We start from the raw sequence: 57,671 nt of genomic DNA, 5'->3' as shown, positions 1-57,671 counted from the left end.
TTGTCGTAACATTCCCAGTTTCGTGCCGCACGGCCAATGCCGCCATATACAACCAGTGAATGTGGATGTTCTGCAACATCAGGATCGAGGTTGTTCATCAGCATACGAAGAGGGGCTTCGGTTAGCCAAGATTTTGCGCGCAGTTTATCTCCGTGAGGTGCACGAATTGTTCTGCTTGTATCAAGTCGTGGATCTTGTCCCTGGCGCTGTGTCATTTCAGACTCCTTTAGTTTCTCGTGATGACCAAGTACTTGCTTGGTCGTAATAATAAGTGGCATCTAGGATGCGTTATGGTTTGTGTTGCTTTTCCGCCATCGCGTTGGCGATATCCCAACACAAACGGGCAGCTAAGCGTGCAGTTTGACTATCAACGTCATAATTAGGGTTGTATTCGGCGATATCAGCCAGCATGAGCTTATTTTTGTAATGAAGAATTCGATCTAAAAATGGTGCAATTGTGTCGTAACTTACTCCTCGAGCCGCAGGGGCGCTGACCCCAGGTGCGGTTGCCGCAGGAAATACATCCAGATCAATGGTCAAATAGAGGTAGTCACAGTCGTCAATAAAGTGTTGAAGCTGGGTTAAGTGATAACTGTGGTTTAGGTAGCAAAGCTGATTGTCTTCTACATACCAAACATTTAACGCATCTGCTTTTTCAAACAGCGCTTTAGTGTTGCTGCTGCGGCTTACGCCAATGCAAGCGTAATGAAAGTCCCAATCGTTACGTTGGCAAAAATGATGAATTTGGTTGAAGGGGGTGCCAGAGCTTGGTTTGATGTCGGCGATGCTGCTCTCGAATGCGCGTAAATCGAAATGCGCATCGAAATTGATAATACCGATTTTAGGCTTCTTTTCTGGATGGTGCGCTTTAAAATACTCCGCTAAGCCGGAAAACGAGGCCCACGCAATCTCATGCCCACCACCTAACACGATGACTGGCGTATGAGGTAGTGCGCTTGAAATGGTTGCCGCACATAGAGATTGACTCTCTTCCAGTAAGTCGTCTTCGCATACCACGGTGCCTAAGTCATATAGTGGGACGTCTTGGTGCCATGCTAAATTAGCGAGCGCTCGTCGGATTAAGTCTGGCGCTTTTTTCGCGCCAATGCGTCCTTTGTTTCTCGCTACGCCAGCATCCGTAGCAAAACCCAGTAATGAGACGCCACTTGCAACGGCCCCCAACTCATCTGCTTTCTGGCGTTGAACCACGTGATGAATTCGCTGACCAAGCTTGCCGTCCTCGGCATCATGACGGCCTTGCCAATGAAATAGGGGAGAATGTAGGTCGAATTGAGACATATTATTGGCCTCCGTGTGAAATGTATTCACCATTTACTATACGACCTACTAGACGTTTTGCTCCGACTTGATAGCTTAAATCTGCAGGACTTTCGATATCCCAGATAGAGAAGTCCGCATCAAACCCTACTTTGATTTCGCCACGTGAATTTTGATAACCCAGAGCTTTGGCTGCATGTTGCGTTACACCACGCAGTGCTTCTTGCGGCGTAAGGCGAAATAGTGTGCACGCCATATTCAGCATGAGTGTGAGATCAGAAAACGGTGATGTACCTGGGTTGACGTCCGTAGCAATTGCCATCGGCACGTTATGCTCTCTCAACAACTCAATCGGTGGTAACTGAGTTTCTCTTAGAAAATAAAAAGCGCCAGGCAGTAGAGTGGCGACAGTGTTTGAGCGAGCAAGTGCTTTAACACCTTGCTCATCTAAAAACTCGATGTGATCCGCTGACAAACCGTTGTATTGCGCAGTGAGGGCTGTACCACCGAGATTCGAAAGTTGCTCTGTATGCCCTTTAACCTTTAAGCCGTGGCGTTTTGCAGCTATAAACACTTTTTCTGTTTGTTCAAGATTGAAGCCAATCGATTCACAAAAAACATCGACACTCGTGGCTAACTCTTCCTTTGCGACGACAGGGATTATGTCCTGACAAATGTGCTCAATATAATCATCTGCACGGCCTTGGAACTCTGGCGGAATGGCGTGAGCGGCGAGAAGTGTAGTGGTGATTTTAACTTTGCGCTCTTGTTCAAGCATTTTGGCTGCACGGAGCATTTTTACTTCGTCATTCAGTGTCAATCCGTAGCCTGATTTCACTTCGACAGAAGTGACACCGCTCGCGAGTAGCCCGTCTAAACGTGGCAACGCTAACTCAACTAATTGCGCTTCGGTTGCTGAACGCGTCGCATGCACCGTTGAAAGTATCCCACCGCCTTGTTTGGAAATTTCTTGATATGGCACGCCGTTTAAGCGCATTTCAAATTCGTTGGCACGATTGCCCGCATAAATAAGATGAGTGTGGCAGTCGATCAAACCTGGCAGAACTAACTTGCCTTGAAGGTCGATACTCTGAGCGTAATGCTGGGCAGACAGCAGAGACTCGGTTTGCGGTTCGTCTTCACCAATTGCACAGGTGCTGATCGCAACGATTTTTCCAGATTGAATGCCAATACGAGCAGGAGACGTTGGCAGATAACCGCGCTCTCCCGACTGCATGGTGACCAGACGTGCGTTTTCAATCAGCAAATCCATTTTTGTGTCCCTGTGTTTATTTGTATTATTAAATGTATATACAAATAAATAGAGCAAAATAAGAACACTGACAAGATTGATGTTGCTAAAATGTGATCAAAACGTAGATCTAGAGGACCGATCTTGTCATTAAATGAGCACTTTTGAGCTCAGCTTATATTTGTTACCAGGGTGATAAAGTAGGGCGGTACTGACTAACTTATCTTGGCTCCACGTTCTGCGATTCAAGAGAAGGCAAGGCTCATTGGCTTGCATTTTTAAGTCTTGCTTAATACGGCCGTCAGGCACAATTGCCTCTACGGTATGTTCAATAGCGCTGAGTGGGCAATTATCTGACAGGTATTGATTCGGAGTGATTTGTGTGAAGTCTTGATTTAAATAACTCGGGGCATATTGGCTGTTCACCCAGCGGAGTTCCAATTGAATAGGCGTTTGGTCTTCATAGTGAATGATTTCACTGTAAAACACCGTTGTGCCAAGCATGACGCCGAGTTTTGTCGCAATGCTGTCATCTGCTTTTATGGCAACTTGTTTGAGCACTTTACTGCTATATTGTCGCCCTCGGTCGCTGACTTCTTCGGCAATGTTTCGAATGTCTAACAGAGGAGATTCTGACTTTTCACCAGGATCACACACAAACGTACCTAAGCGTGGGCGACGTTGTAATCGGCCCTCATTAACTAAGTCCCGAATTGCTTTGTTCACTGTCATTCTACTGACACCAAATTGCTCGGTAAGCTCAATCTCTGTGGCGATACGATGACCAACTATCCACTCTCCAGCATCAATTTTATCGAGGATAAATTGTTTGATTTGAATGTAGAGTGGTGCAGACATAATGATTCCCTTTTATTTGACTATACAAATACTGCTTAATTTAGGTACAAATTGCAAACATTTCTCGACAAATGCACCACTTAGTGACAGAACAATCCTATTGTGGGGCTGAATGATTCTTGCTGTTGAGCATTATTTGGATTGATGATGGAATTCGAACATTTTCTTGTGGTCTATTGCTTGCAGAGTATAAAACAATTGTGTAAACAAACGATTATGAGAAGAAAAGTCGCTAAAAAGGAAAAACATGTTTAAAAAATTGAAAGCATCACTGGGGATCGGTTCTGCAAAAGTAGATACGATTTTAGACGAAATGAGCGTGTTTCAAGGAGCGACGCTGAAAGGGCATGTTCATATCAAAGGCGGAGACGTCGAACAACAAATTGATGCTATTACTATTAAATTGAACACAGAGATGAAAGTCGAAGTGGATGATAGCGTAAGTTACCAAACGTTCACTATTGATCAGCTGAAGGCGGTAGACCCCTTTGTGATTCAACCGAATGAAGAGAAGCAGGTTCCGTTTGAGCTAAAACTGCATGATGAAACGCCAATTACTGCGGTTAGCGCACTTAAGAATCAATGCCATGTTTGGGTTGAAACGACGTTAGATATTGATTTTGCGATTGACCCGCGTGACCGTGACTATATTGAAGTGAAACCACTACCAGTAGCATCTCGCGTTATTCAAGCGATCGAGCAAGCTGGTTTCACTATGGTTAAAGCCGATGTTGAAAAAGGCTTTTTGCGCGGTGGCTCGTTTGCTTCTCGCTCTGGAATTTATCAAGAGCTAGAGTTCCGAAATAACGGCTTTATCTCATCAAAAGAAATTGAGCTTTCTTTTATTCTGGAAGGGCAGGTCATGCATTGTTTGGCGGAGGTTGACCGTTCGCTCAGCTTGGCTGGGGACCAGTATCGCTCGTTTACGTTACCGATCAATGCAACTGATGCTCAAGTCGCTGCCGCGGTTGCACCAACGCTAAATCTATAGTTCTCATCAACTTGATGAGAATATGTACCGATATCCTATTGTGAAAGCGATATCGGTACTGTTATCCATGTTTCGTGCGTTCTCAACGGCTAAAAACTCAAGCGCGGAGTTTTCCATGAGATATCGATAGCCTAATACCAGTTCATTAGAGGCATCAGCAAACTCTGCGGGTCCTTCTGTTGAGCCTTGATACCAATGGTATTCAAACATCAGGTGGTGGTTATCTTCCAATGCATAACGGTACCCAGCTGCAACGGCAATCGTATTATGCCGATAGGGTAGATCCAGCAAGGCGCGATCATCTGAGCGAAAAGTCATGCCAACCATCGAGTAAAATGCATGGGCGTCACTCAAATAACTGTAATTTATTTGGAAGCCTTGCTCGAAATTACTGCCTTGAAAAGTCCCGTGAGCAACATCATTAAAATATAAGCTGCCACCAATAGATAGGCCGTGATGTTCATTCTGAAACACTTGATATTGCAAATAAGTAGATAAGTTGTTGGCAAGCGTTTGTCCTTCGAAGTCGTCTTCTAGCACATCATATTGCGGCATTGAAATGTGAAAACGATCTCTGTCTACTTTGTCTCGGCCATTCTGTCCGATACCGAAAAGGTTATGGAAGCTTTTCGTCAGTCCATCTAAATGGTTATCAGCGGCAAAAACCCACCGATAATTGAGTTCCCATTGCCAACTGCTATTGATTTGCCACTTGCTGCCAATTTCGATTTGGTTGTGGTAATAATCCAGTGCGTATTCATCAGTATGAGCCCAAACACTAGCCACGGTTCCTGAGCCATAGGTTTCGACAAAGTCAGAGGGAAGGCTATGTCCTGAGCGCAGTATATTGGTATGGCTAACCACTTGCATCGGAGATTGTGCGTAAGAACGTAGCGGCCCATACAGGTCATCTGATGCCATGGCTGGTACACAGCATATCGAAATGCTTAGAAGCCCCATAAAGCGCGATTTGAAATAGATCATGATGAACACCTACATGCAAACTACTCAATAAAACAACTATATACCTAAATTGCACTTTGAGGTGGAACTAGGTGTGCAGGGTCCTGTGTTGGTTAATATGTATCAGGAACTATTATACCAGTTGTGTATTCAAGTTCTATTGGGAGGGGGTAACTCCGTTTACAAATGATGTGAGCCCTTAAGAATAATCATCAGATTGTCGTGACGGGGCCTGAGGTTAAGTTCTTATGATAAAACAAAATCGCGCTTTGCAATCTAAATGTGAGCTAGGTACAATCCCATTTTCGATAACGGTCCGGTATTCGTGTTACCGAGAGGCCTTTATTGACTCTCAACTATTTTCAACAAATAGCTTCTAATTTGAATAACATGTGTTGCTTGGTGTGCAACACCACTGTAAAGGACATAGCATGCCTATTATTACTCTTCCTGACGGCAGTCAGCGTCAATTTGACAACCCAGTTTCTACTATGGAAGTTGCGCAATCGATCGGTCCTGGTCTTGCAAAAGCAACGATCGCTGGTCGTGTAAACGGTAACCGCGTTGATGCGTGTGACCTAATTGAAGAAGACGCAAGCCTTGAAATCATCACAGTAAAAGATGAAGTAGACGGTTTAGAAATCGTTCGTCACTCTTGTGCTCACCTTCTTGGTCACGCTCTTAAGCAGCTTTACCCACAAGCTAAAATGGCGATTGGTCCAACCATCGACAACGGCTTCTACTACGATATCGATCTAGATGAGTCTCTAACGCAAGAAGATCTTGAAAAGATTGAAAAGCGTATGAAAGAGCTAGCGAAAACCAAGTACGAAGTTGTTAAGAAAAAAGTAAGCTGGCAGGAAGCGCGTGATACGTTTGAATCACGTGGCGAACCATACAAAGTGGAAATCCTAGACGAAAACGTATCTCGTGATGATCGTCCAGGTCTTTACCACCATGAAGAATACATCGACATGTGTCGTGGTCCTCACGTTCCTAACATGAGCTTCTGTCAACACTTCACTCTATTGAATGTGGCAGGTGCTTACTGGCGTGGTAACAGCGACAATAAAATGCTTCAACGTATCTACGGTACGGCTTTCCACGATAAGAAAGCACTGAAAGCGCATCTAACTCGCCTAGAAGAAGCAGCGAAGCGTGACCACCGTAAGATTGGTAAGCAACTAGACCTATTCCACATGCAGCAAGAAGCACCGGGTATGGTGTTCTGGCATCACAATGGTTGGTCTATTTTCCGTGATCTGGAAGTATTCATCCGCGCTAAGCTAGATGAGTACGGTTACCAAGAAGTAAAAGGTCCGCTAATGATGGACCGTGTTCTTTGGGAACGCTCAGGTCACTGGGATAAATACGCTGATGCAATGTTCACAACTTCTTCTGAGAACCGTGAATACGCAATTAAGCCAATGAACTGTCCAGGTCACGTACAGATCTTCAACCAAGGTCTAAAATCGTACCGCGACCTACCGCTACGTATGGCAGAGTTCGGCTCATGTCACCGTAACGAACCATCTGGTGCACTGCACGGCATTATGCGTGTACGTGGCTTTACTCAGGATGATGCTCACATTTTCTGTACTGAGAGCCAAATCCAAGAAGAAGTAACAAACTGCATCAAGATGGTGTACGATACGTACCAAACATTTGGTTTCGACAACATCGTAGTGAAACTGTCTACTCGTCCAGAGAAACGTGTAGGTTCAGATGAAATCTGGGATCAATCTGAAGAAGCATTGAAGCAGTCTCTTGAATCGATGGATATCCCATACGAAATTCAAGAAGGTGAGGGTGCGTTCTACGGTCCTAAGATTGAATTCACACTATACGATTGTCTAGACCGCGCTTGGCAGTGTGGTACTGTCCAGCTAGACTTCAACCTACCAGGTCGCCTAGGCGCTACTTATGTAGGTGAAAATAACGAACGTCTTGTACCGGTAATGATTCACCGTGCGATTCTAGGTTCACTAGAGCGCTTCATTGGTATCCTTATCGAAGAATATGCTGGTTTCTTCCCAACTTGGTTGGCGCCAGAACAAGCAGTTCTTATGAACATTACTGATAAACAGTCAGGTTATGTTCAAGAAATAGTACAAAAACTACAAAAAAGTGGAATTAGAGCTAAAGCGGACTTGAGAAATGAGAAGATTGGCTTTAAAATCCGCGAACATACTTTGAAGCGTGTACCGTATATGCTTGTTGTTGGTGACCAAGAAATGGAAGCTGGCGAAATTGCAGTACGTACTCGTAAAGGTAAAGATCTTGGTAAATTTAAAGTGGATGATTTTATTGCATACATCCAAGACGAGATCTCTAGCCGTAAGCTCAATCTGGAGGAATAAGCTATTAAAGGCGGAAGACGTGGCCAACAGCCGGTAAAACAAAACCCGCACCGTATCAACGGTGAAATTCGTGGTATTCGTGAAGTTCGACTAACAGGCGCTGACGGTGAATCAGTTGGTGTTGTATCGATTCAAGAAGCCATTGCAGCTGCTGAAGAAGCTGGTATGGATCTCGTTGAGATCAGTCCTAACGCCGAGCCACCTGTTTGTCGTGTGATGGACTATGGTAAGTTCCTCTTCGAGAAGAGCAAAACTGCTAAAGAGCAGAAGAAGAAGCAAAAGCAGGTCCAGATCAAGGAAGTAAAATTCCGTCCTGGAACTGATATTGGAGACTATCAGGTAAAACTACGCAACCTGACGCGTTTCCTTGAAGAAGGCAACAAAGTGAAGGTAACAATTCGCTTCCGTGGCCGAGAGATGGCACACCAAGACATCGGTGTTGACGTTCTAAATCGTCTTAAGGAAGATACTGCAGAACTTGCTGTAGTTGAATCTTTCCCTAAGAAGATTGAAGGTCGCCAGATGATCATGGTGCTAGCCCCTAAAAAGAAGTAATTAACGGCTCATCAAGTAATTAAAACCTAGCCGCTTTCCTTTCGATAAAGGCATAACGGCTGGGTTTTGTTCGCCCTAATTACGTTGTTTATTAAACCTACTCAATGCGGAGTTATTCATCATGCCTAAGATGAAAACCAACAAAGGTGCTGCTAAGCGTTTTAAGAAAACTGCTGGTGGTATTAAGTACAAGCACGCTACAAAACGTCACATCCTGACTAAGCGTACTACTAAGAACAAGCGTCAACTACGTCCGAATGCAATCCTTCCAAAATGTGAAGTGGCTGCAGTAATCCGTATGTTGCCATACGCTTAATTCTTTTTAGTTATCAATCGTTTAGTTTAGGAGAAGCATAATGCCTCGCGTAAAACGTGGTGTACAAGCTCGTGCACGTCATAAGAAAGTTCTAAAACAAGCTAAAGGTTACTACGGTGCGCGTTCACGTGTTTACCGCGTAGCTTTCCAAGCAGTTACTAAAGCTGGTCAATACGCTTACCGTGACCGTCGCGCTAAGAAACGTCAATTCCGTCAACTATGGATTGCACGTATCAATGCGGCATCTCGTCAAAATGGTCTATCTTACAGCCGTTTCATCAACGGTCTTAAGAAAGCATCTATCGAGATCGACCGTAAGATCCTTGCGGACATCGCAGTATTCGACAAAGCTGCATTTGCAGTTCTAGTTGAAAAAGCGAAAGCTGCTCTTTAATTAGCAGTTTAGGATTAAGAGAAGGAGAGCATTAGCTCTCCTTTTTTATTGCTAAAATATATACCCAAATATTTTTCAGTTTTGCCATTCAGAATCTTGTCTATCAGTCTTCCCGATTTGATTAGTGATCAATGCTCTGTTGGTAATAAAATGGCTTGGGTATATATTTTACGTTTATAAGGGACTAAAAATGATCTACACAACAACAGAAAGCATTCCGGGCAAGCAGATCTCTGAAATAAGAGGGGTTGTAACTGGTAATGTTGTTCAATCAAAACACATCGGTCGTGACCTCATGGCGGGTATCAAAAGCATTGTTGGCGGTGAAATTCGCGGTTACACGGAAATGATGACCGACGCGCGTGATATAGCTATACAGCGCATGGTAGCAGACGCTGAATCTAAAGGTGCAGATGCGATTGTAGGGATTCGATTTACCACGAGCTCAATCGTAGATGGTTCTTCGGAAATTTTGGCATTTGGTACTGCAGTGAAACTTGCGGACTAATATACGAGGAAAAGCGTTGCTAGGAATGGTGAATTTTTATTCATTTTTCGTTTTTTCTTTTTAGGTTAATTATTCTAGATTTTCGCAGAGCGAATAGGCTTATATTCTTAACTTTACGTTACCATTAAAATTAATCCCAATAATTTAGAGTAATTGCTTCACTTTTGTTTTGTGTATCATTTTATATTCATAATGAAATTGAATTCATATTGAATTTTCCATTTATCTTGTGAATTTTGATTTCGATATATTAATTCATATTTTTCTTATAAAAATATGAACTTATACCTTGCCAAGCGGTTCTAAATTGTTACAAATACTATACAGCTGTAACATTGCCAAAAGGAATTGTAGATGAGAGATCTGACTCCCGAATACTTGCTAGCCGCATTACGCCAAGCGATTAAAACAAAAGGGCTAACATATCGAGAGCTATCTGAGAAAATGGGCATGCCGCTGTCCACTTTTAAGAGACACTTAACAAGCACAAATCTCGCTTTGGATAAACTGCTTGAATATTGTAGAGCTGTTGATTGCACGTTAGATGAACTACAAAAGCTTGCGAATCAATTACAAGGCGAAGACGAGGATTACTTTAGCCGTACGCAAGATGAAGTTTTTTTTCAATTTCCCCATCTTTACGATTTTTATCGTGAATTGAGAATGCTGCGAGGCAAAGATGGATATTCCATTTTAAAGAAAAAGTATGATTTGTCTGAGCAGAGCATGTCTGATTACCTAAAAGCTTTGGAGTTACTGGATCTTGTTTACGTTGATGAAGATAAAAATATAACGTTGCACGGGCCGTTATATTACAGCTATGCAGAAAACTCCAAGCTCAATGATAAATATACGGAAATCATAAAAGAACAGACAACAACCCACGATAAATGCGTTCGTGTGGCTTTGGCACGCATGAAAATTACCGAAGAGCAGCTTTTGCAATTGGAAGATCAAGTCGCAAAAACGGTTATCGATTTTCATTCCAAAAATGTTGTGGCAGAGAACTTCAACGTCTCTGATTTTACTAATATTGTTCTACTTGCAGGGCCACATCAACCAGTCACATTCTCTGATGGAATTATCGAGACAGAAGGGCGATTTATTGACGATATTCGTTATGCCATCGCATCTGCAGGTGATAAACCAAGCCTCTCGATTTAGAAATTCAGTCTTTTACTTAAAGAGAATCGCTTTTCTCATTATGTTATTGAGTTTTGCAGCTCTAATATTGAAAGGAAGCAGTAAAAGAAAAGCCCAAGACAGAGCACACTTTGTAAATAGAGCATCTATCAGTTACTGTTTTGAATCCAAACTTTAAGTGTTTTGGGCTTTTTTGAATAACATCATTTCAATATCACTCGTTGTCCAATTTTTAAGGTTCTGATTTTTGGGGTTATGTCCCCGCACTCCACTCTAGCCTTTCCTTACAATCAAATCATTCTCGCTGAACCAAGCATCTTGATGTTACTTGGTTATATATAATTAAAGCTTATTTTTCGGTTAGCTATAAATTCATACTTGCAATGTTTGTTTTTTGATCTATTATGACGAAGTGTCATTTGTGACGGTTCGTCAAATTTAGTGGCGTTCCTGTATTCAAGAATCGTGTTACAATTATTGGGAGTGTGTTGGTATACGGATCAAAGGATTATGTTTAACTTTCGCTGTAAAAAAGATAGCAAGCAAGACGGATGTCGTACGTCTTCAGGGCTAACTAAAAAACAACAGGCGATTGCTGATCGTGAAATAGAGCTTATTCAATTGGCTAAGTCTCTGGTTCAAGAGCAAGGCTTTGCCAACTTAACGATGGACAAGCTCACAGCGGCAAGCCCTTACTCGAAGGGAACGATCTACAATCATTTTTGCAGCAAAGAAGATGTGATTCTTGCGCTTTGTATTCACTCGCTGAGAAGCGAGGCAATATTTTTCGAACGTACCGCTAAGTTCAATGGCAATACCAGAGAAAAAATCATTGCTATGCATGTAGGTTATCGTATTTACGCTCGTATGGAGCCTGTACTATCAACCTGTGCGATTGTTGCAAAGACGCCTTGGGTCCTAGAGAAAGCTTCGCCTAAGCGTGTGAATGAATTGAACAACTTAGAAGAACAAGTAATAGATGGTGCTGATGCGTTGGTGAATAATGCGGTGGAATGTGGAGACCTTAAGTTCTCTCCCGCAATTGGTTCTGATGCCATCGTATTTGCTAACTGGTCTATTGCCTTCGGTTCAAACGCTCTAGCGCAAAATGCATCGAACAGTCGATGTATTCAGCGAATTCAAGATCCATTCTCAGTACTGCATAACGCGAATATGTTACTTGATGGTTTAGGGTGGTCACCTTTATCAACAGAGTGGGATTACCGTAAAACGTGGCGTCGAGTGGAACAGGAATTGTTCAGCGAAGAGCTTGCTTATTTAGAGTCTGTGAATCGCTAATCGTTATAGAGGCCATCTAATATTTTAGTTGGCTTTTTTATTACACCATTGTGACGAATCGTCAAAAAATTAGAAATTGGTACTCAAGTTACCGATCTCGAGAAGTATAGGAAGTTACTCAAAAACTAACTTATATAACCAAATAAATTCGATCTGATTTTTATATGTTGAAGTTATCTGGTTATCACAGCATTCGCTGTTTTTTTTAGTTTTTAAATTTGACGAAACGTCACAAAAGGAGAGTGTGATGCCACATCACAACGTTCAACAACAAGCCCGAATGAGCTGGGTCAAGCTACCAACGAATTACAGTGTGTTGGTTGTGCTTGCTACCGTTTTATTGATTGTTATAGCAACTATTGGAGGAAAAAATCTTTACTTTAGAGGGGATTACGACATCTTTTTTGATGGAACAAATGAGCAGTTACTTGCGTTTGATGAAATTCAGACTACCTTTGCAAAATCTGACAGTCTTGCTTTGGTCATAGCGCCAAAAAGTGGCACTGTTTTTACTCCTAACACCTTATCTCTTATTCAGCAGATCACTGACGAGGCGTGGCAAGTCCCATACTCCACCCGTGTTGATTCCCTTGCTAACTACCAGCATACCGAAGCGTTTGAAGATGATCTTCTTGTCGAAGATTTACTGTATAGCGAATATGAATTGACGCCTCAGCGAATCGAGAAAGTCAAAAGTATTGCGTTGAGTGAGCCGGTTTTGAAAAGTTCACTGATTTCCGAAAAAGGGGATGTCACGGTCGTGAATATTACGGTCCAACTCCCTGAGGTCGATAAAACCGCTGAAGTACAAGAAGTGGTTGCCTACATAAACGGAATGATTGAGCGTTATCAGCAAGTGTACCCGGATACTGAGTTCCACAAGGCCGGTATTATTGCAATGAACTACGCGTTTATGACCGCAGCTCAAGATGACAGCGCAACATTAGTGCCGACCATGCTACTAGTGATATTGGTTTTCCTGACTCTCATGTTGCGCTCGTTGCTTAGCGTTATCGCGACACTCATCGTTATTATCGGCTCAGTTATGGTGACAATGGGCTTATCAGGATGGGCTGGTATGTTCTTAAGCACGGCGACAGTTAATGTGCCTACCTTGGTGATGACGCTTGCCGTCGCCGACTGTGTACACATCATAGCGACGATGCGTCAGTCAATGCAAAACGGCTTTAGTAAAGCCCATTCTATTGAACGAAGTATTGCGCTCAATTTCATGCCCATCCTGATTACCTCTATTACCACCGCGATCGGCTTTTTAATGATGAATATGTCGGATTCTCCAATCCTGAGAGATTTCGGCAACCTATCAGCCCTTGGCGTCATGATTGCTTGCTTCCTTTCCATCACATTACTTCCGGCGTTACTTCATATCCTTCCTGTTAGGGTGAAGTCAGACACTGCTGATGAAAGAAAGCACTTTATGGATCACTTAGGGGATTTCGTGGTGTCAAAGCGACATGCGTTATTGCCGTTGTCGGTGCTTGTTATTGTCGCGAGTGCGAGTTTGATTCCGCTGAACAAAGTCAACGATGAATCCGTCGAGTACTTTGGTCATAGCAATGAATTTCGTCGAGCGGCTGATTTTATGGAAGAGCGAATCAGTGGCATGGCGAACATCAGTATCGCGATAAAAACTAACGAATCGCAGGGTATTGCGGATCCTAATTTTCTCAATACCGTGGGTAAATTTACTGACTGGCTAAGGTTGCAGCCAGAAACGGACCATGTTGCGACCTTGAGCGATGTTTATAAGCGTCTAAACAAGAACATGCATGGAGATGATCAGGCTTATTACTCGCTCCCTCAAGACAGAGAATTAGCGGCTCAATATCTGCTGCTTTATGAAATGTCACTACCGTATGGCTTAGATTTGAACAACCAAATCAATGTTGATAAGTCGTCGATCAAGATGGTTCTCACTGTGGAGAACTTGGGCAGCGTCGAGCTTGTTGATTTGGAAAATCGTATTTACCAATGGTTTAACGAAAACGCGCCTCAGTATGATGTTGTTGCTTCTAGTCCATCACTGATGTTTGCGCATATTGGCGAAACGAATATGGCTAGCATGCTGTCAACCTTGCCTATCACTCTGGTCTTAATTTCGGCATTACTGATCTTTGCCTTACGCTCGTTCAAGCTCGGTTTAATCAGCCTGGTCCCGAATATCGCCCCTGCGCTTATTGGTTTTGGTATTTGGGCACTGGTTTCTGGTGAAATTAATTTGGGGTTGTCTGTTGTTGTGACGTTGACGCTTGGCGTTGTGGTCGATGATGCCGTTCATTTTCTCTCTAAATACCAACACGCTCGTAAAGATGGCCATAGCGCGGAACAAGCGGTTCGTTACGCTTTTCGCACCGTGGGGCGCGCGCTTTGGATTACGACTGTCGTGCTTGTTGCTGGTTTCTCCGTTCTGGCGATGTCGAGCTTCCGCTTAAATGCCGATATGGGACAGTTGAGTGCCATTGTTATCTTCATTGCTCTTGTTGTGGATTTCATCTTTCTACCGACTCTACTGATGTTGTTTGACAAAGGCGTCTACGACGAGGTGGACCGCCGAAACAAGCTTAAATCAACTGACTCTCAAACCACGGCTGTTATTCAGTCATAACGAATCAAAGGATTGAACATGAATTTACTAAAAAATGCCTTAAAAGTATCTGCACTTTCTGTCTCGCTTTTTATGAGTCATGCGGTGTTAGCGGATGAAGCGAAAGGATTAGAAATTGCTCAAGAGCGCAAAGCCCGTGATGAAGGGTGGGGGGATTCTGTTGCTACTATGAAAATGATTCTGCGGAACGCGCAAGGAGAAAGCAGCACACGTTTAATGCGCCTTCAATCACTCGAAGTTGAGGACGATGGTGACAAAGGACTCACAATATTTGATGAACCAAGAGATGTGAAAGGCACCGCGTTTCTCAACCACTCTCATACAGTGGGTGCCGATGACCAGTGGCTTTACCTTCCAGCATTGAAGCGTGTGAAACGTATTTCCTCGCGTAACAAATCAGGCCCTTTTATGGGTAGTGAATTTGCGTATGAGGATCTCAGTTCTTTTGAGATCGAAAAATATCGTTTCAATTACTTAAAAGATGACACCATAAATGGGCAAGATGTTTTCGTCATAGAGCAAATCCCGACCGACAAAAATTCAGGTTATACCAAGCAAACGGTGTGGTTAGATAAAGCGCATTATCGCCCCCTGAAAGTTGAGTTTTACGATCGCAAAGGGTCGTTGTTAAAAACGCTTTCTTTCTCAGATTACAAGCAGTACCTCAACCAATATTGGCGAGCGCACACCATGGCGATGACAAATCATCAAACAGGAAAAAGCACTGAGCTAACAACAAGTGAAATGCGCTTTAACACTGGGCTCGAAGACAATGATTTTCATAAGAATGTGTTAAAACGAGTGAGGTAGTGGAGGAGAAATGAACCGATCAAATGTTGGGTTGTTGCTTAGCGCAGCAACCTCTCTTTACTCGATGCCTCTTGCCGCCGTTGAGCTTGCAGGACAAGTCAATATTGAGCATCGTCAGTTTTTTGATTCTGGCTCTCAGGGTCAGAGCAAAGCGCAAACGTCATTGGTTTTGCAGCCAGAATTTTACTGGGAGATGCAAAATGGTGATGCGAGCTTTACCCTCACACCTTTCTATCGTTTGGATAGTCTAGACGATGAGCGAAGTCACGGAGACATAAGAGAGGCGCTTTATCTGACGTACTGGGATGATTATGAGCTTCGAGTTGGGATTAGTAAGGTTTTTTGGGGAGTGACGGAATCCGCCCATTTGGTTGATGTAGTAAACCAGACAGACGCCATTGAAGCCGTCGATGGTGAAGATAAGCTCGGTCAGCCGATGTTGCATTTTACCTCATTCAAAGATTGGGGCACCGTCCATGCAATGTTATTACCTTACTTTAGGGAGCGAACGTTTGCGGGTACTGACGGTAGTTTACGAACCGAACCTGTTGTCTCAGATGATGCTATCTATGAATCAAGCAGAGAAGAAAAGCAGGTAGATGTGGCTTTTCGATATTCGAAAATGCTTGGCGATTGGGACGTAGGCCTGAGCTATTTATATGGAACAAACCGGGATCCTTACTTTCGTTTTGAGTACGGGGAGTTAAAGCCTTACTACGCTCTGATGAGTCATGTCGGTCTCGATGTACAAGGAATCGTTGGCGATTGGTTATGGAAACTGGAAAGTGTTTATCGAGATAGTGCTGATAATCATGTTGGTCTTGTGACGGGATTTGAATACACCTTCGTTGGCGCATTTGACACGGTTTGGGATGTGGGTGTGATTGGTGAATACCTCTATGACAGTCGTGGGAATAACGCACAAACTATCGGTCAAAATGATGTGTTTGCAGGCATTCGCTGGGCGTTCAACGACGAGGACGGAACGGAAGTGTTGACGGGAATCACAAAGGATTTAGATAACGCCGATGTTTACAATGCCAAGTTAGAAGCCTCGAGCCGAATATCGAATAACTTTAAGTGGCAAATTGATGCTTGGTTGTTCAAAAATGAAACGCCAAACGATTTGCTCTATTTCGCCCGAGATGACGATTTTATCGAGCTATCTATTCAATACTATTTCTAAAACAAAAGGGCACAACTTAACGGCAGATTAATGAAAGATGACATTTTTGACGTTTTTGTGCTCTTTTTATTCAATAACCTCTTCTTTTCGTAATTCAATTTGGCATTGGTGCCCGGTTTGGCTACTATGTACAGCTATCAAAAAACCAATCACTCCCTTATGGACACTACCAACAGGTAGATGAGGAAACGATGCAACATCTAGAAGAGATCATTGCTAGCGCGAGCACTGCAATTGAAGCTGCCGAATCGCTAGTCGCACTTGATGAAGTGCGTGTTCAGTATCTGGGTAAAAAAGGTGAGCTAACTGCTCAACTTCAAAGCCTAGGTAAACTACCACCAGAAGAACGCCGTGAAGCTGGTCAAGAAATCAACAAAGCGAAAGGCGTCGTTCAGCAAGCTATCGCAGCTCGTAAAGACGCACTACAACGTGCAGAGCTTGAAGCGAAACTAGCCGCTGAAACAATTGACGTGACATTACCAGGTCGTCGTATTGAGAACGGTGGTTTACACCCAGTAACTCGTACTGTAGAGCGTATTGAGAAATTCTTTGGCGAACTTGGTTTTAACACAGAAGCTGGCCCAGAGATCGAAGATGCATTCCACAACTTTGATGCGCTAAATATTGCCGCTGATCACCCAGCGCGTACTGACCACGATACTTTCTTCTTCAATCCAGATTTGATGCTTCGTACTCACACGTCAGGCGTACAGATCCGTACGATGGAAAATGGTAAACCACCATTCCGTTTCATCGCACCGGGCCGTGTATACCGTAACGACTACGACCAAACACACACGCCAATGTTCCACCAGGTGGAAGGCATGCTGGTTGATGAGAACGTAAACTTTGCACAGTTGAAAGGCATCCTGCACGATTTCCTATGTAACTTCTTCGAAGAAGAAGTAGAAGTACGTTTCCGTCCATCTTACTTCCCATTCACTGAACCTTCAGCTGAAGTAGACGTGAAAGGCAAAAACGGTAAATGGTTAGAAGTACTAGGCTGCGGTATGGTTCACCCGAACGTACTACGTAGTGTAGGCATCGATCCTGAAAAATACTCTGGTTTCGCATTCGGTATGGGTGTTGAGCGTCTAACGATGCTTCGTTACGGCGTGAACGATCTACGTGCGTTCTTCGAAAACGATCTTCGTTTCCTAAAACAGTTCAAGTAATCCAGAGGGTTCATCAACATGAAATTCAGCGAATCATGGCTTCGTGAGTGGGTAAACCCAGCGGTTACTACTGACGAACTCACTCATCAAATTACAATGGCCGGCCTAGAGGTAGACGACGTTCTTCCTGTAGCGGGTTCTTTCACTGGCGTTAAAGTGGGTCACGTTGTTGAATGTGGTCAACACCCAGACGCAGACAAACTTCGCGTTACTAAGGTTGACGTGGGTGAAGAAGAGCTTCTAGACATCGTTTGTGGCGCACCTAACTGTCGCCAAGGTCTGAAAGTAGCGGTAGCAACAGTTGGTGCTGTTCTTCCAGGCGATTTCAAAATCAAAAAAGCGAAACTACGTGGCCAGCCATCTCACGGCATGCTTTGTTCGTTCACTGAACTAGGCATCGATGTTGAGTCAGACGGCATCATGGAACTAGCAGAAGACGCAGTAATCGGTACTGATTTCCGTGAATTCCTAGGTCTAGATGACGTAACGGTAGACGTAGATCTAACAGCAAACCGCGCTGACTGTTTCAGCATTCGTGGTCTAGCTCGTGAAGTTGGCGTACTAAACCGTGCTGACGTGACTGAGCCATCAGTAGAAGCAGTTGCCCCTTCAATCGACGATAAAGTGTCTATTGAAGTGAAAGCTCCTGCTGCGTGTCCTCGTTACCTAGGTCGTGTTGTTAAGAACGTAAACGTTCAAGCTGAAACGCCACTATGGATGCAAGAGAAACTGCGTCGTTGTGGTATTCGCTCTATCGACCCTGTTGTAGACATCACTAACTACGTGCTTCTAGAGCAAGGTCAACCAATGCACGCATTCGATCTAGCGAAGATCGAAGGTGGCATCGTAGTTCGTATGGCTGAGCAAGGTGAGAAGCTAACACTTCTTGACGGCAGCGAAGCAGAACTAAACGCAGATACACTAGTAGTAGCAGACCACAACAAAGCACTTGCAATCGCAGGTATCTTTGGTGGTGAAGAGTCTGGTGTAACAACTGAGACTAAAGACGTTCTACTAGAGTGTGCATTCTTTGCACCTGACCACATCCGTGGCCGCGCTCGTAGCTACGGTCTGCACACTGATTCTTCAATGCGTTTCGAGCGTGGTGTGGATTACGCACTACAAGTGAGCGCAATGGAGCGTGCAACTCAGCTTCTAGTTGAGATCTGTGGTGGTGAAGTAGCACCTGTTGTTGCAGTAGAGTCTGAAGCAGACCTACCTAAGCCAAACAAAGTTGCTCTACGTCGTACTAAGCTAGACAACCTACTAGGTCACCACATCGCTGATGCTGACGTAGTAGAAATCCTAGAGCGCCTAGGTTTGACTGTTGAAGCTTCAGAAGAAGGTTGGGTGGCAGTAGCGCCAACATGGCGTTTCGATATCGCTATCGAACAAGACCTGATTGAAGAAGTTGGCCGTATCTACGGTTACGACAACATTCCTAACCAACACCCAGCCGCAGCACTTAAGATGCACAACCACGTTGAAGCGGATCTTCCACTGAAACGCGTTCGTGATCTTCTTGTTGACCGTGGTTACCACGAAGCAATTACATACAGCTTCGTTGAGCCTGAGCAACAAAAGCTAGTTGTACCTGGTGTTGAGCCTCTAGTGCTTCCAAACCCAATTTCAGCAGACATGTCAGCAATGCGTCTTGGTCTTATCCAAGGGCTGCTGAACACGGTTGTTCACAACCAGAAACGTCAACAGCCACGCGTTCGTCTATTCGAATACGGCCTACGTTTCATCCCATGTGAATCTGCAGAAAACGGCATGCGCCAAGAGCCTATGCTTGCAGGTGTTATTGCTGGTACTCGTGGTGAAGAGCACTGGGATATCGAAACTAACACCGTTGATTTCTTCGACCTTAAGGGCGATCTAGAAGCGATTCTAGAGCTATCTGCGAACGAAAAAGCCTACTCTTTCGCTGCACTGTCACCTGAAAGCAAAAAAGCTAACCCAGCACTTCACCCAGGTCAATCTGCGGCAATCATCGTAGATGGCAAAGAAGTGGGCGTGATCGGTACCGTTCACCCTGAGCTTGAGCGTAAGTTCGGTCTAAACGGTCGTACTATCGTATTCGAAATCGAATGGTCTGCAATCAACAGTAAAGTGATCCCAGAAGCGGTTCAGCTTTCTAAATTCCCATCAAACCGTCGTGACATCGCAGTAGTTGTGGACGAAGCGGTAGCATCTGGTGACATCGTTAATGCTTGTTTAGAGCAAGGTGGCGAGTTCCTTAAAGATGCGAAGCTGTTCGACGTGTACGTAGGTAAAGGCGTTGAAGACGGTAAGAAGAGCCTAGCAATCGCTTTGACTCTACAATCAGTTGAGCGCACGCTTGAAGATGCAGACATCGCAGGTGCGGTAGATGCTATCGTTGCTCACGTTTCTGAGAAGTTTGGTGCGTCTCTACGTGACTAAGCGTTAGATGAACTATCTCTCTTAAGAAACTAAAAACCCTGTCAAATCGGCAGGGTTTTTTATGTTGAGCATTGTCTTATTGTGATTCACGTACTAGGCCGTTTACGTCACCTCCAACAACCTCAAAAATCTGGACCAAACTTGAGGTAGCGCTTAATCGAGATTTGGCTTATATCGTTTTTCCGCCAACAGACGCTAACGCAAGTTTATTGGCAGCTAGGCGGCGAGTGAGAGGGTATAGCTAAGCAGAAGAGGCAGCGTAAGAATACTGAAAAAGTTGCCAAATAGTACCATTGACGCCACTTTCATGGGCTCTATATTCAGCCTTTCCGCAAATAGGTAATTCATGACGGCTGGTGGCAGCATTGTGAAGAGTACCATCATTTGCAATTGCATCGTTGGAAGGGGAATTAACCAATAAATAAGTGCAAATGCAACCGCCCCAGTTGCAAGCGACTGCACGGTACACAATACACCAACCTTTAAACCGTCCATTCTTAAATGACACATTTGCGCCCCCAGGGATAAAAGCATCACGGGTACTGCCGCTTGGCCAAGTAGAGCCGTGGCTTCGTATAAAGGTGCCCATGCCCCCACATTTGACACGTTGAGAAACAGAGCCAACGACGCAGCTAAAAAGATTGGCATCTTGACTATTTGCTTAAAAGGGTTGCCATGACTAAGTAGCATTACACCTAAACTAATGTGCAAGCATGCTGACACGACAAATAGCAGTACTGCTGAGGATAGCGCAATTTCTCCAAACGTATAGGTAAACAAAGGAATAGCAAGGTTTCCGCTATTGCGAAACATATGTGGTGGTGCCCAGGTTTTAAACGACAGTGACGTCAATCGACATACAGGGATCATGAGTAGTGCGGGAACCAAAACCGCGACAATTGCTGCAAAAAGGAGTGGTCCCTGATTCGAGCCTAACGGCATGCTAACGAGCGAAGAAAACACCAGCGCAGGTGTGAAAACCTCAATGTTAATGCGGTTGATTGGACGAAAGTCAGGCTTGATGTAACGACCTACCAAATAGCCGACGCCGACAAGAGCAAAAACAGGGAAAAGAATATTTATGATTTGATTAATCATGGTCGCCTAGATGAAGTGTAAGGAGCTAATGTGGAGATACACGAAGAACCACATTATCAACCTTTATATATTGCGTCATCGCTGAACAGCGAGAAGCGTGGGTTTAATCAAGCTTTCTAAGCACAGTTACAAAGCCAGGTGGTCATACCATTTAGTTCAATTGTTACGTATCGAGTTACATACAAATCACTGAATTTACGACAAGTTCTATGTCAAGTGTCTGTTAAATAACCAATCTCTGATATTTTTATTAAATAGTGATTAATGTTGGTATTTAAACTACTTTTAGTTTTATCAGCTGGATGTTTTTCCTATTAAAGAGAAAACAAAAACAAAAATATCAAAATGTTGGCGTTTAACAATAATTTACATAGTGCTATTCCTTTTGTTCGCCAAGAAAAAAGTTGGCGAAAATCATAAGCTTGTCATACACTTCCTGATGTAACCCCGATATGTTGTTGAATTGGTAGGGTAAAACTGCTCTGGCGCTACACTAACGTAGCATTGTTTAACATAGCTTTGAGGAAAGTTTTATGGCGCTCACAAAAGCCGAACTGGCAGAAAACCTGTTTGATAAATTAGGATTTAGTAAGCGGGACGCCAAGGAAACGGTGGAAGTGTTCTTTGAAGAGATTCGTAAGGCACTGGAAAGTGGCGAACAGGTAAAACTGTCAGGTTTTGGTAACTTTGATCTTCGTGACAAGAATGAACGACCTGGTCGTAACCCGAAAACCGGTGAAGATATTCCAATTACTGCTCGACGTGTAGTGACTTTTCGCCCGGGTCAGAAGTTAAAAGCTCGTGTAGAAAACCTGAAGAAAGTACAGTAAGCCGAATAAATGGATCACGCTAAGGCGTGGTCTTTTTTTTGCGTAAAACTTGTGTCGCATATAAACGAAAACCACCGCAATGCGGTGGTTTTTCTGTTTTTGAGTATATCTTAATGATATGGATTACGCTGCTTCTAGGTGCGTTGTTAAGTATGGTTGCCATGCTTGTTGGTACAAGTTTTTAGACTGTGCACGCATGTTGCGAATAGAAGCGAGTTCTAGTTCGCTTAGTTCGCGTTTCTCCATCATCGCTTGGCGTTCTAGTTTCTGGATTTTTTCGTATAGGTCGTGTTCAGGACCGCTTTTCACATCTGCGATGGCTTTTAAGTGCAGTTGAACTTCGGCAACTAGATTTGTCTTTGGTAAACGAACGAGTAAGTTCAAGTCTCTATAGCCTGAAGGACCAGGTTTTTTGAAGCGATTTTTTACTTTAACAATTGTTGTTTCACGCTCTAAGGTTTCATAAATGGAGACTAAGCTCGCGACGTCTTCAGCAACAATCGTGGCACGGGCTAGGTCAGTAATGCGTTCGACTTTTCCATCTAACTCCAAAGCTATTTTTTCTTCTGCTCGTTGTTTGGACTTTACGCCTGCGAAGTATGGCTGAGCATCATTAAGAAGTGCGGTACTTTTACAGATAGTTTCAAGCTCAAATTGTGCTTGGTGAGCTTTGCTGTAAAGAATGTCGAAGTCAGTGTATGGCTGAGTTGGAGTTGCGTCGATTGACTGAATACCATACAAGCCGCTAAGGCTATGTTTAAAGAGTTTCGAACAAACTTCGTTTTGACTTGTTGAACGATTTTGATCGCCACTCGGCGCTGGGGTAATTGGAAGTGCGGCAAATGCCGGTGCACGGCTAAGTACCAAAAGCATCAATGCTGTAGTACGAAGAAATAAGCTCATTCACTCTCCTTAACTTGCTTGTACTTAGAAAATAGGGAACATAAAGGTCGCTAAGTTCGGCAAATCAGGTACTAACTTATTAATGGGGTCATTACGAAAGATTCCAAGGTTTCAGTTTTGTCTTGAAGTGGAATCGTGCGTTAGATCACCATTTCTCTTTTCTTTATTCTGTTTATCAGATAAAGGTGTGGTTCCTATAAGAACGTTTACATCCTACCACCGCTGTATTAACCAAAGATGAACGGCATAGACAAATTGAAAAAAATCGTTAGTCTTACTTCTCAAAATGAAAATCAGCCGACAAGTAGAAAGTAAAATGAGAGACCAAGAGTTTTGGCATAATAAATGGGCCAGTAATCAAATCGGATTTCACTTGGAAGATGTAAACCCGCTATTACCTGCATATTGGCAACACACAAACCCAAAGCGTGAAGACAAAGTGTTAGTGCCTTTGTGTGGAAAGTCAGAAGACTTGATTTGGTTAGCGATGAAGCATGATTCAGTTGAAGGTGTTGAGCTGAGCCATATCGCTGTTCGTGCCTTTTTTGCTGAACATTTTTATACGCCAACCGTGACGCCTGTTAATGGTATGCACGAGCTTTATCAATTTGATGAGCTCTCTATTTATACTGGGGACTTTTTCACTGCACCAGTATCTCAAGCCGATATCATTTATGATCGCGCCGCGTTGGTTGCTTTACCGCAAGATATGCGAGAGGAGTATGTAGAGCGTCTCAAGCAACTTTTGAATCCAGGCGGTCGTATTTTGCTTGTTACACTCAACTATCCTCAAGAAGAGATGGCGGGGCCTCCATTTAGCGTGCCAGTTGAAGAGATTGAGCAGTTATTTTCAGGTTACAAAGTTACCTGTTTGAACGTAGATGAAGCTGATGAAAACCATCCTAAAATTGCAAAAAAAGGCTTAAGTCGCTTCTCTGAAGAAGTGTACCTAATCGAGAGTGAATAGGTTTTTTGGGTTTGTAAAACGAAACAGCGCAGCAATTAGAGCTGCGCTGTTTTTTGTAGGAGCGGAGCTCGTTTAATATGTGATATTCACTTTTGATGCACTTTCAACAGCATCTTGAACGGCTTCTTCGGTGGTTTTTCGTCGCGTAAGGACAACACCTAAACGACGGCGACCATCGATTTCTGGCTTGCCGAATAGACGAACTTGCGTTTGAGGTTGAGCTAAGGCTTTGGTTAGGTTGTCAAAGCGAATGTTTGTGGAAGTCCCTTGACCAAGAATAACGGCCGACGCAGATGGACCATATTGTACGATATTATTAATCGGCATTCCGGTAAATGCACGTACGTGGAGAGCAAACTCTGACATTTCCTGAGAAATCATAGTGACCATGCCTGTATCGTGTGGGCGAGGAGAGACCTCATTGAAAATGACCTTATCGCCTTTAACAAATAACTCTACACCAAAGATGCCGTAGCCACCGAGTGCGTTGACTACTTTCTCTGCCGTGTATTCTGCTGCTTTTACTGCGTTTTCTGACATGGCTTGTGGTTGCCATGATTCGCGGTAGTCGCCATCTTCCTGACGATGGCCAATTGGAGCACAGAAGTGAACACCGTCAACGGCTCTTACGGTCAATAAAGTGATTTCGTAATCGAAGTCGATAAAACCTTCCACGATCACGCGACCTGCACCCGTACGTCCGCCTTCCTGTGCGTAATCCCATGCTTTTGCTACGTCGTCTTCGGTCTTGATGACACTTTGCCCTTTACCTGAAGAACTCATAACTGGCTTTACTATGCACGGGATGCCTACATGCTCAACCGCGGCTTTGAAGTCTTCAAAAGTATCTGCAAAATGATAAGGTGATGTCGTCAGTTCTAGCTCTTCTGCAGCCAAACGTCGGATACCTTCACGATTCATTGTTAGCTTGGTTGCCTTAGCGGTTGGAACAACATTCAGCCCTTTTTCTTCAAGTTCTACCAGTTTGTCGGTTGCGATAGCTTCGATTTCAGGTACGACGTAAGTAGGTTGTTCCTTCGTAATAACTTCTTCTAAGGCGCTTCCATCTAACATATCGATGACGTAACTACGGTGAGCAACTTGCATCGCTGGAGCATTAGCATAGCGATCACAAGCAATCACTTCTAAACCAAGTCTCTGACATTCAATTGCGACTTCTTTACCGAGTTCGCCAGAGCCTAAAAGTAATACACGGGTAGCATTTGCGCTGGTTGCAGTGCCAAACATAGTGTTCCCTTACAAAAATAGAGTGGTGAGACAGAAATTGCAGGAGATCATACTGAAGTTTCATGACAAAGCAAACGTTTGCTTTTGGTTTTTAGGCAATAAAAAAGCTCTACATGCCGTAGAGCTTTTTATACTGAAATTGTCGCTTATACGTTGACAAAACTAAGTGGAATATCTGGATTCAACGCTTCTAACGTTGATTGCGTATCAGCCAAATGACTGATCTTGCCTTCTGAGTTTTCTACCAGAGCAGCGGCTTTGATATTGTCAAAAGTTTCACCCGCAAGTAGTACTTGGATCAGCGCAACTTGTAATGGCGGCAAGCTAGGGTTAAACGCCGCATTTTCCGCATAAGCACCTTGGAATACACGGCCGCTAGCCATTTCTAATGCTAAGCCACTCAAGTTGTTGGTATATGGTGAGTGGCTCATGTTCATCGCTTCAACAGCGCTTTGAATTAGAGTGTCTTCATCATCGCATGAGAACTGATGCTTTACTTCTGCCATTAAGCCGGATTCGATACCGAGATCGTTTGGTCCAAAGGCTTCAGGTAGGTATTCATGCAGCGACTTTTCTTCGCGTTCTGGGAGCTGAATTTTAAGCTCGTTTGCGGTAGATAACTCGTTCATGAACTGACGGCAGTGACCACATGGGCTGAAGTTAATAGTGATATCTTTAATACCACGTTCACCTTTCATCCAAGCGTGGCTAATTGCAGACTGCTCAGCGTGAACTGTTTGACCTAACTGAACACCAAAGAATTCCATGTTGGCACCGAAGTAAAGGCGACCTGAGAGACCACGAACGATAGCACCGACATAAAATTCAGAAAGAGGAGCATAGGAATATGCTGCGGCAAAAGGAAGTAGAGCAACACGAAGCTCTTTATCTGATAGACCGGTAGCTGAAAGCAACTGCTCAAACTGTTGAACTGAAAGCGTAGCATCAAAATCATCAGCTTGGATGATAGGAGCAAGTTGTTTGGAAAGTGCTTCTGGAGCGCCTGCTAGCGCCTGTTCAATGCGACTTTTCATGTTGAATCCTTGTTATTGCATGGACAGTTATTCTATGTGAAGGATAGAAATGTTCCGTGCGTTAGATCACGATAAATAATGCAATTGATAATTCTGTTACATAATTAGAGTGAGCTCACACATGTATTCGATTGCACTGACGTGAAGCGTTATCTCCGTCTCACAATTAACCATATCAGTATATATTCATATGACCAAGACGCTGGGATATGTTAATTACGATGCCTACATGTCCACACAACGTTATTCCTAGATATCTAAGCAACGTTGAGTCAGTAATATTGCACTGAATGTTGAAGTTATTAGTGTGTATCTCGTCAGAGTACCTTAACGATCTTACTAGAACGGGTTGTTAGATGAGGTAATACAGAATTTTGGAAGGGATAAGGAAGAAACGGGAAGGCCACGGCCTGCCGGAAGGAGGGCAGACCGAGAGCGCTTAACTATTGATATAGCCAGACAGCCAAAGCAAAAAAGCTTGGAGCCAAAATAGAAGTGATGATGCCGCATAAAACCAATGCGAGTGATGAGAACGCGGCATCAATGGGCTGTTTCTCTGCACATGTCGCGGTGCCTAAGGCATGAGACACAGTACCCATTGTTAGGCCACGTGCAATCGGGTGTTTAATTCCAATTAAGTTGTAAATTGGGTATGCCAAAATCGCGCCCAATAAACCAACAATCAGAACCAAGATCGCCGCAACGGCAGCTTCACCACCGAGGTGACTCGAAATTTCCATTGCTATTGGCGTAGTGACGGATTTACCCACTAGACTTGCGATTAAACTGATATCCGCTTTGAAAGCGACTGCGATCAAGGTGGTTGTCATCATCGACATCACACTGCCTACTGTGCAAGCAAAAGTGATGATTCGCCAGTTTGCTTTAATCTGTGGTAGTTGTTCATATAACGGGTAAGCCAGAGCAACTACGGCTGGTTGAAGTAAAAAACTGATCCCTTCGTTATCCGCATAATACGTTTCAAACGGTACATTTAAGTAAGTAAGCAAAGGAATGAGCACTGCAATACTGATTAGCAAAGGATTTGCTAGAGGATTATTCACTTTGATTGCGATTTGGCGCGCGACAAGAAAAACCGCAATGGTAACAACTAACCACATATCAGTGCTTCTCCTTTAGCAAGTAGTCCAGCAGCCAAGCGAGGCTGACCAGTACAATGAGTGAGCCTCCAACTGCGCTAGCAATGATAGGGAGGGCATTAGCGAGTAACATATCGAAATGTTGCATTAATCCCACGCTAATAGGAACGAACAACAAAATCATGTAGCGGATAAATAGCGTGGCGCCCGGTTTGACCCAATCGACCTTTACAAGCCCAAGAGTCATGGAGAAAAACAGTACGAGCATACCGATGACACTTCCTGGGACGGAAACGCCAGTGAACTTTTGAATGGTAATTCCGATGCCAAGCGCCCCCATGATGAGGAAGATTGAAATGAGCAGTTGGATCAGTTGTAAGAATCGTTCTTTAATCATTTTGACAGTATATAAACAACAAGCACACCATAAGGTGCGCTTGTATTGGGAGGAGTTAAGAAGCTAAGCTCTCTACATAACGGTACACGGATTTTAATATCGCAATCTTCTTTTCGTCACTTTCATGTTCGTGAACTAAGTTTTCTAAATTCAGCATGTACTCTTCAATTTGGCTTTCAAACACTTCTCGACAGTGTAATGCCCAGCGTCTCTGTTCTTGCTCGTCTAATGTGCCTGGGAAGTTACGCGCACGATAGCGGAACAACAGAGGTTTAATGCGCTTGTCATCAAATTCAATGTCCAATGCGGCAAGATTGTTCGGGTCGGTTTCTCGAATGATATCCATGGCTGCGCGATCGGCCGGAGAGAAGAATCCGTCGTAAAGTTGCGTATCGACGTCATCACTTTTATCGAATTTACGCTCGACTGAAAAGAGGCTAATCAACTTTTCTCTAATTTCAGGATGTTGGCGCAACAAAGCGAGATTAGCGAGACATTGCTGGCGATCAATGCCAATAGACTCCGCATTTTCAGCCGTTAACGTTTTTGCAGGGGCGAGAATAGGGCATTTGTTTAAATGAACTAACTTAACAGGCACTGGTAGCAATTCACCAAGATCTTCTCGCTTAGTGTAGAGTCTTTCGTGTAGCTCTTCTGCGGATAGCTCTAGAATAGGCTGAGGGTCTTTCGCTAAATCGATAGTGATAACGGCGTTATTATTGGTTGGGTGCCAAGCAACAGGCACAATCCAGCTAGTGTACTGGCATTCGCGCCCTAGCATGCCTGAAACGTGCATCAACGGCGTCATGTTGACGATGTCGACTAATTCATTCAGCTTGCGCTTTTGGCGCATAGAAAAGAAGTAGTCAAACAATTTTGGTTGCGCTGCTTTGACTTTTTTCGCCATTTCGATAGTCGCAATCACGTCTGCCATCGCATCGTGCGCGTTACTATGTTCTATGCCGTTAGCAACAGACAAGTGCTCTAATTTAAAACTAGTGAAGCCATCTTCGTTTTCTGGCCACTCTACGCCTTCTGGGCGAAGGGCGTGGCACGCGCGTAATACATCGAGTAAATCCCAACGCGAGTTACCGTTTTGCCAACTCCATGCGTATGGGTCGATAAAGTTACGATAACAAGTATAACGGGTCACTTCGTCATCAAAGCGAATGCTGTTGTAGCCTAAACTGGTTGTATTTGGTTTCGCGAGTTCAGCGTGAATCTTAGCGATAAACTCAGGCTCAGAAAGGCCTTCTTGAACCGTTTTTTGCGGAGTAATACCAGTAATAAGCGCAGCTTCAGGAGACGGAAGATAATCAGCAGGTGGCTGGCAGTACATGACTAAAGGTTCGCCGATGATATTGAAGTTTTCATCTGTGCGGACACCAGCGAACTGGCTTGGGCGATCTTTCGCGGGGTTTGTTCCCCATGTCTCATAATCAAAGAAGAAAAAAGTGGGCTGATTATCTTGGTGCATTCTGCTTACCGTTTACAAAACCGATGACAGTATTAGACCATTCAACGCCTTGACTAGCAACGAAAGATGCAAGTTGAATTTTTGAAAATGAAAAAGCCGATGGCGAACCATCGGCTTGATATTTTACGTTTTATTGCTTGGGAAGTAGTTTGAGCTTTACGCTCGTGTTTCTTCCAATGCTGTTTCGCTTTCTGGTGACTTCAACACTCGGCTAGCAATTGTACCCGCAGTCATTGATCCTGAAACGTTCAGTGCGGTACGGGCCATATCGATCAATGGTTCAATAGAGATAAGCAGCGCCGCGATGGTCACAGGCAAGCCCATTGCAGGAAGAACAATCAATGCTGCAAACGTCGCGCCGCCACCCACACCAGCGATACCAAATGAACTGATGGTGATAATCGCAATCAATGACAGGATAAAGTGCAGATCCAGTGGGTTGATGCCCATTGTCGGAGCTACCATCACTGCCAGCATTGCAGGGTAGATACCTGCACATCCGTTTTGGCCGATAGTGGCACCAAACGATGCTGATAGGTTTGCAATCGCTGGTGGAACGTTAAGCTTGGTGATTTGCGCTTCTACGTTTAGTGGGATCGTTGCTGCTGAGCTACGAGATGTAAACGCGAAGGTCAGTACAGGCCAGATTTTCTTAAAGTATTCCGCAGGGCTAACGCCGACAAACGAGACTAATACGCCGTGAACAACAAACATCAGAGCGATAGCAACATAAGACGCCACAATAAAGCCAAGTAGGTTTAGGATGTCGCCTGCGCTTGATGTTGCTACCACTTTTGCCATCAGTGCTGCGATGCCGTATGGCGTTAACGCCATGATCATCTTCACTAATCGCATAACGATTGACTGAGCTGCTTCTACGAAAGTACGAATCGGTGATTCTAACTCTGCTTTTTCCATCATCACTTTGCGAGCGGCGATACCGGTTAACACGCCGAAAATCACAACAGCGATAATTGAGGTCGAGCGAGCACCTGTTAGATCAGCAAATGGGTTGGTTGGAATGAAGCTAACTAGCATTTGAGGAATAGTCAGGTCACTTACTGTACCAGCACGGCTTTCTAAAACGGCGATACGAGCGGTTTCACGCGCGCCTTCAGTTAACCCTTCTGCTGACAGGCCAAATGTCGTTGTCACCAAGATACCGATAAGTGCAGCAATTGCAGTCGTTACTAGAAGAACAGAGATGGTCAGGCCAGAAATTTTACCTAATGATCCACCTTTCTCCAATTTAACAACTGCAGAGATCATCGATACCAATACTAGTGGCATGATGACCATTTTCAGTAGACCAACGTAGCCACTGCCTACAATGCCTACCCATTCAAGTGTTTGAGCAATTGCGCTGTTGCCTTCACCGTGAATGAGTTGCAAAGCAAGACCAAAAAGAGAACCAGTAACAAGACCGATTAAAACGAGACGAGAGAGTGTGTGTTTCTTTTGTTGTTGGTTAAATAGAAAGAACAATATGCCAACAAAGACGGCTAGAGAGGCTATCACTGCAAAATTCATAATCTGACCTTATCAACCTGCCGAAATGGCGGTTGTTTTTTATACGGGGTTTTATACGGATTTGTTTATGGGGCGTAAGATAACGCTCGCGATATAACTTTAAAAATGACAAACGGGTATTAGCTAGATCTAAAATGAATATAAAAACGAGATCTAAGTCGCGTGAGAGTGTGAATTAGCACGTTAAATGTACAAAATGGTTATTCGTAGTGATGCAGTAAGTCACGCATTTCTTGCCTTTGTAAGTAAACCACCGAGTCTTCTTGATAACTGAAAAGTTGATAAATCATCGCTTTGGCGACATCTTCCGCTCGAATAGGTAAAAAGTTGGACAGTTTGCCAAGCATGAGTGGGCGAATTACCTTAAACAGAATTTGCACTAACTTCTCGTCCGTTCTTGGACTTTGACGTTGACCAACAAGCGGGCCTGGGCGAACAAACACAATTTCCTCAAAACCCATAGCTTCGATTCGTTGTTCCATTTGTCCTTTACAGGCTAGGTAATGGGATGGCGATTTACTATTTGCACCAAGGCTAGAAACAACCGCAAGGCGTTTGACTCCGATCGTTTTCATCTGTTGGGCGACTTTACACACCAGATCAACATCTACTCTACGTAAATTATCCTTACTGCCTGCTTGCTTAAGGGTTGTGCCTAAACAGATAAAGCCGATGGTCGGTGTTGGTTGATTCTCATCCCATTGGTGGATAGAGAGGTCGGCATCAATGAGAGGGACAAGCTTTTTGTCCGCATCTATGACGCCATCGAGTGGGCGACGAGAAAGATAATATAAGGTACCAACACCTGATTGATTTATGAGGTTTGTAATGACTTTTGAACCGACTAAGCCAGTCGCCCCAGCGATGATGGCGCAGGTGTTGTTATCCATGTCCTTTCTCCTATATGGGAATATAGCCTAAGCTATTGTAGCGGATTTCAAGGAGTTACTTATAATCGAATGCTCGAAAGGTGAGACGCTCTGCGAACTCAGTAGACTTTCCTAACAGAAATCTGATTAGCGCTGCCCCAAGCGGATGCAAGGGTATACAATAGTGGACGCTCAAAACTGGGGCTGAGCAAGATTTCTTAATCAATGGAACACCTCTCACCCAGACAACATCAAAGGAACGTAAAAAATGGATGACTCTTTTGCAGTGGAGATACAAGCGCGCATAGATAACAAAACCAAACCCGTCGGTTCTTTAGGCTTATTGGAAAAGGTGGCACTACAGCTAGCTCTTATTCAAAGTCAGGATAAACCTCAGCCAGTTGATTCCATCGCTATCTGTAAACCGAGCATGCTGGTATTTGCTGGAGATCACGGCGTTGCAGAGGAGGGCGTAAGCATTGCGCCAAGCGAAGTCACTCAGCAAATGGTGGCTAACTTTCTCGCCGGCGGCGCAGCCATCAACTGCTTTTGCGACATCAATGGCATCCAACTCAAAGTAATAGATTGCGGCATGTTGGCACCTATTGATGTGCTGGTTCCAGAATTTAAGTTTCATCCAAACTTGGTTGAACAACGGTTGGGTAACGGTACGGTTAATTTCTCTAAACAATCAGCGATGTCCCCAGAACAAGTGGCGCTAGGTTTAGAGTATGGTGCGAAGATTGCTGAGCAAACCATTTTGTCTGGCTCAAATCTATTGATGTTCGGTGAGATGGGCATTGGTAACACCAGTTCGGCTTCCGCACTGTTATCGGCGCTGAGTTCATTAGATATTGATTATTGTGTTGGCGTTGGCACCGGAATCAATCAACAACAGTTGAGCCGCAAATATAAACTGGTTGCACAGGGAGTAAACCGATGTCGAGGTCTTGATACTAAAGCGATTCTCGCACAGGTTGGAGGCTTTGAAATCGTACAAATGGTAGGCGCTTTTTTAGAAGCCAAGCGGCTTAAAACCCCAGTTTTAGTGGATGGATTTATCGTATCGGTTGCTGCGTATATTGCAACGTTGCTAGACGAAGAAGCGCGCGAATACATGTTGTTTGCCCACCGCTCCGAAGAAAATGGACATAAGTTTGTATTAGAGTACCTAAAAGCAGAACCTCTACTCGATCTTGGTTTACGATTAGGGGAGGGAACCGGAGCCGCTCTTGCCTTACCCTTGTTAAAAGCTGCTGCCCAGTTTTACAACAAGATGGCGAGTTTTGAGAGTGCAGGAGTTACAGTATAGTGTCAGTCCCTGATAATTCTGAGAACGTCACGCCATTATCGTTAAGATACCAGTGGGAGTTGTTTCTATTAGCTATCAGTTTTTTTAGCCGCTTACCCGTACCCCAAGCGTTGCCATACAGTGAAGAACGCATGAATCAGGCCGGACGTTATTTCGCGTTAGTTGGTCTCGTACTTGGAGCGCTTTGTGCTCTGGTATTTTCGCTCACTTCAATTCTTTTCCCAGAATCGGTTGCCATAGTATTAACAATGGTGTTTAGCTTATTGTTAACAGGGGCATTTCACGAAGACGGCTTGACTGATATGGCGGATGGCATTGGCGGTGGTATGACTGTCGAGCGACGCCTCTCTATTATGAAGGACAGCCGCATTGGCACTTATGGTGCAGCCACTCTCATTATGGCGTTATTGGCTAAGTATGTTTTTTGGAGTGAACTGGCTAACTTGCCGCAGTTTTGGTTGGTCATTGTCGTCGCTTATACCGCAAGCCGAGCACTAGCCGCGACGCTTATTTATGACATGCCTTATGTCAGTGACAGTGATACGTCGAAAAGTAAACCGCTGGCAAATAGCCAGTCTTCTTTAGAAGTCTCCATTTTGTTGTTTACTGGTGGCATAACATTGCTTGTGCTTGGTATCACGCAGGCGATCTTTATATCGCTTGTTCTCGTGGTATTTCGTTTGATGTTCAAACGTTGGTTAATCAAGCGAATTGGCGGCTTCACGGGGGATTGCCTTGGCGCAGCGCAGCAGCTATCGGAACTGCTTGTTTATCTCACTATGATTGGGTTTTATCACATCTCATGAAGCAATTGATACTCGGTGGCGCGCGCTCTGGGAAGTCGCATTTGGCGGAAAAAACAGCCAAGCAATTATCGACCACTTCTCAACACTCATTACATTATGTTGCAACCGCGCTGCCATTTGACCAAGAAATGCGAGAGCGAATAGCGCATCATCAAAAGCAACGAGGGGGCGAGTGGCAAGAGCATGAATGCCCCCTTCATTTATCTGAGTTACTGACAAATTTCGCTAACACCGATGTTGTGCTGGTCGATTGTTTAACCTTGTGGCTCAATAATTGGATATTTGAGTTAGGTGATGAATGTTCCAATGAGAAGCTAGAAGCAGAAATTGAAAAGCTTATACAGGTGGTACGTGGCTCAGATGCGACGTTAATATTCGTCTCTAACGAGGTTGGAATGGGTATTGTGCCTTTGGGGGCGGTTAGTCGTTACTTTGTGGATAATGCAGGACGGATGAATCAAAAACTAGCCAGTGTTTGCCATCGTGTTACCTTTGTTGCTGCTGGTTTGCCGTTGGTTCTTAAAGAGTAGGATGGAACAAAATGAAAACACTCAATATCTATCTTGTGCGTCATGGAAAAGTAGATGCTCCACCAGGACTCCATGGCCAAACAGATGTAAAAGTTACGCCTGCTGACCAAGAAAGCATTGCTCGGGCTTGGATCGAGAGTGGACGAGGTGTGGGTGGAGTGATTTGTTCTCCTCTTTCACGTTGTCAAGAACTGGCAAATATAATTGCTGAACAGCAATTATTACCAGTAATGACGGATGAATCTTTACAAGAGATGGCATTTGGTGATTTTGATGGTATGCCTTTTGATATGCTCACTGAGCAGTGGAAAAAGCTAGATGCTTTTTGGCAATCGCCAGCACAACATACGTTGCCGAACGCTGAGAGCTTAAGCACATTTTCTGAGCGCATATGTCGCGTTTGGTCTCAAATCATCAACGATATCAATGACAATCTACTTATCGTCACGCATGGTGGCGTCATTCGTATGATTCTTGCTCATGTATTGGAGTTAGATTGGCGTAACCCCAAGTGGTATTCGACGTTGTCGATAGGAAACGCTTCTGTCACGCATATAACAATTACCATAGATGAGCAAATTTACGCCTCGGTGCGTTCGATTGGCGTACCTCTTTTAACTCGTTAATTTATAATTATTAAAATGCCCAAAGCGATACTGCTTATGGGCATAGTCACGGAAGATGTCAGTGGAAGCCCATCTGCTAGGTGCAGGAAGCGAAAATTGACTCAGTTACATAAAAAGGAAATATAGAAATGACAACGCCGAGTTGGGATTTGTCCATCGTTTATAACGACCTTTCTGACCCACGAATTCAAGACGATATTGCTCTTGTGGAACAATGTATTGATCTTTTGAATAAACAATCAGCAGATTGCGGCAACGTAGAGATCATGCAAAATGCGATTTTGACCAATGAAGCCGCGAGTCGTTTAGCGGGCACAGTTGCAAATTTTGCGAGTTGTTATGCTTCTGTTGATGCAACAAACGCCGAAGCGAAATCGTTACTTGGTAAAATGACCCGCATCTTTTCGGAGCTTTCTCAAGCGTTCAGTCCCTTTGATTTGACACTAACGCATGCCGACGAAGAGTTTATCTTGCGTGTGTTAGACCATGAGAATCCAGATATCAGTGGGCAAGCTTTTTCTATCTTGAATTCTAGAAAGTTGGCGGATACTCGTCTTAGCAACGCAGAAGAACAGTTACTGGCTGCGATGAGTGTGGATGGTAAATCGGCTTGGGGTAACCTATACGATAACCTGACTGGCTCATTGAAAGTGAAGCTTGAGTACGCAGATGGTAAGAGTGAAGAGCTTGGGTTTTCTCAAGCGGCAAGCATTCTTTATGGTTCTGAATTCGAGCGTCAAGAAGCCGCGTGGCGAGGCGTACAAGATGCAATGCAAACGCACCAAGAATCATTCGCTGCAATTTTGAATGCGTTAGCAGGATGGCGTTTAACTGAAAACAAAAAGCGTTCGACGAAGCGTGAAGTTCACTTCCTCGAGCCGAGTTTGCATGGTAGCCGTATCCAAGCTGAAACTTTAAATGCGATGATGACAGTAGCCAAAGACAGTCGAGCTATTGGTCAGAAAGCGGGTTTATTGATGGCGCAAGTACATGGTCTGGATGAGATGAAACCTTGGAATCATCTGGCGGCTATGCCTGCTTTGAGCGGTGAAGCGAAGGTTTACGACTTTGATGAAGCGATTGATGTTATTTGTGAAGCATTTGAAACAGTAAACCCTGAGATGTCGGAATTTGTCCGTTTGATGGTACAAAATGGTTGGATTGATGCCGCGCCAAATGCTAACAAGCGTCTTGGCGCATACTGCACCAAACTGCCAGCAACGCGAACACCACTTGTGTTTATGACTTGGAGTGGTAGTCGCTCAGACCTGATGACTCTGGCACATGAACTTGGCCATGCGTTTCATAACTGGGTTATTCGTGATTTGCCACTTTGCCAAACTTACTATCCAATGACGTTAGCAGAAACCGCCTCTATTTTTGCAGAAAACATCGTTCGTGATCATTTGATTTCGAAAGCGGAGAGCGTCGATGAAAAGCTAGAGATGTTGTGGGAAGAGTTGTCATCTGCGCTAGCTTTAATGATCAACATTCCGGTTCGCTATGAGTTTGAGAAATCGTTCTATGAACGCCGCCAGGATGGAGAGTTAACCGCAGATGAATTCTGTGAGTTGATGTCTGAAACTTGGAAACAATGGTATGGCGACGTAATGAGCGAGCCGGATCCGTACTTCTGGGCAAGCAAGCTGCACTTTTCTATCGATAGTGTGAGTTTTTATAACTACCCATACCTGTTTGGTTTCTTATTCAGCAAGGGTATTTATGCACAGCGAGAAACCAAAGGAGAAGCGTTTTACACCGATTACATCAATTTGCTGCGCGATACCGGCTGCATGATGGCGGAAGATGTTGTCGAAAAGCATCTGTCGATGGATTTAACCCAACCAACGTTTTGGCAGCAGAGCGTTGAGCTAGTGCGTGAAAAAGTCGATGAGTTTGAGCGTTTGCTCGCACAGCGCGGCTAAGTTTTTCGCATTGTTGATGCATAATCTGCTTTATAGCTACAAAAATTTGATCAAATCATAATGATCTTAATCAGGGCTGTGGTAAAGTTCACAGCCCTAACACTTTGTAATTGTTTAAAAATTAAACGCCTCAATGCTTGATTTGAGTGCCTGGCGCGAAAAGGTATCGGATTTTCGAGGGAAATAGTGATTTCTACTCATAAGTGAGATCGCAGCAACAAAAATCCTTTGTACAATTTATTAACATACCCGCCGTGTTATTAAGGAGTAACGCATGACGAAGTCTCTCTTTCGCCAATCGTTTTTAACTGACACGTTAGATGTTCATATCGATGTTGCACCAGCGGAGCAGGTGCTTTCTAACGGTGTAAAACTTAAACTCTATCAGCGTGGTGTATTAGAAGTAATCCCTGCGAATTATACTCAGGATACGAAGAACATCATCATCTCTTGTGGGGTTCACGGAGATGAAACCGCACCGATGGAGCTGGTGGATTCCATTATTCAAGACATAGAATCTGGGTTCCAGACGGTCGATGCCCGTTGTCTATTCATTATCGCTCATCCAGAATCCACTCTGGCGCACACGCGATTCCTTGAAGAAAACCTCAACCGTCTTTTTGACGAAAAAGAACACAAGCAGACAAAAGAGCTTGTCATCGCTGATACGCTAAAGCTGCTTGTTCGCGATTTCTATCAGGATACCGACCCGACAACACGCTGGCACCTTGATTTACACTGCGCGATTAGAGGTTCGAAGCACTATACGTTTGCAGTAAGTCCTAAGACTCGTCATCCTGTGCGAAGCAAGGCATTAATCGACTTCTTGGACAGTGCACACATTGAAGCTGTGCTCTTGTCAAACTCACCATCGAGTACGTTTAGCTGGTACAGTGCCGAGAACTTTGGTGCGCAAGCTCTCACAATGGAGCTTGGTCGTGTGGCTCGTATTGGTGAAAATGACCTCGATAAATTGACTGCGTTTGATTTGTCTTTACGTAATTTGATTGCGGAAACGAAGCCAGAACACCTACCAAAACCATGCATTAAATATCGCGTAAGTCGCACAATCGTTCGCCTGAACGAAGACTTTGACTTTATGTTCGACGACAATGTTGAAAACTTCACTTCATTTGTTCACGGCGAAGTGTTTGGTCATGATGGCGACAAACCATTAATGGCGAAGAACGAAAACGAAGCGATTGTCTTCCCGAACCGCCATGTCGCAATAGGTCAACGTGCAGCTCTGATGGTTTGTGAAGTGAAAACCCGTTTTGAAGAGGGCGAGTTGGTTTACGATTAATCCAACATTGCTTTGAGAAGTTAATTGCAATTTACCGAGGCTTAACTGTAAGGTTAAGCCTCGTTTGTTTTTATCGGCCGCTATGGATTTTCAACAACTTATCCTGAACAAGGAACGACGCTGGCAACGTAACCTGATGGTTATGTCGATCGTGCTCGCTGTACTCTCTGCCATTCACTTGATGGTCGGAGAAATTTTCCTTTCTCCTTTTCAATCCTTATCTGCATTTGAACAGAAGTTATTGGTGGACTTGCGTTTACCAAGGTTAGTGTCTGCGGCAATTATTGGTGCTGCGTTAGCGGTATCTGGCGCGACGTTACAAGTGTTGCTTGGGAACGTGTTGGCTGAACCCGGCGTGCTTGGTATATCTGGTGGTGCAAGCTTAGCAATGGTCTTAATCATGTTCGCGTCACCTGTTCTTCCCACCCCGATTGTTTTTATGTTGGCAGCGATTGCAGGCTCGATGGTGTTCACGTTTGTTTTGGTGGCGATAGCAAGGGCAATGCACCTGACGACGGCTCGATTGCTTTTGGTTGGTGTCGCATTGGGTATTTTATCGAGCGCGATTGTGACGTGGGCATTTTACTTCAGTGATGATCTCAGCTTACGCCAACTGATGTATTGGTTAATGGGCAGCATTGGTGGCGCAAGTTGGTATCAACATACCGTTACCTTGGTGATGCTGCCGATGCTTATCTGGTTGTGTTGTAAAGGCAAGTCGCTTGATAAATTGATGCTGGGTGAGATTCATGCGACCCAATTGGGTGTCGATGTACATCAAATGCGTTGGAAACTGATCCTAGCCATTTCTGTTTTGGTAGGTAGTTCAGTCGCTTTGGGGGGCATCATCAGCTTTGTTGGCTTGGTGGTACCGCACTTGTTGCGTTTGGCTTTTGGTACAGAAAGCCGTTATTTATTGCCACTTTCTGCAATATCTGGCGCAGCGTTACTTGTATTTGCTGATATCGGCGCAAGACTGTTATTGGACTCCGCTGAGTTACCTTTAGGTGTCATGACAACATCGATTGGCGCACCCATTTTCATCTGGATGCTGGTGAAGAGTCATGATGCACGTTAAACATATATCGGTTGGTAGTCGATTATTGCCTCTTTCTTTTGAATGCAAAGCAGGCGAAATCGTACATGTCGTTGGGCCTAATGGTTCAGGTAAGAGTACTTTATTGGCTGCGATTTCTGGTACGTTAAGCTACCGAGAGGGTATGAGTGGTGAAGTGTACGTTGGCGACAAAAACTTGCTTACTTTACCGTTGTCAGAGCAAGCTCATGTTCGAGGTTATTTGTGTCAGCAATCACGCCCTGCATTTAATGTCGATGTTTTTCAGTATCTCGCCCTATCTCTACCGAGTGGCGCTGAGATTGCGGATATCAAAGTGCGTGATGCCGTCAATATGGTGGTGGAGCTGGTACAGCTGCAAGATAAGCTTCATCGCAGTATTCAAACATTATCCGGCGGTGAGTGGCAACGTGTCCGATTAGCAGGTGTATGTTTGCAGGTGTGGCGTACCATTAATCCTTTTTCGCAGTTTTTAATTTTGGATGAGCCAGCAGCACCGTTAGATATTGCGCAAGAGGGTCTGCTCTATCAATTGATTAACGCTATGGCGGCGCAGGGAATTGGAGTATTGGTTGCTAATCACGATCTCAACCGCACATTAAAGCACGCAGATAAAGTATTGCTGCTTAACAACGGTGTGCTGCACTCATCAGGAAATGCCGATACTGTGCTAACGGAAGAAGCGCTCGGGGAAGTGTTCAATACTCAAGTCAAAAAGGTCATCGTAGATGAGCAACCTTATTTAATCTTTGATTAGTATTTAAGGGACAATAAAAAACGACCTTCTTGAGGTCGTTTTTTTAATCGAGATAGCCAAACTCAACGCTTACTGAGTTAGCGGTTTTAGATCTGCTGGGCGGTAGTAAACTGATTTGAGTACTTTGCCTTTACGAATGGTTTTACCTTCCGATACGAAATCTTCGGCACATTTTGCGATGATGTATTCACCTTTCTGTACCGCCATCAACTTGATGCCTTGTTCCGCGTAGAATGCCTCTGTTTCTGAGTACTCTTGCTCGTTACGGCATACTTTGCTCATGTTGCTTGAGTGCACTTCATCCCAGCAAGGAATAAATTCAATACCACGGTTTACTGCAACGTTTAATAGAAGATCAATTAAGTAGCTGATCGCTAGGTTGTCTTCTAATTTGCTGTGGCCAAGATGAACGAGACGGCCCATTAATACATACACGCTGTCTACGATGGCATCTGCTTGCTCAGTTTTACAATCTGCTTCTGCTAGCTCTGTTAGCTCTTCGATCGCCAAAGAGGTGTGTAGTGTGTCTGCTTGCGCATCAAGGCTTGCAGCGTCTGCGACTGGTAAGTCGAACGTACTACGGAACTCGGTGATATCACGGTATAAGTGATCAAAAATCTCTTGGGTTAGCTTTGACAGTTGCATTCTAATTTCCATTGAATCGATTGAAGCGGCAATGATACCAAACCGCTCTTTGAACCCCAAGGGCATTGAATCCAACTGGTGATAAATCTGCCTTTGGGTAATGGTGGTGCTTAATGAAATAGGTAAGGAAACAGCTTTTTACGTTCTTCCTCTGAAAGGGCGGAAACACGAGCGATGTTCGTATCGGGAATGGATTCAGGATCAGGATAGTGTTTTAGTACCTTTTCCATACTCTCTTCGCGAATCAAATGGAAGATTGGGTAAGGAGAACGATTGGTCAGGTTTTCGTCGTCTTCAGGTCTTGCGCCGCCAAAACAGTAATCAGGATGGAAAGTCGCCACTTGGAAAATGCCTTCCCAGTTTTGTTGCTTAATTAATCCTTCAACCCAATCGATACAAAAGTTGTAGTCCCAGAAATCTTGTAGCATGTTGGGAACCACAACCAACGTGGTCTCAAGTTGTTCGGGTTCTGTGTTACTCAGCTCAATCAGCTGCAATAAAATATCTTCAAGAAGCGCTTCTTCTTGAGTCGCTTCACTAACAAAGATTTTGATTTGTTTATTACGTTGCGGTTTGGCAGCAAACGGACAAAGGTTGAGTCCGATTACCACATCGTTGAGCCATTGATCGACCTGTTGAGTGATCGCTTCGATATCTGTGTTTTGTGTTGAACGCGTTGACATACGACTTTCTGGTTTTTATTAAAGTAGCGCAAGCATAGCAGAGTTGGTTATCCAAGTAACCAGAGAGGTATTACGCAAATGAGCTTACCCTAGCTACTCTTTAAACTCGCTGCGTCAGGTGTTTGGTCAGTGTGCTTTCTTTCGGCGATGTGTTTCAAATACGCAATCGCAGCAAACATCGCTAGGTAGACTGCGCTTCCCCCCAGAAGAACACTCGACCAACCACCATGTTGCCAACAATAAAGAAGTAAGAATCCTCCCAAACTACCGCCTACATAGTAGTGTACTAAGTAGAGCGCTGTCGCGGTGGCTTTGGCGCGAGTGGCATTCTGACCGACCCAACCGTAGGCGAGGGTATGAGTAAAGAAGGCACCAAAACTTATCAGCAACAACCCAGCTAGCATTGCGGTCAGGCTCTCAACCGCAGCAATCCACATTCCCGTCATGCTCACTATCGCGCCTAAGAACATACCTAGGATTGAGGAATAACGTTTACTCCAGTGGCCTGCACAACGAGAGGAGAAAGTCCCTCCCAAGTAACAAATAAAGATCAGTGAGGCCAACCCGACGGGCACATTGTGAGGTTCACTCACCAGACGGAAACCCATTACGGAATAAAGGTTGACGAACAAAGCAAAGTTGAGTCCTCCTATCAGCATCGCGAACCACACGCGTTGGTTTTTAAAATGACCAATAAGCGCACGATTTTGATGGCGCAAACTGCTTGATGACGGGGTGAAGTTGCGCTGTGTTGGCAATAAATAGTGAACACCAATGACACCAAGAAGAGTGAACACCATCATAACTTCAATGGCGACATCAACACTGAAATTGTCCGCCAATAAGCCGCCGCTAATACGCCCTGCAATACCGCCTAATGAGTTAGCCGCAATGTACGTTCCAATTGCCATCGAGAAAGCGTGCTTGTCGAGCTCTTCTGCCATGTAAGCCACGGCGACCGCAGCAAAAGCCGCGAGCGCGACACCGATCAGTGCTCGACATACCACCAAAAACAGGAATGAGTCACCAAACAGCATCAAAGCGGAAAGGGTAGGAATCGAAAACAGACCGGCCATCATGACTGGCTTTCGTCCCACTGATTCTGATAACACAGCCATTGGAACGAGGCTGAAAGAGAGAGCGAGTGTTGAGGCCGCAAATAACCAGTTCACTTGCGTTTCTGAGATCGTGAAAATTTGGGCAAAAGTGGGCAGCATTGGCTGTAGTAGGTATAAATTTGAAAAAACCAAGAAGGAACCAAGCGCTAGAGAGAGCGTAATGCGTTTGTATTCCGGTGTGCCAAAACTGACCATGAATCCTGCCTAATGTGAGCAAATGGAGAGACTGTGATCAATCTATCAGTTCGTTATAAATTAAAAAAATATATTAAAAATATGGACACCATATATTTTTGATCTAATGGAATCGAAACAACTTAAACATTTTCTGGCGGTCGCTGAACATGGAAACATTACCCATGCGGCGAAAGCCCTGCATATTGCCCAGCCAGCATTAAGCATTTCTATCAAAAAGTTTGAGCAGTCTTTGGGCGTTACCCTATTTCGCCGTGATGATAAAAAAATCAGCTTAACGAAAGAGGGCGAAACGCTACTTGTACATGCCAAGCGGGTGATTCAACAGTTGCACGACGCGCAGCTCGCGATTGATGAGTTGAAAGGTTTAGCGAAAGGCGAAGTACGACTCGGGACGCCATCAATGATGGGCAGTTATTTCTTTCCACGAATTGTGATGGCGTTTAAAAGCCAGTTCCCGGAGTTAAAATTGACCTTGGTCGAAGCTGGGACTCAATCGATTCGTCGTATGCTGCTTAATGGTCAACTCGATATCGGTGTGATCAGTTGTGATAACGTGCCTGATGACCTAGAAACTGACCATTTATTTACTAGCCAAATGGTCGCCGTTGTTTCACCTGAGCATGAGTTAGCCCAGCGAGACTCTCTTACTTTTGATGAGTTCTTTGAACATGATTTGGTTATGTTTCAGCATGGCTATTTTCACCGCGAATTTTTGGATCAGGTGAGTGAGGAGCATGGGTTTACCATGAAGTCATCATTCGAAACCAACTTACTGCCTTTGATTTTGAGTATTGTGAAACAAGAGTTTGCGATTACCGCGTTACTGGAATTGGTGACTCAAAATGAATCGGGCGTTGTTGGCCTACCGTTTGAACCACCAGTGACGCTGGATCTGGCACTTGCTTGGCGCAAGCAGGGGTATTTATCAATAGCAGATCGAACGTTTATCGACTTTATCAAGCGCTACGTTTAAACGCAGCGCAGATTCATTGTTCGAGCACTAGTCGCCTTTGTACATCTTCTCGAAGTTCTTTGGGTTCCAGCCAATCATTACCCGATCACCAATTTTTAAAACTGGCACTGAACGAGCACCAAGCGCATCAAGTTCTTTGCGACCGCGTTGCATCTTAGCATTGCACAAACGATAGTTAATATTTTTCGAATCCAGATAACGTTGAGCATCTTTGCAGTGAGGGCATTTGTCTTTGACGTAAAGGACGACACGTTTCATTGAGTTTCTCTCCATTATCATTGGGAGGCGAAGTTTAACGACCTTTCACCATAAATGAAAGGCGAAAGCTAAGGTGAAACTGTCCTTTATCTCAGGTATATTGAGCGCCTTTATTTTGTCATAACAGACGTTAATTCTATGCATCCGTCACTTCGATACATTCAAGGCTACCCACAAAACATCGTAGAGCAGGTGAGCTCATTGATAGCGAGTGGCAAGTTTGTTCCTTGGTTCGAAAAGCGTTATCCCGATAGGCACCAAATCAAAAGCGAAAGGGCGCTCTATGAGTACGCCATGGCAATCAAAAACCGCTACATGAAGAAAGCCGCGCCAATCAGTAAAGTTGTCTACGATAAGAAAATTCACGCGGTAAACAACGCGCTTGGTTTGCACAGTGTAATCAGTAGAAACCATGGCGGTAAGCTGAAGTCGAAAAACGAGATTCGCATTGCCAATGTATTTAAAGATGCGCCCGAGCCACTATTAAGAATGCTGGTGGTACATGAGTTGGCACATACTCGTGAGAAAAACCACGACAAGGCGTTCTATCAGTTATGTTGCTACATGGAGCCTGAGTATCACCAACTCGAATTTGATGCTCGTTTGTTTATGACTTACCTCGATTTAAAAGCGAATTTGAATGAAGAACAATAATCACAACGCGAAGCAAGCAAAGCCAAAGACTTCAAAGGCGGCTCAGAATAAAGACGCGAATAAAGCCAAGCCGAAGCGTGTTAAAGACAAAGTTGCGCGCAAATCCCCGCAGCCTGCAGGAAAGAGCGAAGTCGAGTTCATAAAAATAGCGAAGAATGGTTTGCATGAGCGTAATGCTCATCGAGGTCGTTACGATTTTAAAAAACTTGTGGAAAGTGAACCACAGTTAAAGCCATTCGTTATCAAAAATCCGAAAGGGGAAGATTCCATAAACTTCTCTGATCCTAACGCGGTTAAAATGCTCAATAAAGCATTGCTTGCTGCGTATTATGGTATCGAGTTCTGGGACATTCCCGACACCTACCTTTGCCCACCGATTCCGGGCCGCGCTGATTACATTCACCGAGTGGCAGAACTACTTGATAGTGAAGTAAAAGGTCAGTACGCGCACCAAAAAGTGAAAGCGTTGGACATTGGCGTGGGAGCAAACTGTATTTATCCGATTGTTGGTGTAACAAAATACGGTTGGCACTATACGGGCAGCGATGTCGATCCAAAATCCATCCAATCGGCTCAAACGATCGTAGAGCACAATCGTGTTTTGACGGGAAAAATTGCACTGGTACAGCAACACAATGATGCCAATATTTATCTAGGTATCATTCAACCGAATGATCGTTATGATGTGACGACATGTAATCCGCCATTCCACCGTTCGGCGGAAGATGCCGCTATGGGCAGCCAGCGTAAAATCGATAATCTAAAAGCAAACCAGCGTAAGAAAGGACTAAAACCTCAAACCACACAAGTAAAGACAAGTAAGCCGGCGTTGAATTTTGGCGGTCAAAACGCTGAATTGTGGTGTGAAGGCGGAGAAGCGGCGTTTATCCGAAAAATGGCGAATGAAAGCCAAGCTTTTGCTGCGCAGGTCTTGTGGTTTACAACACTTATATCCAAAAAAGACAACGTTCGCCCGATGCGCAAGCAGCTTGAAAAATTGGGTGTGAAAGCCATTCGTGTGGTTGAAATGAGCCAAGGACAGAAAGTGAGCCGCTTTGTAGCTTGGTCATACATGGATAAACAACAGCGTAAAGCATGGATGGAATTAAAGTAACGTTGACCGTTTCACACTGAACAATAAAGTAGGAAGCCCGCTGATATCAGCGGGCTTCTATTTTGGGAGATCTAAAACTTGAGATCTAAAACTTAATGATGGGCTCACAATCTAGTGAACTGAGAGAGACAAAAGTATCTGTTTTGGCATAGTACAAGCCACAGGTTTCACCTCTTATCTGCAACGTATATTGGTCTGGAAGATCCGTATAGCTGCCATCCAACAGTTGATTGTTGTTCCCTTTTACTCGTCCTTTTTCAATCAACAAATGCGGTGAGGATTCAAATACGTTATTTGCGATTCTAGGTGCTGGTGTCCCTTGGATTTCTGCGATCGCGTTTTGAATCTCTATGACTGTTTCCGGAGAGTTCTTTTTACTCAATGCTTCAACGGGTTCTTGTGACATAGCTTGGCATCCTATCAAAGAAATCGAAGTGCCTAAGAAAAGCGCAACCCGAATCAGCATTCGTAAAAAGTTAGTTGATCTCAACATGAATTGCCTCTGTTCGTAGCGGAGAGCGAAGATCGCTTAACTCCGGAGATGAAATGTTACGCGGCATGGCGTTGAAACTTGAAGAGGAGACTGGCGGACAGGTTCCAGTTTCCATGTAGTTTAGTGCCGCAGAAAGCATACCTTCAGACGGATCGCCTAATGGTTTTGTTAGGTCATCATTGACCCAGCAACCTTCCACTCTATTGTTTAAGCCTAGCTCGGTATTGATTTGGCTCTTTGGAGTAGGAATAAAACCATCAGAGAAGTCGCCAAAGTTTTTCTCGTTCGCTGACTTGAACTGAATAGTGTAGTACATAGTGCCGCAGTTTTGTTCTGCTGAGAACCCATACGGTTTACCTGTGGTTGTTGAGCCTATTTGGATAATCTCCACATCAATGCCGCGCAAAGCGTTGATTAACAGTTCACTTGAGGAAGCCGTGCCTCCTGAAGTCAGTACATATACGCGCTTTTTGTTCAGTGTCGGAAGCACTTGGTCCGAATATTTCTGTGCTGCCCAGTCTATTGCTAGATTCGTAAAGCGATAGATGTTATCCCCATCCTTAATGGTACGCATCACTTTGTCATTGTGAATCAATTCACTGAAGACTCGGTTCTGACCAGCACCGCTTAGCATGTAGCCTACTTGCGAGGACTGAAGGACTAAACCACCGCCGTTGTAACGTAAATCAACGACGATCTCGTCAACATTCTCTGCCGAGAGCGTACTAAACGCCTCAATAAGCGGGGCTTGAGCGCTTGGTTCAAAGGAGTTGTATTGCAGATAGCCGATCCGCATACCATTGTGTGTAATCACTTTGGCATTTTTAACTGGAGAGGTCATGACATCAGAGGCGGTAAGCGTCACGGTTTTCTCTAGACCGTCAACACTCTCAAATGTGAAGGTGTAATCTTGATTGATGTCAGGGTTAAAGAGCGTTTTGTTAATAAAATCAATGTCGGACTGACTACCGGTGTTAACCACATCAATATTATTGATTTTCAGAAGCTTATCACCACGAGCAATGCCGCTTCTATCAGCTGGAGAGGCTTCTTCAGTATAGGAGATACGAACGTCTCTAGGTTGTACGCCACGTAGGAATGCCCAGTTAAAACCAAACCCAGCGACTAAACCAGATTGCGATGACTTCATATCATTTTCATAAGGGACGGTAAAGTGGAAGCGATCTTTCGGTTTACCAGTCGTGGTAGTAGCAGAGGTGACCAATGTGTTGAAGTAATCAGTCACGGTTTTGTAGTTTGCTGGATTATTATCAGGAACTTCGTCATACCAAAGGTAAGTTTCGTTAGTAAAAGCTCTTAAAAAGAGTTTTTCGTGTAAAGCAGAACCTAATTCATCTGGATAGGCGGCATAATTGTTATATGGGTCTCGACCCACTCGTGGGGTTTCACATTGGTTGACAAACGAGCTTGATGGTTGGCTAAAATCACCGGCTTTCCATGTTGGTCCGGTTGCGCTGCTAGTTGACGGAGTAGATGAACCATCACCGCCGCCACCGCCACAACCTTGTAATAATGCGAGAGTGACTGCCGTTGCTAAAGAATACTTAAATTTCACTTTTCTATGTCCTTATAAATAATAGAATTATAATTATCTGTTTTGCTTTTGTTTTTATTAGCTAAGTGAATGTATTAATTTAATTCGTTCGTCTGCAAATTTATATTTAAAGAGTGTGAGGTAAATAACGTAAAAATGTTTATCTTTTATTCTTATAAATCCATTAGTTATTCCTTAAGTTCCTTAGTAGTTTCAGCGTAATAATAAGGAAAAAAACAAAGATGAAATGGAGGGTTCTCTTAGTCGACTAATTGTTGTTTGCTAAATAGAAAGTAAGTTTCGGGACGGGAAACTCTACTTATTAGAGATTTGGTAGGAATAAATGATGCGTTCTAGGTTTGGGGTAAATTTTTAATCTGATGTTTTAATTTATTTTAGTCAATTGGGCGACGTGCTTTAACAGGCTTCCATCAATATCCGGCAAGTCATCTGCGAAAAATATCTGAGCGCCAGGAGTGCAGCGCATTAATATATTTGTTAGTTCACCTTCGTTGTTGGAAGTGTTAACTGCGTTAAGTTTCGCTAATTTATTACAAAGCTCGTCCTCTATTTGCACTTTTTGCTCTTCGGTGAGCCTAATGCGACCCACACACACACCTGGGTTGATGTTATGAGAAAGCGACTCTTGTTGAAATCGCTCTTTGAATAAGGTGTCCAATGCGGTACCTTCTTCCATAATAAATCGACGACCAGAACGGTAAAACAAGCCGTCTCCGAAGTTTTCGACATATCCTAGAATTTCCGCGATACGCAAATAGAATCGTAAGCTTGTATCAGAAAGTCCGTAAGTATGGGCTATCTCTTGCGGTTTAATATCACGAGAAGTCAGCATATAAATAAAATCAAGTAAATAAGGATGCTCAACGAAAAGGGCACTCTCTTCATCTGTTAGCATTTGCTCGTTTTGGTGCTGAAGCTCGTTGGCTAAGGTTGCGAGTTCGATGAGATCGGTATTCAGGTAGTTCAGATAAACAAGTACTTTATCCAAACCTAAAGCCGGATTATGTAGGTGGCGTTTAATACTAGATAAAGGGATGCCACTTTTCTCTGACAAGGAATTATAGCAAAGCCCTTCTTCTTTAATCTTTTGTCGTAGCGCTGCGAGTAAAAACTTTGGTCCAACATTCATCCTTGAATATCACCTTATTCGTTATTCCGTTTACTGGCTGATATTTTGCCTTTCAAGCAGCAGGTTTCGAATCGCTGTGCCTGCTTCTAGAATGTGTTTTTTCAGCAGGTACTTGGCGCCTTCTATATCGCGATTTTGGCACATTTCAAACAAGCTTAAGTGCTCTTCTTCTGCCTTTTTAATGCCTGTTGTGAACAATAGCTGCATACGTATGTATCGGTCACACTTTGTGTTCAAGTTGTAAATGACGTCCATAGTTTCAGGCATGTTGGCTGGCGCATATAGGGCTTTGTGGAACTCGTAGTTGTAGTTGCTCCATTCTTCTACTTCGTCGCCACTGTTCACTACTGACTCGAAACGTTCGCGAACTTCTCGCGCGCGTTCAAGGTCAGCGTCTGTCATATTTTGAATCGCACGCTCTAAAATGTGGCATTCCACGACAGCGCGCAGTTCAAATAGCTCATTGATTTTCTCTGGAGATAGCTCAGTGACCGTCGCACCTTTGTGAGGTTCAAAGCTAACGAGTCCTTGTGCTTCCAATTGAACTAACGCTTCACGCACAGGAATTCGGCTAACATTAAACTCTTTTGCTAACGCATCTTGACGTAAAGGTTGACCAGTTTTTAACTCGCCCTTCAAGATCTGAGTTCGAATTGCTTCCTCAACGAGCTGAGTGCGCGTTTTAAAAACAGGTTTCTGTGACATTGAAGTCTCCCGTGAAATTAATATTGTATCCAATCCATTTTACTTTAGTAGTTTATTGTTTTTCTGGCACAAACCAACTAGGAAAGAAGGTTTTGAGAAGTAGAGTGAAATAAAAGGCATCAGTTGATGCCTTTTTGAGCCATTTGGTGAGCTTATTGGGACACTCTGCCATCTATGGCGCGTTGAATACCCAGTGGGTTCGACGCTTTTAATGAATCCGGCAATAAAGATTCTGGCAAAGCTTGATAAGCTACGGGACGCAACCAACGATGAATAGCCTCCGCTCCGACAGATGTTGAGGCAGAATTGGTTGAAGCAGGATATGGTCCACCATGAACCATAGCGTAACCAACCTCGACGCCAGTTGGCCAACCGTTGAATACAAGGCGTCCGGCGATTTCTTCCAAACTAAGAAGCAGTTGCTTGACTTGTTCTTCGTCTTCAGCGGTAGCGTGAAGGGTTGCGGTGAGCGATCCAGTCAGTGAATCACTCAGTTTCAACATGTCATCGAAATCTTCACAGATTACGATTAACGATTGAGGACCGAATATTTCTTCCTCCCATTGCGGGTTTTTACGCCAATTTTTACTGTCCGTCACGAACAGTGCTGGTGAGACATTGGTCGCTTCTGCTTGTTCAGAACGAGTGACGTTAATGCCTGTTTCGGAAGCTCGCTTATCCACTTCGGATTCATACGTTTCTCGGATTCCTTGCGTTAGCAAAGTGGCCGTTGATTGTTGTCGAATTAACCCTTGAGCGGTTTCGATAAAGGCTTGCGTTTCTGGGCTATTCAAGACAAATATAACGCCGGGTTTTGTACAAAATTGTCCACAGCCCAAGGTCATAGAAGCCACAAACTCTTCAGCCAATGATGCGTTTGCTCGTATGGCTGAAGGGAGAATAAATGTTGGATTAATCGCCCCTAGTTCGCCATAGAAGGGGATTGGCTCTGGTCTTTGCTGGGCTAGATTAAACAGCGCACGGCCACCACCGACTGAACCTGTAAACCCAACCCCTTTAATTTTTGGATGGGTAACGAGTGCTTGGCCAAGTGCGCGTTTGTTGCCTTGCAATAGCGTGAAGATGGCTTGCGGTAAGCACTCTTTCTCAAGTGCAGCCTCAATACACTCAGCAACAAGTTGACTGGTGCCAGGGTGGGCGGTATGGCCTTTTACAATCACAGGACAGCCAGCCGCAAGTGCCGAAGCCGTATCACCACCTGCAGTGGAAAATGCGAGCGGAAAATTAGACGCACCAAACACGGCGACAGGGCCAATCGCGATTTGTTGGCGGCGAATATCTGGTTTTGGCAGTGGTTGACGGTTTGGGTTTGGCGTATCGAAAATTGCTTGATGGTGATTACCCGAGCTTACAACCTCGGCAAATAGTCTTAATTGGTTGGCGGTACGTCCTATTTCACCGCTTAAACGTGCTTCGGGAAGGGCTGTTTCTAAATGAGCACGAGCAACGATTTCTTCACTCTTCACTTCCAATTCAGAGGCGATAGAGCAAAGTAAGCTCGCTCGCTTTGCATTGCTTAGTTGGCGAAACTCACGCGCAACGCTTTGGGCGGCTGAGGCGGCTTGATTAACTTCTTGCTCTCCATGTACCGGAAACGCTGTGGGTAGAGGCTCACCAGTAAAGGCGTTGACTGCGTAAAAAGTGGTTGGTTCTTGTGGGTTCATCATTCTTCCTTACTATCCTTATTACTTCACTTCAAATCCGTACGCATATGGGTCTTCATCGTCTACCCATATCGTGTTGTGACCGTATACTTGTGCCCATCCTTCAATACTTGGCAAAATAGCGGCTTTGCCATTCACTTCGGTAATGCCTTCTATACGTCCTTGAAATAGGCTGCCGATGATACTTTCGTGAACAAAGTCTTCCCCTTGATTGAGTTTGCCTCTTGCATGCCATTGCGCCATGCGTGCACTTGTTCCCGTACCACATGGCGAGCGATCCAACGCTTTGTCGCCGTAAAACACAGCATTTCGAGCGGTGGCGTTTTCTTGAGTAGGCTCTCCGGTCCATAGCACGTGAGAAACACCGCACACTGTTGGATCTTCTGGATGTACGCACTCAACCGCTCGAGATACCGCTTCGCGAACTTTTGGAGAAAGCATCAAAATTTCATCTGGAGAGTAGTGTTCAAGTCCGGCGTAGTTTTCTTGAGGGTCGACGATTACGTAATAGTTTCCGCCATAAGCAACATCGACAGTGAGCTCACCTAAGCCCTCTATGTCTACGGTTACGTCTTGGTGGGCAAGGTAAGCTGGTACGTTAAATATCTTTACCGACGTGACCTTGTCACCTTTTGTTTGGTAGTGCACTTCGATTTGTCCTGCTGGGGCATCAAGTATCAAACGACCTTCTTTTTTGGGAGTGATAAGGCGATTCTCGATAGCGGTAGTGACGGTTCCGATGGTGCCGTGGCCACACATTGGTAAGCAGCCACTGGTTTCAATAAACAGAATTGAAGCGTCTGCGTTATCGCTGCAAGGAGGCAAGACAACTGACCCCGACATCATTGAGTGTCCGCGAGGCTCAAACATGAGTGCCTGACGAATCCAATCATAATGCTCAAGAAAGTATTGGCGCTTTTCGCTCATGGTATTGCCTTCGAGTGGAGGCACACCGCCTGCGACCAGCCTAACTGGGTTGCCGCAGGTGTGGGCATCAATACAGAAAAAAGTTCCTTGTCTCATTTTTCGCTCCTTGCTGAAAAAATGGTTGAATTAAACAATAGTAATGTTAACGTAATGTAAAATATATTGTATACAATCTACGTTTTCAAGTGTGACTCGGAGCATATTTATGTTGGTCAAGGATGAAACCAAAAAGGAAAGGATCGCCGTGATAGGTGCGGGGATTATTGGCTTATCAATTGGATTGAAGTTGCAGCAGCAAGGTTATCAAGTCACGATTTTTGATCCCAATGGCGTGGGGAATGGATGCTCTAAGGGAAATGCAGGTCATATCGCGACTGAGCAAATCTTCCCTCTTGCAACGCCAGCGCTGCTTCCACAATTACCTAAAATGCTGCTAGATCCCAAAAGTCCGGTTTCGATCCGTTGGCAAGATATTCCAAACACAATCGGGTGGATGATTCGTTTTCTATTACAAACAAAGCCATCAGCTGCGGAGCGGGCAAAAAACGCGATTAAGAGTCTTAACGAGCGGTCAGTGGCAAGTTGGCGTGGCGTGCTTGATTCAATCGGAAAAGCACATCTAATAAAAATGAATGGTTCATTGCTCACTTTTGAAAACGAGAAACTGTTTCAGAATTATCAAAGTACGCTTAACTCACTGGCTAAAAACGGTGTGACGTATCAAGTTTGGACACAAGAGGCGATTCGAAAGCGGATACCTGATCTCAGCCATAAGGTTCGTGTCGGAGTCTTTTTTCCCGATACAGGACATACGCTAGACCCTTATCAGCTCTGTGCTGAGCTAAGTGAAGCTTTTGAAGCTCTTGGCGGTAAGATTTTACAAAAAGGTGTATCTGCGTTGGAGAAAAATGGTGATGTGTTGGTTGAGTCTCAAACACATTCATTTGACCGAATCATTGTTGCCGCTGGTGTACATTCTAAGCTTTTGATACGGCAACTAACCGGAGTCAAAGTGCCTATTCAAGCCGAGCGTGGTTATCACCTAATGGTGGATGACAAGCGTGATGTATTGCCATTTCCTATTAGCTCTGCCGATAGAAAATTCATCATGACTCCGATGTCAGGTGGGCTACGATTGGCAGGCACTGTTGAGTATGCCAATGTAGAGTCACCACCCAATATGAAACGTTCAGAAATGCTTTTTCAGTTAGGCGATGAGATGTTTGAATCGGGATTACATCCACTCAAGCAAGGAGAAAAGTGGATGGGTAATCGGCCTTCAACAGTCGACTCGTTACCGGTTATTGATAGCATTTGGGATGGAAATGTATTACTGGCATTTGGCCACCAACACCTTGGATTAACTCAAGCGGCGATTACGGCAGATCTCCTTTTAGAGCTTATCGAAGGAAAGCCGACATCGATTGATCTTTCACCTTTTTCATTACAACGATTTGCCTGAAAAATTTAATATTAAATATTGTATAAAATATATTAAATGCTAATGTTAACTTAATTTTAACAAAACTGGTATCCAACAGCCGTACTCGGATGCCTCCAGAAAAACAACCAAAAGGAGTAAAACATGTCACGAATGACCAAAGCACCATTGGCGCTGTTGATTTCAGGAATGCTGTTGGGGACCTCTGCTTATGCTGAAGACAAATTGACGGTCGTATCTTGGGGTGGTGCATTCACCAAGAGCCAAGTGGAGGCATATCACAAGCCTTTCATTAAAAAAACAGGTGTCGAGATCGTATCCGAGGATTTCAGCGGCGGATTAGCCGAAATTAAAGCGCAGGTGGAAGCGAACAACGTGCGCTGGGATTTGGTTTCTCTCGACAAGCCGGACATTGTTCGTGGTTGTGCAGAAGGGCTATTAGAACCAGTGAGCCCAAGTATTTTGCCTCCGGGCGCAGATGGAACACCAGCACAAGAGGATTTCATTGATGGTGCGATTCACGAGTGCGCAATCAATACCATCGTTGTGTCCACAGTATTAGCGGTGAACGAAGACGCGTTTAAAGGTAAGGCTTTGCCTAGCAAGTTGACCGATCTTTTTGACCTAAAAACTTTTCCAGGTCGACGTGCATTGCAAAAACAACCTCAGGGCAATCTTGAGTGGGCACTATTGGCTGATGGTGTAAAGCCAGAAGAGGTCTACAGCCTGCTCGAAACCGAAGCGGGGCGCGAGCGTGCTTTTGCTAAGTTGGATACGATCAAATCAGAAGTACTGTGGTGGACAACCGGTGCCCAACCACCTCAAATGCTTGCAGACAAAGAAGTGGTGATCGCCTCGGCGTTTAACGGCCGAATTCACAATGCCCGTAAAGATGAAGGTCAACCATTTCGGATTATATGGGACCGTCAAATGGGTTACATGAATGGATGGGCGATACCTAAGGGTAGTGAGAACACAAAGCTTGCATTGGATTTCATCGCTTTTTCTTCAGGAACAAAACCATTAGCTGATCAAGCTAAGTACGTTGCCTATGGGCCTACGCGTAAGTCGTCTTCGGCGGAGGTGAACCCAGACATTTTAGCGAACCTTCCTACCGCACCTCAAAACTTCCAAACCGCCTTCCTGATTAACGATGAATGGTGGTCAGACTACGCGGATGAACTAAATGAAGAGTTTAATACTTGGCTGCTTAACTAGGCGTTAATTTGTGTATGGGGCCGAGTTTTCATCCATAAGCGAGGTTCCGTACTTTTCCTCAACTGTATTTATGTTTTCGGAGAAATGATGAAAGTCATCGAAGCACAGCAAGTCGCGCAATGTTTAACAATGAATTCTCTTATTGAAACGATGCGTGAAATGTACTCGCGGCCAGCAACAATACCTCAACGCCGAGTCATGCCCTTAGAAGAGGGAGAATACGAGGCGTTTGCGCTACTTCCTGCTTGGAACCAGGAGTTAATTGCGGTGAAAGCCTTTACATATTTCCCGCATAACCCCGAGCAAGGTAAAGATACGCTTGCATCTAAGCTGCTTGTTTTTAGACGAAACGATGGTGAGCCGCTCGCACTCGTGGACGGTAAAGTTTTAACGTTTTGGCGCACCGCCGCAGCTTCTGCGTTGGCAGCGGACTATTTAGCGCGTCCCGATGCTGATCGTCTGTTGATCTGCGGAACGGGCAATCTTGCGCCTTATTTTGCGTGGGCATACGCTGCGGTTCGCCCACTTAAGCAGGTTTATATTTGGGGGCGTAACTCAGATAAAGCCGAGGCGACGGTAGATGCCATTGTGTCATCTTCAGAGTATCAGTCGCTTCCTGATGAGCGTCGGTTTCGCGTTTCAGTCGTAGAAAAAGTGGACCACGTTATCAAACACGTTGACATCATCAGCTGTATTACTGCATCAGCAGAGCCTTTGTTTAATGGCGCAGACGTGCAGCCGGGCACCCATATTGATTTGGTCGGTAATCATGACTTGGACAAGCGTGAATGCGACTCTAAAGCAGTGCAACGAGCACAGGTGTATGTTGATAGCCGTATTAATGTATTAGCCGAAGCGGGCGATCTTCTCATTCCAATTCAAGAGGGCGTATTCACGTCAGACGATATCAAAGGGGAATTACCGCAGCTTTGCGCCCAACAAATCTCAGGACGTCAAAACGATGAGGTCATTACTTTATACAAATCAGTTGGCAGTGCTTTGGCTGATTTGGCCGCTGTAAAGGCGGTGTTGTTAGAAAATGGCATAGATAGCCATGTCTGAGCATTTTCGCTCGTTCATTTAAATTGCATACAATATACATATAAGGAAAGTAGTTCATGAAAATTGATTGGAAAGGTGTTTATCCGGCGGTCAGTACGCAATTTCGTCAAGATCAGTCAATCGACTTAGACGCAACGCAAACCGTTATAGACAACCAGATTAAAGATGGTGTGAATGGCATTATCTGCTTGGGTACCGTCGGTGAGAACTGTGCGTTGTACCCGGAGGAGAAACGCCAGGTCTTGCAAGCGGCAAAAGAAGTCGTAAATGGCCGTGTGCCTTTGATTGCTGGTACAGCAGAGTCTATTACCACAGCAGCTATTGATTACATGCAGGATGCGTACAAAATTGGTATCGATGGTTGTATGGTGATGCCAGCCATGGTTTACCGCACGTCTGAGAACGAAACGTTCGAATATTACCGCACGCTAGCAGAAGCAACGCCAGAAATGCCAATCATGATTTACAACAACCCGGTTGCTTATGGTGTAGATGTAAACCTCGATATCATGGCGAAACTGGCTGAGTTTGAAAGTATTGTAGCTATCAAAGAGTCGACCACTGATACTCGTCGTATCACCGAGCTTTACAATAAATTTGATGACCGCTTTACCGTGTTCAGTGGTGTTGATGACATCGCTCTTGAATCATTGATGCTAGGTGCGACCGGCTGGATTTCTGGTTTAACCAACGCATTCCCAGAAGAGTCCGTCGCGATTTATAAACTGGCAAGCCAAGGTCGTTATGCTGAAGCGTTAGAGATCTACCGTTGGTTCTTACCCCTACTGCGTTTAGACACCATTCCTACGCTGGTTCAGTGCATAAAATTGGCCGAGCAAGTCTGCGGACGTGGCTCTGAACAAGTTCGTGCGCCACGCCAACTCTTACAAGGTGAAGAGCGTCAACAAGTCATTCAAATGGTTGAACATGCGTTAGAAACCCGCTTAGACCTATCCAAATACAATCTGTAATTGTGCTGTTTAGTAGAGCGTTAACTGACGCTCTACTCATTCGTAATATTCAAAAAATGAGAAGAGGGAAATCATGAGCACGGAAAACAAGGACTATGTCAGCTTTCAACACGTTAAGAAAACCTACGATGGCACGAATTTGGTGGTGAAAGACTTCAACTTAGATATTGCTCCTGGAGAGTTCGTTACTATGTTGGGGCCGTCAGGATCGGGCAAGACCACTTGCTTGATGATGCTAGCAGGCTTTGAAACTGCGACCGGTGGAGACATTTATATCGATGGCGTTCCTGTCAATCATCTCGCGCCGCACAAGCGCGATATTGGTATGGTGTTTCAAAACTATGCGTTGTTTCCACATATGACCATTGCTGAGAATCTTGCGTTTCCTTTAAAGGTGCGAAAACTCGACAGTGACACGATTCAAAGCAAAGTTCAGAGTGTATTAGAAATGGTCGAGCTTGAGCATGTTGCGACTCGATACCCAAAGCAGTTATCAGGTGGTCAACAACAGCGTGTTGCGTTAGCGCGAGCATTAGTGTTTGAGCCTAAACTCGTGTTGATGGATGAGCCGCTAGGCGCATTAGATAAGCAGCTGCGTGAGCAAATGCAGATGGAGATTAAACATTTGCATGAAAAGCTTGGCATCACCATTTTGTATGTGACGCACGATCAAGACGAAGCTCTCACAATGTCCGACCGTATTGCGGTTTTTAATCACGGCGAAGTGCAACAACTCGCGACACCTACCGAGCTTTATGAATCTCCGAGTAATACGTTTGTTGCGCAGTTTATTGGAGAAAACAACCAACTCTCAGGTTTAGTCAAAGAGTGGAACGGAAAGTATTGCCAAGTGCTCGTTGGGAAAGAGTTATTTACTGCGAAACCTGTCAGAGTCT

55 protein-coding genes (2 of these 55 only partly in view) are annotated in these 57,671 nt (G+C 44.4%); 31 read left to right on the top strand and 24 right to left on the bottom strand.

Features of this window, described 5'->3' with window-relative positions:
- From hutU to hutC, 4 genes are all read right to left on the bottom strand, one after another.
- Positions 1-215 carry the 5' end (the start) of a urocanate hydratase gene (gene hutU, locus MSG33_RS10660; RefSeq protein ID WP_005395885.1) on the bottom strand. The gene continues 1,483 nt to the left of window position 1, outside the view, so 215 of the gene's 1,698 nt are visible here — the first part of the coding sequence; it begins with the start codon at positions 213-215; its stop codon lies beyond the left edge, outside the window.
- Positions 216-288: 73 nt separating this feature from the next.
- Positions 289-1,299: a formimidoylglutamase gene (hutG, locus tag MSG33_RS10655; RefSeq protein ID WP_237311795.1), complete on the bottom strand. Its 1,011-nt coding sequence runs from the start codon at positions 1,297-1,299 to the stop codon at positions 289-291.
- A gap of 1 nt (position 1,300) precedes the next feature.
- A complete protein-coding gene (gene hutI, locus MSG33_RS10650) occupies positions 1,301-2,551 on the bottom strand; it encodes an imidazolonepropionase (protein WP_248380995.1) in 1,251 nt (416 codons plus the stop codon).
- A 129-nt stretch (positions 2,552-2,680) separates the two neighbouring features.
- A complete protein-coding gene (gene hutC / locus MSG33_RS10645; protein WP_006743323.1) occupies positions 2,681-3,388 on the bottom strand; it encodes a histidine utilization repressor in 708 nt (235 codons plus the stop codon).
- A gap of 247 nt (positions 3,389-3,635) precedes the next feature.
- Here hutC and MSG33_RS10640 point away from each other — a divergent pair, with 247 nt between their 5' ends.
- Positions 3,636-4,379: a sporulation protein gene (locus MSG33_RS10640; protein WP_237283811.1), complete on the top strand. Its 744-nt coding sequence runs from the start codon at positions 3,636-3,638 to the stop codon at positions 4,377-4,379.
- Between the two features lie 6 nt (positions 4,380-4,385).
- Here MSG33_RS10640 and MSG33_RS10635 read toward each other — a convergent pair whose 3' ends face one another.
- On the bottom strand, positions 4,386-5,363 hold the full coding sequence (locus tag MSG33_RS10635; protein ID WP_074191167.1) for a DUF3187 family protein: 978 nt from the start codon (positions 5,361-5,363) through the stop codon (positions 4,386-4,388).
- Between the two features lie 410 nt (positions 5,364-5,773).
- On the opposite strand from MSG33_RS10635, the gene thrS reads away from it, so the two are divergent.
- The 12 genes from thrS (at position 5,774) to pheT (ending at position 20,138) form a co-directional block, all read left to right on the top strand.
- The gene (thrS, locus tag MSG33_RS10630; protein ID WP_005395892.1) at positions 5,774-7,702 is read left to right on the top strand and encodes a threonine--tRNA ligase; all 1,929 of its coding nucleotides are present in this window, start codon (positions 5,774-5,776) and stop codon (positions 7,700-7,702) included.
- 3 nt (positions 7,703-7,705) lie between these two features.
- Complete coding sequence (gene infC / locus MSG33_RS10625) at positions 7,706-8,257, top strand: translation initiation factor IF-3 (RefSeq protein WP_074191168.1); 552 nt, start codon at positions 7,706-7,708, stop codon at positions 8,255-8,257.
- Positions 8,258-8,378: 121 nt separating this feature from the next.
- Positions 8,379-8,573: a 50S ribosomal protein L35 gene (rpmI, locus tag MSG33_RS10620; protein WP_005377932.1), complete on the top strand. Its 195-nt coding sequence runs from the start codon at positions 8,379-8,381 to the stop codon at positions 8,571-8,573.
- Positions 8,574-8,613: 40 nt separating this feature from the next.
- Positions 8,614-8,967, top strand: a complete 354-nt coding sequence (rplT, locus tag MSG33_RS10615) for a 50S ribosomal protein L20 (protein WP_004727974.1) — start codon at positions 8,614-8,616, stop codon at positions 8,965-8,967.
- Positions 8,968-9,157: 190 nt separating this feature from the next.
- The gene (locus MSG33_RS10610) at positions 9,158-9,475 is read left to right on the top strand and encodes a heavy metal-binding domain-containing protein (protein WP_005377919.1); all 318 of its coding nucleotides are present in this window, start codon (positions 9,158-9,160) and stop codon (positions 9,473-9,475) included.
- Positions 9,476-9,829: 354 nt separating this feature from the next.
- Positions 9,830-10,639 (top strand): helix-turn-helix domain-containing protein, encoded by an 810-nt coding sequence (locus MSG33_RS10605; protein ID WP_006741660.1) that lies wholly within the window; start codon positions 9,830-9,832, stop codon positions 10,637-10,639.
- 489 nt (positions 10,640-11,128) lie between these two features.
- Positions 11,129-11,917: a TetR/AcrR family transcriptional regulator gene (locus MSG33_RS10600; protein WP_005395898.1), complete on the top strand. Its 789-nt coding sequence runs from the start codon at positions 11,129-11,131 to the stop codon at positions 11,915-11,917.
- Positions 11,918-12,164: 247 nt separating this feature from the next.
- Complete coding sequence (locus MSG33_RS10595) at positions 12,165-14,543, top strand: MMPL family transporter (protein ID WP_104971560.1); 2,379 nt, start codon at positions 12,165-12,167, stop codon at positions 14,541-14,543.
- Between the two features lie 18 nt (positions 14,544-14,561).
- Entirely contained in the window at positions 14,562-15,353 is a 792-nt protein-coding gene (locus MSG33_RS10590) for an outer membrane lipoprotein-sorting protein (protein WP_005395903.1), read from the top strand.
- Positions 15,354-15,363: 10 nt separating this feature from the next.
- Positions 15,364-16,539 (top strand): hypothetical protein, encoded by a 1,176-nt coding sequence (locus MSG33_RS10585; protein WP_248380993.1) that lies wholly within the window; start codon positions 15,364-15,366, stop codon positions 16,537-16,539.
- Positions 16,540-16,730: 191 nt separating this feature from the next.
- Positions 16,731-17,714 (top strand): phenylalanine--tRNA ligase subunit alpha, encoded by a 984-nt coding sequence (pheS, locus tag MSG33_RS10580; RefSeq protein WP_005385470.1) that lies wholly within the window; start codon positions 16,731-16,733, stop codon positions 17,712-17,714.
- A gap of 18 nt (positions 17,715-17,732) precedes the next feature.
- Positions 17,733-20,138 carry a phenylalanine--tRNA ligase subunit beta gene (gene pheT, locus MSG33_RS10575; protein ID WP_248380992.1) on the top strand — a complete coding sequence of 802 codons (2,406 nt, stop codon included), beginning with the start codon at positions 17,733-17,735 and terminating at the stop codon, positions 20,136-20,138.
- Between the two features lie 216 nt (positions 20,139-20,354).
- Here pheT and MSG33_RS10570 read toward each other — a convergent pair whose 3' ends face one another.
- Positions 20,355-21,236 carry an AEC family transporter gene (locus MSG33_RS10570; RefSeq protein ID WP_248380990.1) on the bottom strand — a complete coding sequence of 294 codons (882 nt, stop codon included), beginning with the start codon at positions 21,234-21,236 and terminating at the stop codon, positions 20,355-20,357.
- A gap of 533 nt (positions 21,237-21,769) precedes the next feature.
- Here MSG33_RS10570 and ihfA point away from each other — a divergent pair.
- Complete coding sequence (gene ihfA / locus MSG33_RS10565; RefSeq protein WP_005377899.1) at positions 21,770-22,066, top strand: integration host factor subunit alpha; 297 nt, start codon at positions 21,770-21,772, stop codon at positions 22,064-22,066.
- Positions 22,067-22,189: 123 nt separating this feature from the next.
- Here ihfA and MSG33_RS10560 read toward each other — a convergent pair whose 3' ends face one another.
- Positions 22,190-22,969 carry a RelA/SpoT domain-containing protein gene (locus MSG33_RS10560; protein WP_006741655.1) on the bottom strand — a complete coding sequence of 260 codons (780 nt, stop codon included), beginning with the start codon at positions 22,967-22,969 and terminating at the stop codon, positions 22,190-22,192.
- A 316-nt stretch (positions 22,970-23,285) separates the two neighbouring features.
- Between MSG33_RS10560 and MSG33_RS10555 the strand changes: the two genes are divergently transcribed.
- Complete coding sequence (locus MSG33_RS10555) at positions 23,286-23,936, top strand: thiopurine S-methyltransferase (RefSeq protein ID WP_046874957.1); 651 nt, start codon at positions 23,286-23,288, stop codon at positions 23,934-23,936.
- 72 nt (positions 23,937-24,008) lie between these two features.
- Here the strand turns inward: MSG33_RS10555 and purT are convergent, their stop codons facing one another.
- From purT to MSG33_RS10520, 7 genes are all read right to left on the bottom strand, one after another.
- Positions 24,009-25,184: a formate-dependent phosphoribosylglycinamide formyltransferase gene (gene purT, locus MSG33_RS10550; RefSeq protein ID WP_248380988.1), complete on the bottom strand. Its 1,176-nt coding sequence runs from the start codon at positions 25,182-25,184 to the stop codon at positions 24,009-24,011.
- Between the two features lie 146 nt (positions 25,185-25,330).
- A complete protein-coding gene (gene cdd / locus MSG33_RS10545) occupies positions 25,331-26,218 on the bottom strand; it encodes a cytidine deaminase (RefSeq protein ID WP_005397788.1) in 888 nt (295 codons plus the stop codon).
- A 443-nt stretch (positions 26,219-26,661) separates the two neighbouring features.
- On the bottom strand, positions 26,662-27,339 hold the full coding sequence (locus MSG33_RS10540; RefSeq protein ID WP_005377888.1) for an LrgB family protein: 678 nt from the start codon (positions 27,337-27,339) through the stop codon (positions 26,662-26,664).
- A gap of 1 nt (position 27,340) precedes the next feature.
- Positions 27,341-27,715 (bottom strand): CidA/LrgA family protein, encoded by a 375-nt coding sequence (locus tag MSG33_RS10535; RefSeq protein WP_005397786.1) that lies wholly within the window; start codon positions 27,713-27,715, stop codon positions 27,341-27,343.
- 55 nt (positions 27,716-27,770) lie between these two features.
- Entirely contained in the window at positions 27,771-29,192 is a 1,422-nt protein-coding gene (gene sbcB / locus MSG33_RS10530; RefSeq protein ID WP_005397785.1) for an exodeoxyribonuclease I, read from the bottom strand.
- A 156-nt stretch (positions 29,193-29,348) separates the two neighbouring features.
- Positions 29,349-30,722, bottom strand: coding sequence for an L-cystine transporter (locus tag MSG33_RS10525; RefSeq protein ID WP_054867346.1), 1,374 nt, complete (start codon positions 30,720-30,722; stop codon positions 29,349-29,351).
- A 200-nt stretch (positions 30,723-30,922) separates the two neighbouring features.
- Positions 30,923-31,612 carry an NAD(P)H-binding protein gene (locus MSG33_RS10520; RefSeq protein WP_248380986.1) on the bottom strand — a complete coding sequence of 230 codons (690 nt, stop codon included), beginning with the start codon at positions 31,610-31,612 and terminating at the stop codon, positions 30,923-30,925.
- A gap of 247 nt (positions 31,613-31,859) precedes the next feature.
- Between MSG33_RS10520 and cobT the strand changes: the two genes are divergently transcribed.
- From cobT to btuD, 8 genes are all read left to right on the top strand, one after another.
- Positions 31,860-32,903, top strand: a complete 1,044-nt coding sequence (gene cobT, locus MSG33_RS10515) for a nicotinate-nucleotide--dimethylbenzimidazole phosphoribosyltransferase (RefSeq protein ID WP_104971589.1) — start codon at positions 31,860-31,862, stop codon at positions 32,901-32,903.
- Positions 32,903-33,709 (top strand): adenosylcobinamide-GDP ribazoletransferase, encoded by an 807-nt coding sequence (locus MSG33_RS10510; RefSeq protein ID WP_248380984.1) that lies wholly within the window; start codon positions 32,903-32,905, stop codon positions 33,707-33,709. Before cobT ends, MSG33_RS10510 begins: the two co-directional genes overlap by 1 nt.
- Complete coding sequence (gene cobU, locus MSG33_RS10505) at positions 33,706-34,239, top strand: bifunctional adenosylcobinamide kinase/adenosylcobinamide-phosphate guanylyltransferase (protein ID WP_005397778.1); 534 nt, start codon at positions 33,706-33,708, stop codon at positions 34,237-34,239. The genes MSG33_RS10510 and cobU overlap by 4 nt, the downstream gene beginning before the upstream one ends.
- 11 nt (positions 34,240-34,250) lie before the next feature.
- The gene (gene cobC / locus MSG33_RS10500) at positions 34,251-34,865 is read left to right on the top strand and encodes an alpha-ribazole phosphatase (protein WP_074191208.1); all 615 of its coding nucleotides are present in this window, start codon (positions 34,251-34,253) and stop codon (positions 34,863-34,865) included.
- A gap of 128 nt (positions 34,866-34,993) precedes the next feature.
- Positions 34,994-36,790: a M3 family oligoendopeptidase gene (locus MSG33_RS10495; protein WP_248380982.1), complete on the top strand. Its 1,797-nt coding sequence runs from the start codon at positions 34,994-34,996 to the stop codon at positions 36,788-36,790.
- A 274-nt stretch (positions 36,791-37,064) separates the two neighbouring features.
- The gene (locus MSG33_RS10490; RefSeq protein ID WP_104974210.1) at positions 37,065-38,093 is read left to right on the top strand and encodes a succinylglutamate desuccinylase; all 1,029 of its coding nucleotides are present in this window, start codon (positions 37,065-37,067) and stop codon (positions 38,091-38,093) included.
- Positions 38,094-38,175: 82 nt separating this feature from the next.
- On the top strand, positions 38,176-39,171 hold the full coding sequence (btuC, locus tag MSG33_RS10485; RefSeq protein WP_248380980.1) for a vitamin B12 ABC transporter permease BtuC: 996 nt from the start codon (positions 38,176-38,178) through the stop codon (positions 39,169-39,171).
- Entirely contained in the window at positions 39,158-39,925 is a 768-nt protein-coding gene (gene btuD, locus MSG33_RS10480; protein WP_248380977.1) for a vitamin B12 ABC transporter ATP-binding protein BtuD, read from the top strand. Before btuC ends, btuD begins: the two co-directional genes overlap by 14 nt.
- 69 nt (positions 39,926-39,994) lie before the next feature.
- Here btuD and MSG33_RS10475 read toward each other — a convergent pair whose 3' ends face one another.
- The 3 genes from MSG33_RS10475 to MSG33_RS10465 all read right to left on the bottom strand — a co-directional run bounded on the left by MSG33_RS10475 (position 39,995) and on the right by MSG33_RS10465 (position 42,566).
- Positions 39,995-40,570 carry a nucleoside triphosphate pyrophosphohydrolase family protein gene (locus tag MSG33_RS10475; protein ID WP_164666161.1) on the bottom strand — a complete coding sequence of 192 codons (576 nt, stop codon included), beginning with the start codon at positions 40,568-40,570 and terminating at the stop codon, positions 39,995-39,997.
- Between the two features lie 110 nt (positions 40,571-40,680).
- A complete protein-coding gene (locus tag MSG33_RS10470; RefSeq protein WP_164666160.1) occupies positions 40,681-41,253 on the bottom strand; it encodes a DUF1415 domain-containing protein in 573 nt (190 codons plus the stop codon).
- A gap of 89 nt (positions 41,254-41,342) precedes the next feature.
- Complete coding sequence (locus tag MSG33_RS10465) at positions 41,343-42,566, bottom strand: MFS transporter (protein WP_248380973.1); 1,224 nt, start codon at positions 42,564-42,566, stop codon at positions 41,343-41,345.
- A gap of 106 nt (positions 42,567-42,672) precedes the next feature.
- On the opposite strand from MSG33_RS10465, the gene MSG33_RS10460 reads away from it, so the two are divergent.
- The gene (locus MSG33_RS10460) at positions 42,673-43,542 is read left to right on the top strand and encodes a LysR family transcriptional regulator (RefSeq protein WP_248380971.1); all 870 of its coding nucleotides are present in this window, start codon (positions 42,673-42,675) and stop codon (positions 43,540-43,542) included.
- A 27-nt stretch (positions 43,543-43,569) separates the two neighbouring features.
- On the opposite strand, the gene MSG33_RS10455 is transcribed toward MSG33_RS10460, so the two are convergent.
- Positions 43,570-43,800, bottom strand: coding sequence for a glutaredoxin family protein (locus MSG33_RS10455; protein WP_005377871.1), 231 nt, complete (start codon positions 43,798-43,800; stop codon positions 43,570-43,572).
- Positions 43,801-43,938: 138 nt separating this feature from the next.
- Between MSG33_RS10455 and MSG33_RS10450 the strand changes: the two genes are divergently transcribed.
- Positions 43,939-44,454 carry a M48 family metallopeptidase gene (locus tag MSG33_RS10450; RefSeq protein ID WP_248380969.1) on the top strand — a complete coding sequence of 172 codons (516 nt, stop codon included), beginning with the start codon at positions 43,939-43,941 and terminating at the stop codon, positions 44,452-44,454.
- Entirely contained in the window at positions 44,441-45,568 is a 1,128-nt protein-coding gene (rlmF, locus tag MSG33_RS10445) for a 23S rRNA (adenine(1618)-N(6))-methyltransferase RlmF (protein WP_225461596.1), read from the top strand. Before MSG33_RS10450 ends, rlmF begins: the two co-directional genes overlap by 14 nt.
- 85 nt (positions 45,569-45,653) lie before the next feature.
- Here rlmF and MSG33_RS10440 read toward each other — a convergent pair whose 3' ends face one another.
- The 6 genes from MSG33_RS10440 to MSG33_RS10415 form a co-directional block, all read right to left on the bottom strand.
- Positions 45,654-45,974 carry a hypothetical protein gene (locus MSG33_RS10440; protein ID WP_005397755.1) on the bottom strand — a complete coding sequence of 107 codons (321 nt, stop codon included), beginning with the start codon at positions 45,972-45,974 and terminating at the stop codon, positions 45,654-45,656.
- A gap of 70 nt (positions 45,975-46,044) precedes the next feature.
- The gene (locus MSG33_RS10435) at positions 46,045-47,637 is read right to left on the bottom strand and encodes a S41 family peptidase (protein ID WP_248380967.1); all 1,593 of its coding nucleotides are present in this window, start codon (positions 47,635-47,637) and stop codon (positions 46,045-46,047) included.
- A gap of 364 nt (positions 47,638-48,001) precedes the next feature.
- On the bottom strand, positions 48,002-48,766 hold the full coding sequence (locus MSG33_RS10430; protein ID WP_139060185.1) for a transcriptional regulator: 765 nt from the start codon (positions 48,764-48,766) through the stop codon (positions 48,002-48,004).
- Positions 48,767-48,796: 30 nt separating this feature from the next.
- Entirely contained in the window at positions 48,797-49,471 is a 675-nt protein-coding gene (locus MSG33_RS10425) for a GntR family transcriptional regulator (RefSeq protein ID WP_005377862.1), read from the bottom strand.
- 152 nt (positions 49,472-49,623) lie between these two features.
- Positions 49,624-51,156 (bottom strand): aldehyde dehydrogenase (NADP(+)), encoded by a 1,533-nt coding sequence (locus MSG33_RS10420; protein WP_248380965.1) that lies wholly within the window; start codon positions 51,154-51,156, stop codon positions 49,624-49,626.
- 21 nt (positions 51,157-51,177) lie between these two features.
- On the bottom strand, positions 51,178-52,179 hold the full coding sequence (locus tag MSG33_RS10415) for a 4-hydroxyproline epimerase (RefSeq protein WP_248380962.1): 1,002 nt from the start codon (positions 52,177-52,179) through the stop codon (positions 51,178-51,180).
- 109 nt (positions 52,180-52,288) lie between these two features.
- Here MSG33_RS10415 and MSG33_RS10410 point away from each other — a divergent pair, with 109 nt between their 5' ends.
- The 5 genes from MSG33_RS10410 to MSG33_RS10390 form a co-directional block, all read left to right on the top strand.
- Entirely contained in the window at positions 52,289-53,545 is a 1,257-nt protein-coding gene (locus MSG33_RS10410) for an FAD-dependent oxidoreductase (RefSeq protein WP_248380960.1), read from the top strand.
- Positions 53,546-53,668: 123 nt separating this feature from the next.
- Positions 53,669-54,742 carry an ABC transporter substrate-binding protein gene (locus MSG33_RS10405; RefSeq protein WP_017633955.1) on the top strand — a complete coding sequence of 358 codons (1,074 nt, stop codon included), beginning with the start codon at positions 53,669-53,671 and terminating at the stop codon, positions 54,740-54,742.
- Positions 54,743-54,829: 87 nt separating this feature from the next.
- Entirely contained in the window at positions 54,830-55,804 is a 975-nt protein-coding gene (locus MSG33_RS10400; RefSeq protein ID WP_248380957.1) for an ornithine cyclodeaminase family protein, read from the top strand.
- Between the two features lie 56 nt (positions 55,805-55,860).
- Complete coding sequence (locus tag MSG33_RS10395) at positions 55,861-56,775, top strand: dihydrodipicolinate synthase family protein (RefSeq protein WP_248380954.1); 915 nt, start codon at positions 55,861-55,863, stop codon at positions 56,773-56,775.
- Positions 56,776-56,848: 73 nt separating this feature from the next.
- Positions 56,849-57,671: the 5' portion of an ABC transporter ATP-binding protein gene (locus MSG33_RS10390; protein WP_048626301.1), read on the top strand. 299 nt of this gene lie beyond the right edge of the window; 823 of the gene's 1,122 nt are visible here — the first part of the coding sequence; it begins with the start codon at positions 56,849-56,851; the stop codon falls past the right edge of the window.

Origin of the sequence: Vibrio sp. 1CM7H (assembly GCF_023161645.1) — a bacterium.
In the GTDB taxonomy this organism is placed as follows: Bacteria; Pseudomonadota; Gammaproteobacteria; order Enterobacterales; family Vibrionaceae; genus Vibrio; species Vibrio diabolicus.
This window is presented reverse-complemented; position numbering and strand designations above follow the sequence as displayed.

Excerpts from the sequence above, each read along its gene's own strand:
- hutG (WP_237311795.1), bottom strand. The coding sequence starts at position 1,299 with ATGTCTCAATTCGACCTACATTCTCCCCTATTTCATTGGCAAGGCCGT.
- hutI (WP_248380995.1), bottom strand. The coding sequence starts at position 2,551 with ATGGATTTGCTGATTGAAAACGCACGTCTGGTCACCATGCAGTCGGGA.
- hutC (WP_006743323.1), bottom strand. The coding sequence starts at position 3,388 with ATGTCTGCACCACTCTACATTCAAATCAAACAATTTATCCTCGATAAA.
- MSG33_RS10640 (WP_237283811.1), top strand. The coding sequence starts at position 3,636 with ATGTTTAAAAAATTGAAAGCATCACTGGGGATCGGTTCTGCAAAAGTA.
- MSG33_RS10635 (WP_074191167.1), bottom strand. The coding sequence starts at position 5,363 with ATGATCTATTTCAAATCGCGCTTTATGGGGCTTCTAAGCATTTCGATA.
- thrS (WP_005395892.1), top strand. The coding sequence starts at position 5,774 with ATGCCTATTATTACTCTTCCTGACGGCAGTCAGCGTCAATTTGACAAC.
- rpmI (WP_005377932.1), top strand. The coding sequence starts at position 8,379 with ATGCCTAAGATGAAAACCAACAAAGGTGCTGCTAAGCGTTTTAAGAAA.
- rplT (WP_004727974.1), top strand. The coding sequence starts at position 8,614 with ATGCCTCGCGTAAAACGTGGTGTACAAGCTCGTGCACGTCATAAGAAA.
- MSG33_RS10610 (WP_005377919.1), top strand. The coding sequence starts at position 9,158 with ATGATCTACACAACAACAGAAAGCATTCCGGGCAAGCAGATCTCTGAA.
- MSG33_RS10605 (WP_006741660.1), top strand. The coding sequence starts at position 9,830 with ATGAGAGATCTGACTCCCGAATACTTGCTAGCCGCATTACGCCAAGCG.
- MSG33_RS10600 (WP_005395898.1), top strand. The coding sequence starts at position 11,129 with ATGTTTAACTTTCGCTGTAAAAAAGATAGCAAGCAAGACGGATGTCGT.
- MSG33_RS10595 (WP_104971560.1), top strand. The coding sequence starts at position 12,165 with ATGCCACATCACAACGTTCAACAACAAGCCCGAATGAGCTGGGTCAAG.
- MSG33_RS10590 (WP_005395903.1), top strand. The coding sequence starts at position 14,562 with ATGAATTTACTAAAAAATGCCTTAAAAGTATCTGCACTTTCTGTCTCG.
- MSG33_RS10585 (WP_248380993.1), top strand. The coding sequence starts at position 15,364 with ATGAACCGATCAAATGTTGGGTTGTTGCTTAGCGCAGCAACCTCTCTT.
- pheS (WP_005385470.1), top strand. The coding sequence starts at position 16,731 with ATGCAACATCTAGAAGAGATCATTGCTAGCGCGAGCACTGCAATTGAA.
- pheT (WP_248380992.1), top strand. The coding sequence starts at position 17,733 with ATGAAATTCAGCGAATCATGGCTTCGTGAGTGGGTAAACCCAGCGGTT.
- MSG33_RS10570 (WP_248380990.1), bottom strand. The coding sequence starts at position 21,236 with ATGATTAATCAAATCATAAATATTCTTTTCCCTGTTTTTGCTCTTGTC.
- ihfA (WP_005377899.1), top strand. The coding sequence starts at position 21,770 with ATGGCGCTCACAAAAGCCGAACTGGCAGAAAACCTGTTTGATAAATTA.
- MSG33_RS10560 (WP_006741655.1), bottom strand. The coding sequence starts at position 22,969 with ATGAGCTTATTTCTTCGTACTACAGCATTGATGCTTTTGGTACTTAGC.
- MSG33_RS10555 (WP_046874957.1), top strand. The coding sequence starts at position 23,286 with ATGAGAGACCAAGAGTTTTGGCATAATAAATGGGCCAGTAATCAAATC.
- purT (WP_248380988.1), bottom strand. The coding sequence starts at position 25,184 with ATGTTTGGCACTGCAACCAGCGCAAATGCTACCCGTGTATTACTTTTA.
- cdd (WP_005397788.1), bottom strand. The coding sequence starts at position 26,218 with ATGAAAAGTCGCATTGAACAGGCGCTAGCAGGCGCTCCAGAAGCACTT.
- MSG33_RS10540 (WP_005377888.1), bottom strand. The coding sequence starts at position 27,339 with ATGTGGTTAGTTGTTACCATTGCGGTTTTTCTTGTCGCGCGCCAAATC.
- MSG33_RS10535 (WP_005397786.1), bottom strand. The coding sequence starts at position 27,715 with ATGATTAAAGAACGATTCTTACAACTGATCCAACTGCTCATTTCAATC.
- sbcB (WP_005397785.1), bottom strand. The coding sequence starts at position 29,192 with ATGCACCAAGATAATCAGCCCACTTTTTTCTTCTTTGATTATGAGACA.
- MSG33_RS10525 (WP_054867346.1), bottom strand. The coding sequence starts at position 30,722 with ATGAATTTTGCAGTGATAGCCTCTCTAGCCGTCTTTGTTGGCATATTG.
- MSG33_RS10520 (WP_248380986.1), bottom strand. The coding sequence starts at position 31,612 with ATGGATAACAACACCTGCGCCATCATCGCTGGGGCGACTGGCTTAGTC.
- cobT (WP_104971589.1), top strand. The coding sequence starts at position 31,860 with ATGGATGACTCTTTTGCAGTGGAGATACAAGCGCGCATAGATAACAAA.
- cobU (WP_005397778.1), top strand. The coding sequence starts at position 33,706 with ATGAAGCAATTGATACTCGGTGGCGCGCGCTCTGGGAAGTCGCATTTG.
- cobC (WP_074191208.1), top strand. The coding sequence starts at position 34,251 with ATGAAAACACTCAATATCTATCTTGTGCGTCATGGAAAAGTAGATGCT.
- MSG33_RS10495 (WP_248380982.1), top strand. The coding sequence starts at position 34,994 with ATGACAACGCCGAGTTGGGATTTGTCCATCGTTTATAACGACCTTTCT.
- MSG33_RS10490 (WP_104974210.1), top strand. The coding sequence starts at position 37,065 with ATGACGAAGTCTCTCTTTCGCCAATCGTTTTTAACTGACACGTTAGAT.
- btuC (WP_248380980.1), top strand. The coding sequence starts at position 38,176 with ATGGATTTTCAACAACTTATCCTGAACAAGGAACGACGCTGGCAACGT.
- btuD (WP_248380977.1), top strand. The coding sequence starts at position 39,158 with ATGATGCACGTTAAACATATATCGGTTGGTAGTCGATTATTGCCTCTT.
- MSG33_RS10475 (WP_164666161.1), bottom strand. The coding sequence starts at position 40,570 with ATGCAACTGTCAAAGCTAACCCAAGAGATTTTTGATCACTTATACCGT.
- MSG33_RS10470 (WP_164666160.1), bottom strand. The coding sequence starts at position 41,253 with ATGTCAACGCGTTCAACACAAAACACAGATATCGAAGCGATCACTCAA.
- MSG33_RS10465 (WP_248380973.1), bottom strand. The coding sequence starts at position 42,566 with ATGGTCAGTTTTGGCACACCGGAATACAAACGCATTACGCTCTCTCTA.
- MSG33_RS10460 (WP_248380971.1), top strand. The coding sequence starts at position 42,673 with ATGGAATCGAAACAACTTAAACATTTTCTGGCGGTCGCTGAACATGGA.
- MSG33_RS10455 (WP_005377871.1), bottom strand. The coding sequence starts at position 43,800 with ATGAAACGTGTCGTCCTTTACGTCAAAGACAAATGCCCTCACTGCAAA.
- MSG33_RS10450 (WP_248380969.1), top strand. The coding sequence starts at position 43,939 with ATGCATCCGTCACTTCGATACATTCAAGGCTACCCACAAAACATCGTA.
- rlmF (WP_225461596.1), top strand. The coding sequence starts at position 44,441 with ATGAAGAACAATAATCACAACGCGAAGCAAGCAAAGCCAAAGACTTCA.
- MSG33_RS10440 (WP_005397755.1), bottom strand. The coding sequence starts at position 45,974 with ATGTCACAAGAACCCGTTGAAGCATTGAGTAAAAAGAACTCTCCGGAA.
- MSG33_RS10430 (WP_139060185.1), bottom strand. The coding sequence starts at position 48,766 with ATGAATGTTGGACCAAAGTTTTTACTCGCAGCGCTACGACAAAAGATT.
- MSG33_RS10425 (WP_005377862.1), bottom strand. The coding sequence starts at position 49,471 with ATGTCACAGAAACCTGTTTTTAAAACGCGCACTCAGCTCGTTGAGGAA.
- MSG33_RS10420 (WP_248380965.1), bottom strand. The coding sequence starts at position 51,156 with ATGAACCCACAAGAACCAACCACTTTTTACGCAGTCAACGCCTTTACT.
- MSG33_RS10415 (WP_248380962.1), bottom strand. The coding sequence starts at position 52,179 with ATGAGACAAGGAACTTTTTTCTGTATTGATGCCCACACCTGCGGCAAC.
- MSG33_RS10410 (WP_248380960.1), top strand. The coding sequence starts at position 52,289 with ATGTTGGTCAAGGATGAAACCAAAAAGGAAAGGATCGCCGTGATAGGT.
- MSG33_RS10405 (WP_017633955.1), top strand. The coding sequence starts at position 53,669 with ATGTCACGAATGACCAAAGCACCATTGGCGCTGTTGATTTCAGGAATG.
- MSG33_RS10400 (WP_248380957.1), top strand. The coding sequence starts at position 54,830 with ATGAAAGTCATCGAAGCACAGCAAGTCGCGCAATGTTTAACAATGAAT.
- MSG33_RS10395 (WP_248380954.1), top strand. The coding sequence starts at position 55,861 with ATGAAAATTGATTGGAAAGGTGTTTATCCGGCGGTCAGTACGCAATTT.